This is a genomic window from Ruthenibacterium sp., from assembly GCF_017421385.1.
Taxonomy (GTDB): domain Bacteria; phylum Bacillota; class Clostridia; order Oscillospirales; family Ruminococcaceae; genus Ruthenibacterium; species Ruthenibacterium lactatiformans.
Window position 1 is genome coordinate 1 of record NZ_JAFOIN010000077.1, and the last position, 55,953, is coordinate 55,953.

At 60.6% G+C, this 55,953-nt stretch carries 57 protein-coding genes (1 of these 57 only partly in view); 41 read left to right on the top strand and 16 right to left on the bottom strand.

Going from position 1 to position 55,953, the window contains the following annotated elements; translation table 11 throughout:
* Nucleotides 1-146 precede the first annotated feature (146 nt).
* From IIY41_RS08185 to IIY41_RS08210, 6 genes are all read left to right on the top strand, one after another.
* Entirely contained in the window at nt 147-2,015 is a 1,869-nt protein-coding gene (locus IIY41_RS08185) for a glycosyltransferase family 2 protein (RefSeq protein ID WP_287400325.1), read from the top strand.
* A gap of 241 nt (nt 2,016-2,256) precedes the next feature.
* The gene (locus IIY41_RS08190; RefSeq protein ID WP_287400327.1) at nt 2,257-4,089 is read left to right on the top strand and encodes a glycosyltransferase family 2 protein; all 1,833 of its coding nucleotides are present in this window, start codon (nt 2,257-2,259) and stop codon (nt 4,087-4,089) included.
* Nucleotides 4,082-4,660, top strand: a complete 579-nt coding sequence (locus IIY41_RS08195) for a 5-formyltetrahydrofolate cyclo-ligase (RefSeq protein ID WP_117472517.1) — start codon at nt 4,082-4,084, stop codon at nt 4,658-4,660. The genes IIY41_RS08190 and IIY41_RS08195 overlap by 8 nt, the downstream gene beginning before the upstream one ends.
* Nucleotides 4,661-4,687: 27 nt before the next feature.
* Entirely contained in the window at nt 4,688-5,284 is a 597-nt protein-coding gene (locus tag IIY41_RS08200) for a DUF3267 domain-containing protein (protein WP_155200729.1), read from the top strand.
* 146 nt (nt 5,285-5,430) lie between these two features.
* Nucleotides 5,431-5,817 (top strand): BlaI/MecI/CopY family transcriptional regulator, encoded by a 387-nt coding sequence (locus IIY41_RS08205; RefSeq protein WP_009324967.1) that lies wholly within the window; start codon nt 5,431-5,433, stop codon nt 5,815-5,817.
* Entirely contained in the window at nt 5,817-8,060 is a 2,244-nt protein-coding gene (locus tag IIY41_RS08210; RefSeq protein ID WP_287400330.1) for a M56 family metallopeptidase, read from the top strand. The genes IIY41_RS08205 and IIY41_RS08210 overlap by 1 nt, the downstream gene beginning before the upstream one ends.
* Nucleotides 8,061-8,101: 41 nt before the next feature.
* Here the strand turns inward: IIY41_RS08210 and IIY41_RS08215 are convergent, their stop codons facing one another.
* Together IIY41_RS08215 and IIY41_RS08220 are read right to left on the bottom strand one after the other, a co-directional pair.
* The gene (locus tag IIY41_RS08215; protein WP_009324964.1) at nt 8,102-8,374 is read right to left on the bottom strand and encodes a metal-sensitive transcriptional regulator; all 273 of its coding nucleotides are present in this window, start codon (nt 8,372-8,374) and stop codon (nt 8,102-8,104) included.
* Nucleotides 8,364-9,089 carry a Crp/Fnr family transcriptional regulator gene (locus IIY41_RS08220; protein ID WP_287400331.1) on the bottom strand — a complete coding sequence of 242 codons (726 nt, stop codon included), beginning with the start codon at nt 9,087-9,089 and terminating at the stop codon, nt 8,364-8,366. Before IIY41_RS08220 ends, IIY41_RS08215 begins: the two co-directional genes overlap by 11 nt.
* Before the next feature lie 144 nt (nt 9,090-9,233).
* Here IIY41_RS08220 and IIY41_RS08225 point away from each other — a divergent pair, with 144 nt between their 5' ends.
* From IIY41_RS08225 to IIY41_RS08235, 3 genes are read left to right on the top strand one after another with little or no spacing between them, the layout of a single operon-like run.
* Entirely contained in the window at nt 9,234-10,304 is a 1,071-nt protein-coding gene (locus tag IIY41_RS08225) for an ABC transporter substrate-binding protein (RefSeq protein WP_009324962.1), read from the top strand.
* Nucleotides 10,294-11,067, top strand: a complete 774-nt coding sequence (locus tag IIY41_RS08230; RefSeq protein ID WP_009324961.1) for an ABC transporter permease — start codon at nt 10,294-10,296, stop codon at nt 11,065-11,067. The genes IIY41_RS08225 and IIY41_RS08230 overlap by 11 nt, the downstream gene beginning before the upstream one ends.
* Entirely contained in the window at nt 11,064-11,669 is a 606-nt protein-coding gene (locus IIY41_RS08235) for an ABC transporter ATP-binding protein (RefSeq protein ID WP_009324960.1), read from the top strand. The genes IIY41_RS08230 and IIY41_RS08235 overlap by 4 nt, the downstream gene beginning before the upstream one ends.
* 53 nt (nt 11,670-11,722) lie before the next feature.
* On the opposite strand, the gene IIY41_RS08240 is transcribed toward IIY41_RS08235, so the two are convergent.
* Nucleotides 11,723-12,058, bottom strand: coding sequence for a hypothetical protein (locus tag IIY41_RS08240; protein WP_009324959.1), 336 nt, complete (start codon nt 12,056-12,058; stop codon nt 11,723-11,725).
* A 187-nt stretch (nt 12,059-12,245) separates the two neighbouring features.
* On the opposite strand from IIY41_RS08240, the gene IIY41_RS08245 reads away from it, so the two are divergent.
* The 4 genes from IIY41_RS08245 to IIY41_RS08260 are packed head-to-tail and all read left to right on the top strand — an operon-like array spanning nt 12,246 to nt 16,748.
* Nucleotides 12,246-13,346 (top strand): ABC transporter ATP-binding protein, encoded by a 1,101-nt coding sequence (locus IIY41_RS08245; RefSeq protein ID WP_306554907.1) that lies wholly within the window; start codon nt 12,246-12,248, stop codon nt 13,344-13,346.
* Nucleotides 13,343-14,206 (top strand): ABC transporter permease, encoded by an 864-nt coding sequence (locus tag IIY41_RS08250; protein ID WP_009324957.1) that lies wholly within the window; start codon nt 13,343-13,345, stop codon nt 14,204-14,206. The genes IIY41_RS08245 and IIY41_RS08250 overlap by 4 nt, the downstream gene beginning before the upstream one ends.
* Before the next feature lie 17 nt (nt 14,207-14,223).
* Nucleotides 14,224-15,684: a DUF7088 domain-containing protein gene (locus IIY41_RS08255; protein WP_287400335.1), complete on the top strand. Its 1,461-nt coding sequence runs from the start codon at nt 14,224-14,226 to the stop codon at nt 15,682-15,684.
* The gene (locus IIY41_RS08260) at nt 15,684-16,748 is read left to right on the top strand and encodes a DUF4340 domain-containing protein (protein WP_287400337.1); all 1,065 of its coding nucleotides are present in this window, start codon (nt 15,684-15,686) and stop codon (nt 16,746-16,748) included. The genes IIY41_RS08255 and IIY41_RS08260 overlap by 1 nt, the downstream gene beginning before the upstream one ends.
* A 354-nt stretch (nt 16,749-17,102) precedes the next feature.
* On the opposite strand, the gene IIY41_RS08265 is transcribed toward IIY41_RS08260, so the two are convergent.
* The 3 genes from IIY41_RS08265 to IIY41_RS08275 form a co-directional block, all read right to left on the bottom strand.
* Nucleotides 17,103-17,759, bottom strand: a complete 657-nt coding sequence (locus tag IIY41_RS08265; protein WP_287400338.1) for a nitroreductase family protein — start codon at nt 17,757-17,759, stop codon at nt 17,103-17,105.
* Nucleotides 17,760-17,786: 27 nt separating this feature from the next.
* Entirely contained in the window at nt 17,787-18,140 is a 354-nt protein-coding gene (locus IIY41_RS08270) for an ArsR/SmtB family transcription factor (protein ID WP_287400339.1), read from the bottom strand.
* Nucleotides 18,141-18,396: 256 nt separating this feature from the next.
* Complete coding sequence (locus tag IIY41_RS08275; protein WP_287400341.1) at nt 18,397-19,566, bottom strand: trigger factor; 1,170 nt, start codon at nt 19,564-19,566, stop codon at nt 18,397-18,399.
* Nucleotides 19,567-19,798: 232 nt separating this feature from the next.
* Between IIY41_RS08275 and IIY41_RS08280 the strand changes: the two genes are divergently transcribed.
* Genes IIY41_RS08280 through IIY41_RS08290 form a run of 3 tightly spaced genes read left to right on the top strand, consistent with a single transcriptional unit; the run spans nt 19,799 to nt 22,376 of the window.
* Nucleotides 19,799-20,974 carry an NAD(P)-dependent malic enzyme gene (locus IIY41_RS08280; RefSeq protein WP_287400342.1) on the top strand — a complete coding sequence of 392 codons (1,176 nt, stop codon included), beginning with the start codon at nt 19,799-19,801 and terminating at the stop codon, nt 20,972-20,974.
* On the top strand, nt 20,971-21,813 hold the full coding sequence (locus IIY41_RS08285; protein ID WP_009324950.1) for a fumarate hydratase: 843 nt from the start codon (nt 20,971-20,973) through the stop codon (nt 21,811-21,813). The genes IIY41_RS08280 and IIY41_RS08285 overlap by 4 nt, the downstream gene beginning before the upstream one ends.
* A complete protein-coding gene (locus IIY41_RS08290) occupies nt 21,813-22,376 on the top strand; it encodes a Fe-S-containing hydro-lyase (protein ID WP_009324949.1) in 564 nt (187 codons plus the stop codon). Before IIY41_RS08285 ends, IIY41_RS08290 begins: the two co-directional genes overlap by 1 nt.
* Nucleotides 22,377-22,446: 70 nt before the next feature.
* Here the strand turns inward: IIY41_RS08290 and IIY41_RS08295 are convergent, their stop codons facing one another.
* Nucleotides 22,447-22,653: a helix-turn-helix domain-containing protein gene (locus IIY41_RS08295; RefSeq protein ID WP_050005041.1), complete on the bottom strand. Its 207-nt coding sequence runs from the start codon at nt 22,651-22,653 to the stop codon at nt 22,447-22,449.
* A 103-nt stretch (nt 22,654-22,756) separates the two neighbouring features.
* On the opposite strand from IIY41_RS08295, the gene IIY41_RS08300 reads away from it, so the two are divergent.
* From IIY41_RS08300 to IIY41_RS08320, 5 genes are all read left to right on the top strand, one after another.
* A complete protein-coding gene (locus IIY41_RS08300; protein WP_009324947.1) occupies nt 22,757-23,155 on the top strand; it encodes a TM2 domain-containing protein in 399 nt (132 codons plus the stop codon).
* A 529-nt stretch (nt 23,156-23,684) separates the two neighbouring features.
* The gene (locus IIY41_RS08305; RefSeq protein ID WP_009324946.1) at nt 23,685-24,707 is read left to right on the top strand and encodes an ABC transporter substrate-binding protein; all 1,023 of its coding nucleotides are present in this window, start codon (nt 23,685-23,687) and stop codon (nt 24,705-24,707) included.
* A gap of 25 nt (nt 24,708-24,732) precedes the next feature.
* The gene (locus IIY41_RS08310; RefSeq protein WP_287400345.1) at nt 24,733-25,749 is read left to right on the top strand and encodes an ABC transporter substrate-binding protein; all 1,017 of its coding nucleotides are present in this window, start codon (nt 24,733-24,735) and stop codon (nt 25,747-25,749) included.
* 126 nt (nt 25,750-25,875) lie between these two features.
* Complete coding sequence (locus tag IIY41_RS08315) at nt 25,876-26,778, top strand: ABC transporter permease (protein WP_050005054.1); 903 nt, start codon at nt 25,876-25,878, stop codon at nt 26,776-26,778.
* A 1-nt stretch (nt 26,779) separates the two neighbouring features.
* Entirely contained in the window at nt 26,780-27,586 is an 807-nt protein-coding gene (locus tag IIY41_RS08320) for an ABC transporter ATP-binding protein (protein ID WP_040910391.1), read from the top strand.
* Nucleotides 27,587-27,767: 181 nt separating this feature from the next.
* Here the strand turns inward: IIY41_RS08320 and mscL are convergent, their stop codons facing one another.
* Both mscL and IIY41_RS08330 read right to left on the bottom strand, forming a co-directional pair.
* Entirely contained in the window at nt 27,768-28,193 is a 426-nt protein-coding gene (gene mscL, locus IIY41_RS08325) for a large-conductance mechanosensitive channel protein MscL (protein WP_009324942.1), read from the bottom strand.
* Between the two features lie 18 nt (nt 28,194-28,211).
* Nucleotides 28,212-29,045, bottom strand: a complete 834-nt coding sequence (locus IIY41_RS08330) for an Mrp/NBP35 family ATP-binding protein (RefSeq protein ID WP_009324941.1) — start codon at nt 29,043-29,045, stop codon at nt 28,212-28,214.
* A 535-nt stretch (nt 29,046-29,580) separates the two neighbouring features.
* Between IIY41_RS08330 and IIY41_RS08335 the strand changes: the two genes are divergently transcribed.
* Both IIY41_RS08335 and IIY41_RS08340 read left to right on the top strand, forming a co-directional pair.
* Nucleotides 29,581-30,171: a putative ABC transporter permease gene (locus IIY41_RS08335; RefSeq protein WP_270749321.1), complete on the top strand. Its 591-nt coding sequence runs from the start codon at nt 29,581-29,583 to the stop codon at nt 30,169-30,171.
* A gap of 42 nt (nt 30,172-30,213) precedes the next feature.
* Nucleotides 30,214-30,759 carry an HD domain-containing protein gene (locus tag IIY41_RS08340; protein ID WP_287400350.1) on the top strand — a complete coding sequence of 182 codons (546 nt, stop codon included), beginning with the start codon at nt 30,214-30,216 and terminating at the stop codon, nt 30,757-30,759.
* 132 nt (nt 30,760-30,891) lie between these two features.
* Here IIY41_RS08340 and IIY41_RS08345 read toward each other — a convergent pair whose 3' ends face one another.
* Nucleotides 30,892-31,695, bottom strand: coding sequence for a purine-nucleoside phosphorylase (locus IIY41_RS08345; RefSeq protein WP_040910388.1), 804 nt, complete (start codon nt 31,693-31,695; stop codon nt 30,892-30,894).
* A gap of 5 nt (nt 31,696-31,700) precedes the next feature.
* On the bottom strand, nt 31,701-32,042 hold the full coding sequence (locus IIY41_RS08350; protein ID WP_009324937.1) for a DUF1622 domain-containing protein: 342 nt from the start codon (nt 32,040-32,042) through the stop codon (nt 31,701-31,703).
* A 126-nt stretch (nt 32,043-32,168) separates the two neighbouring features.
* Between IIY41_RS08350 and IIY41_RS08355 the strand changes: the two genes are divergently transcribed.
* The 14 genes from IIY41_RS08355 (at nt 32,169) to IIY41_RS08420 (ending at nt 46,594) form a co-directional block, all read left to right on the top strand.
* A complete protein-coding gene (locus IIY41_RS08355) occupies nt 32,169-33,728 on the top strand; it encodes a putative polysaccharide biosynthesis protein (RefSeq protein ID WP_009324936.1) in 1,560 nt (519 codons plus the stop codon).
* A 204-nt stretch (nt 33,729-33,932) separates the two neighbouring features.
* The gene (locus IIY41_RS08360) at nt 33,933-34,652 is read left to right on the top strand and encodes a GntR family transcriptional regulator (RefSeq protein WP_009324935.1); all 720 of its coding nucleotides are present in this window, start codon (nt 33,933-33,935) and stop codon (nt 34,650-34,652) included.
* 128 nt (nt 34,653-34,780) lie between these two features.
* The gene (locus IIY41_RS08365; RefSeq protein ID WP_009324934.1) at nt 34,781-35,704 is read left to right on the top strand and encodes a carbohydrate ABC transporter permease; all 924 of its coding nucleotides are present in this window, start codon (nt 34,781-34,783) and stop codon (nt 35,702-35,704) included.
* On the top strand, nt 35,701-36,567 hold the full coding sequence (locus tag IIY41_RS08370) for a carbohydrate ABC transporter permease (RefSeq protein WP_243134002.1): 867 nt from the start codon (nt 35,701-35,703) through the stop codon (nt 36,565-36,567). Before IIY41_RS08365 ends, IIY41_RS08370 begins: the two co-directional genes overlap by 4 nt.
* 66 nt (nt 36,568-36,633) lie before the next feature.
* Nucleotides 36,634-37,944, top strand: a complete 1,311-nt coding sequence (locus IIY41_RS08375) for an ABC transporter substrate-binding protein (RefSeq protein ID WP_205491424.1) — start codon at nt 36,634-36,636, stop codon at nt 37,942-37,944.
* Between the two features lie 58 nt (nt 37,945-38,002).
* A complete protein-coding gene (locus IIY41_RS08380) occupies nt 38,003-38,755 on the top strand; it encodes an SIS domain-containing protein (protein WP_009324931.1) in 753 nt (250 codons plus the stop codon).
* Nucleotides 38,756-38,762: 7 nt separating this feature from the next.
* Complete coding sequence (locus tag IIY41_RS08385) at nt 38,763-39,737, top strand: N-acetylglucosamine kinase (RefSeq protein WP_157257808.1); 975 nt, start codon at nt 38,763-38,765, stop codon at nt 39,735-39,737.
* The gene (locus IIY41_RS08390; protein ID WP_009324929.1) at nt 39,724-40,464 is read left to right on the top strand and encodes a sugar isomerase domain-containing protein; all 741 of its coding nucleotides are present in this window, start codon (nt 39,724-39,726) and stop codon (nt 40,462-40,464) included. Before IIY41_RS08385 ends, IIY41_RS08390 begins: the two co-directional genes overlap by 14 nt.
* 10 nt (nt 40,465-40,474) lie before the next feature.
* A complete protein-coding gene (locus IIY41_RS08395; protein WP_009324928.1) occupies nt 40,475-42,493 on the top strand; it encodes a DUF6259 domain-containing protein in 2,019 nt (672 codons plus the stop codon).
* Nucleotides 42,494-42,602: 109 nt separating this feature from the next.
* The gene (locus tag IIY41_RS08400) at nt 42,603-43,289 is read left to right on the top strand and encodes an MgtC/SapB family protein (protein WP_117472489.1); all 687 of its coding nucleotides are present in this window, start codon (nt 42,603-42,605) and stop codon (nt 43,287-43,289) included.
* Between the two features lie 15 nt (nt 43,290-43,304).
* A complete protein-coding gene (locus IIY41_RS08405) occupies nt 43,305-44,036 on the top strand; it encodes an MBL fold metallo-hydrolase (protein WP_009324923.1) in 732 nt (243 codons plus the stop codon).
* Nucleotides 44,037-44,207: 171 nt separating this feature from the next.
* Nucleotides 44,208-44,903: a DUF1361 domain-containing protein gene (locus IIY41_RS08410; RefSeq protein WP_009324921.1), complete on the top strand. Its 696-nt coding sequence runs from the start codon at nt 44,208-44,210 to the stop codon at nt 44,901-44,903.
* A gap of 82 nt (nt 44,904-44,985) precedes the next feature.
* The gene (locus tag IIY41_RS08415) at nt 44,986-45,954 is read left to right on the top strand and encodes a biotin--[acetyl-CoA-carboxylase] ligase (protein ID WP_055081262.1); all 969 of its coding nucleotides are present in this window, start codon (nt 44,986-44,988) and stop codon (nt 45,952-45,954) included.
* Between the two features lie 100 nt (nt 45,955-46,054).
* Nucleotides 46,055-46,594 (top strand): biotin transporter BioY, encoded by a 540-nt coding sequence (locus tag IIY41_RS08420; RefSeq protein WP_009324918.1) that lies wholly within the window; start codon nt 46,055-46,057, stop codon nt 46,592-46,594.
* A 108-nt stretch (nt 46,595-46,702) separates the two neighbouring features.
* Here the strand turns inward: IIY41_RS08420 and IIY41_RS08425 are convergent, their stop codons facing one another.
* The 5 genes from IIY41_RS08425 to proB all read right to left on the bottom strand — a co-directional run bounded on the left by IIY41_RS08425 (nt 46,703) and on the right by proB (nt 52,553).
* Nucleotides 46,703-48,778 carry a sensor histidine kinase gene (locus IIY41_RS08425; RefSeq protein WP_287400362.1) on the bottom strand — a complete coding sequence of 692 codons (2,076 nt, stop codon included), beginning with the start codon at nt 48,776-48,778 and terminating at the stop codon, nt 46,703-46,705.
* A complete protein-coding gene (locus IIY41_RS08430) occupies nt 48,750-49,457 on the bottom strand; it encodes a response regulator transcription factor (RefSeq protein WP_009324914.1) in 708 nt (235 codons plus the stop codon). Before IIY41_RS08430 ends, IIY41_RS08425 begins: the two co-directional genes overlap by 29 nt.
* Before the next feature lie 134 nt (nt 49,458-49,591).
* Nucleotides 49,592-50,455 carry a hypothetical protein gene (locus IIY41_RS08435; protein WP_009324912.1) on the bottom strand — a complete coding sequence of 288 codons (864 nt, stop codon included), beginning with the start codon at nt 50,453-50,455 and terminating at the stop codon, nt 49,592-49,594.
* A gap of 31 nt (nt 50,456-50,486) precedes the next feature.
* A complete protein-coding gene (locus IIY41_RS08440; RefSeq protein ID WP_050005024.1) occupies nt 50,487-51,722 on the bottom strand; it encodes a glutamate-5-semialdehyde dehydrogenase in 1,236 nt (411 codons plus the stop codon).
* Nucleotides 51,723-51,767: 45 nt separating this feature from the next.
* Entirely contained in the window at nt 51,768-52,553 is a 786-nt protein-coding gene (gene proB, locus IIY41_RS08445) for a glutamate 5-kinase (protein ID WP_055081636.1), read from the bottom strand.
* A 376-nt stretch (nt 52,554-52,929) separates the two neighbouring features.
* On the opposite strand from proB, the gene hflX reads away from it, so the two are divergent.
* The 4 genes from hflX to IIY41_RS08465 form a co-directional block, all read left to right on the top strand.
* Complete coding sequence (gene hflX / locus IIY41_RS08450; protein ID WP_058722772.1) at nt 52,930-54,171, top strand: GTPase HflX; 1,242 nt, start codon at nt 52,930-52,932, stop codon at nt 54,169-54,171.
* A gap of 339 nt (nt 54,172-54,510) precedes the next feature.
* Nucleotides 54,511-54,969 (top strand): Lrp/AsnC family transcriptional regulator, encoded by a 459-nt coding sequence (locus IIY41_RS08455; protein ID WP_009324904.1) that lies wholly within the window; start codon nt 54,511-54,513, stop codon nt 54,967-54,969.
* Complete coding sequence (locus IIY41_RS08460; RefSeq protein WP_058722771.1) at nt 54,966-55,475, top strand: zinc-ribbon domain-containing protein; 510 nt, start codon at nt 54,966-54,968, stop codon at nt 55,473-55,475. Before IIY41_RS08455 ends, IIY41_RS08460 begins: the two co-directional genes overlap by 4 nt.
* Nucleotides 55,476-55,512: 37 nt before the next feature.
* Nucleotides 55,513-55,953 carry the 5' portion of a GNAT family N-acetyltransferase gene (locus IIY41_RS08465; RefSeq protein ID WP_058722770.1) on the top strand. It continues 192 nt past the right edge of the window, so only the first 441 of its 633 coding nucleotides appear in the window; its start codon is at nt 55,513-55,515; the stop codon falls past the right edge of the window.

The window sequence follows — 55,953 nt, forward strand, 5'->3', positions numbered from 1 at the left end:
ATAAGACGGTACCGCACAATTCCGACGCCGACAGCGCAATGAGATTTTTGCGAAACATGGCGGAGAGCCATGGCGGCACAGTGCCTGAAGCTCAGGGTGTAAATTGTGCGGTCTGTCTTCGATGAAACCGGAAAGGGATAAGCCGTATGCCAGAAGAAAATACCCCCAAAAACCCGGCGGAGCACGATTCCTTTGCAAAAGCTCTGCGCCGCACGGCGCGCCCGGCTCATTTTGCAAGCCTTGCCCGCCGCGCCGCCGCCTGCCTGCGGGAGCGCGGCGCCGAGGCGCTGTGGCGCGAGGCGTCGTTCCGCATCAGCCTGATGACAAAGGGCGAGGTGTGGCGTTTCCGCGCCGACATCCCGCTGCGCCGGGAGCTTAAGGCCCAGCGCGCGGCGCGCTTTGCCCGCATGCCGCTTGTGTCGGTGGTGGTGCCGTTGTACAATACGCCGCCCAAATTTTTGCGCGAAATGATGCGGAGCGTGCTGGGCCAGACCTACGCCGGCCTGGAGCTGGTGCTGGCGGACGCATCCGACGCGGCCCACGGCGAGGTGGAAAAGGCTGTGCGTGCCGTGCGGGACGCGCGCGTGCGTTATATCCGCCTTGCCAAAAACGGCGGCATTGCCGAAAACACCAACGCGGCCCTTGCGGCGGCACAGGGAGAGTATATCGCTTTGCTGGACCACGACGACGTGCTCACCCCCAATGCGCTGTACGAGGCGGTGAAAGCCGTCAACGAGCAGGGGGCGGACTTTGTTTATTCGGATGAGATCGTGCTGGATTCCACGCTGAAAAAGCTGGGCGAATACCATTTCAAGCCGGACTTTTCCCCCGACACGCTGCGCGGCTGCAATTACATCACGCATCTGGCCGTATTCAGCCGTGCGCTGCTGGCGGCGGCGGGCGGCGGCGAACGCGCGGAATTTGACGGCGCGCAGGATTTCGACCTGATCCTGCGCTTGACGGAGCGCGCCCAAAAGGTGGCGCACGTTCCCAAAGTGCTGTATTGGTGGCGCGGGCACGGCGGCTCCACCGCCAGCGGCATGCAGGCAAAGCCTTATGCGCTGGCGGCGGGCGCGGCGGCGGTGGAGGCCCAGCTTCTGCGCCTGGGCATGCCCGGCCGAGTGGAACCCATTCCCGGCAGCCCCGGCGCATACCGCACCCAGTATGACGTCACGCGGCCCGGCCGCGTGACGGTGCTTATCCCCAACAAGGACCATTCGGAGGACCTGGCCCGCTGTCTGGAAAGCCTGTACCGGAACGCCGGCTGGGACGATCTGGAGGTGCTGGTGCTGGAAAACAATTCCACACAGGCCGAAACGTTCGCCTGTTACAGGCGGGCACAGCAGCAGTACCCGAACTGCCGCGTGCTCACCTACAAAGGCGGCTTCAATTTCAGCGCCATCAACAATTTCGGCGCGCGGCATGCCACGGGCGAACACCTGCTGCTGCTGAATAACGACATCCAGGTGGAAACGCCCGGCTTCGTGCGGGAGCTGCTGTCTTATTCCCAGCGGCCGGACGTGGGAACCGTGGGCGCGAAGCTTTTTTACCCCGACGGAACCATCCAGCACGCGGGCGTATTCATCGGTTTGGGCGGCAGCGCCGGACACAGCCATAAGGGCCACCCGCGGGACAGCGGCGGCGATATGTACCGCCTTGCGACCACGCAGAATATGTGCGCGGTGACGGGCGCGTGCCTGATGGTGAAAAAAGAGCTTTACGACCGCTTCGGCGGGCTGGACGAAGAAAATTTCGCCGTAGCGTACAATGACGTGGACTTTTGCCTGCGGCTGTGGCAGAGCGGGCTGCTGAACGTAATGACGCCCTTTGCGGCGGCGGTGCACCATGAGAGCAAGAGCCGGGGCGACGATACCCGCGCGGGCGGCGAGAAGCAGGCCCGGTACGAAAGGGAAAAAGCGCGCTTTTGTGCCAGATACGCTGGACTGATGCAGCAGGGCGACCCGTATTATAATCCGCATTTTACGCTCCTATATGAAAACTATGGGTATAAATAAAGAAAATTATACAAAATACGCGACCTGAAAGAGCCGCAGGGCCCCGCTTGCGGCATTGCCTGCGCAGCGGCGGATGCGGGAACCGGGCCGCGTGCGTCTTTGTGCCGCGCCGGTTCGGGGCGCGTTCATAGTTCATAAAGGGACGGCCTTTGACCCGCAGCGCTGTTTGAACGGCCGCGCAAAGCGCTTCACGGCGGCGCATAAAAGGCAAGGCTGGCCATTGTTAAAAAGGAGATTATCCATGAATTTGAAAATCAAGCGCATGCGGGAGCTGGCGGGCTTCTTTGCCCAGACGGTGCGCACGGATGGCTTCGGCCCCACGCTCAAGCGTTCGGCGGCATTTTTGAAGCGGCGCTTCGGCAGCAAAAAAGGGCGTTTTCTGCCCAAAAAGGAAACGCTGGCGGCCCAGCGCGCGCTGGATTACGGCGCGCTGGGCTGGCCTGCGGTGAGCATCTGCGTACCTCTGTACAATACGCCGCAGAAATACCTGCGCCAGCTGCTGGACAGCGTGTTGGGCCAGACCTGCCCGAATTGGCAGCTCTGCCTGGCCGACGCCAGCGACGCGGCCCACGGTGATGTGGCGCAAACGGTGCGCGCCTATCAGGCCCGGGACGCGCGTATCGTATATACGAAGGTGGAAAACAAAGGCATCTCGGCCAACACCAACGCCGCCGCCGCGCTGGCCGCCGGGGAGTACCTGGGCCTTGCCGACCACGACGACGTGCTGGCGCCTCATGCGGTATACGAGATGATGAAGGCCGCTCACGAGACGGGCGCGGCGTTTCTGTACAGCGACGAGGCGTTGTTCACTTCGGACGTGCGCCGGCCCACGGCAGGCCACTTCAAACCGGATTTTGCGCCGGATTACCTCAACTGCTGCAATTACATCTGCCATTTTTCCGTGTTCCAAAAGGCTCTGTTCGACGCTGTGGGAGGGCTGGACCCTGCCTGTGACGGCAGCCAGGACCACGACCTGTTCCTGAAGCTGAGCGAGCGGGCCGTGCCTGTGCATGTTCCCAAGGTGCTGTATTACTGGCGTGTGCACGAGGGCTCCACCTCCGGCGGCACAGGGGCGAAGCCCTATGTGGCTGCGGCGGCCAAACGCGCCGTTGCGGGGCATCTGGCGCGCACGGGCGCAAAGGGCGCGGTGGCGGACGGCTTGTTTCCAAGCACCTACAAGGTGGAGTATGCCGTCGAGGGAAATCCGCTTGTCTCCATCCTCATCCCGAACAAGGACCACGCGGACGATCTGCGCAAGGCGCTGACGTCCATCTTCACCAAAACGGCGTATCCCAACTATGAGGTCCTTGTCGTCGAGAACAATTCCGTGGAGCCCGCCACCTTTGACTATTATCGGGAGCTGCAAAAGCAGCATCCCAACTGCCGCGTCGTGACGTACGAGGGCGGTTTCAATTTCAGCGCCATCAACAATTTCGGCCGTAAGGCCGCCCGGGGCGAATATCTGCTGCTGCTCAACAATGACGTGGAAGTCATCAACGGCACATGGCTGGGCGAGATGCTGGCCCTGTGCGCGCAGCCGGGCGTGGGCATCGTGGGCGCGAAGCTGTATTATCCGGACGATACCATCCAGCACGCGGGCGTGATTGTGGGGCTGGGCGGCTATGCGGGCCACAGCCACAAATACGCAAAGCGCGGCGGAAGCGGCTATATGTTCCGCGCGGCTACGGTGCAGGATCTTTCCGCCGTTACGGCCGCGTGCCTGCTGGTGAAGGCCGCGGTGTACGATGAAGCGGGCGGTTTGGACGAGGGCTTTGCGGTGGCGTTTAACGACGTGGATTTCTGCCTGCGCGTGCGGGCGCTGGGCTACCGGGTGCTGTTCACGCCTTACGCCGAGCTGTACCACTATGAGAGCAAGAGCCGGGGCCTTGACACGAAAGGCCCGGCCCGGGAACGCTTTGAGGGCGAGCGCCGCCGCATGAAGCGGCGCTACGGCGAAAGCCTGCTGCGCGACCCGTTCTATAACCCCAATCTGACGCTGGACCGGGAGGATTTTTCCGAGAGCGACGCCCTGCCCAAGGACGACCCCGTGCCGGGCGTCCCGGCCCGTGGATAGCGCCAAGGCGGCGCTGCGCCGCGTGATGAAAGCGCGCATCGCCGCGCTGGACGCCGCTTATGATAAGGCGGCGGGCGAGGGCATCGTCCGGCGGCTGACGGCCCATCCCGCCTGGGCCGCGGCGGATTCCGTGTTCTGTTATGTGGGCCGCAGGGGCGAGATCGACACGCGGCCCCTTCTGCGCGCCGCGCTGGAGGAGGGCAAAACGCTGGCCGTACCGCTGTGCATGGGGCCGGGCATGATGCAGGCGCGGGCCGTGCGGAGCCTGGAGGAGCTTGCGCCGGCGGGGCCTTACGGCATTCCGGAGCCGCCTGCCGGTGCGCCGGAGGTGCCTCCGCAGCGATTGGCGCTGTGCGTGCTGCCCTGCCTTGCCGCCGCGCCGGATGGAACGCGCCTGGGTTATGGCGGCGGGTATTACGACCGCTTTCTGCCGTTGGCATGCAACGCAGTGAAGATCGCCCTGTGCCGCGCGGTGCTGCTGGAGCCTGTGCTGCCCCGGGAATGCCACGACGTGCGTGCGGATTTTGTACTGACGGAGGACGCGCTGTATGCCTGCAAGGGCGGCGGCTGAGGCGCCGCGCGGAAAGAGAGGAGCAGCATGCGAGGAACATTGACGCTGCCCGACGGCTATGCGGGGCTGTGCAGCATCGACCTGCAAAAGGACAAGCGGCTGGCGCTGCTGATCAACGGGCTGGCGCTGCTCATCGCGCTGCCGTTGGTCTTTTTGGGCAACCGGATCGTGCCGCTGCGCACGCTGTTCAGTATGGACGATGGCTTCGGCTTTTATTTTCTGCGCCTGGGTATGCTGACGGCCGGATATGCGGCATATGTTGTCCTGCACGAACTGGTGCATGGCGTCTGTATGAAATATTTCAGCGGCGCGCCCGTGCGCTACGGCTTCACCGGGCTGTACGCGTATGCGGGCAGCGAAGCTTATTTTACAAAGAAGCGCTATTTTATCATCGCGCTCGCGCCGGTGGCCGTTTGGGGCGTGGTGCTGCTGGCGCTGTGCATGCTTGTGCCCGCGCCGTGGTTTTGGACGGTCTATTTGATCCAGATCGGCAACATCGCGGGCGCGGCCGGAGACTTTTATGTGGTATGGCGCTTTGCCGCAATGCCACCGGACATTCTTGTGCGGGACGCGGGAGTGGACATGACGGTTTACAGCCGCGGGCGTAAAGTACAGGCTCAATGACATATGCGGCGGAAGCATCTGCGTGCTTCCGCCGCTTTTTTGTGGGCAGGGCTTGACTTTTATCTGCTACAAGTGTAGTATAAAATTGTCTTCTACAAATGTAGTAAAAGCGGCGTTATCTGCCGCATGCTGAAGGGGGCGAAAAAATGAAAGAAAAGCTGCGCCGTCTGCCGGATTCCGAGCTGGCGGTGATGCAGGCGCTTTGGCGCGCGGACGCGCCGCTCACGCGGCCGGAGCTGGACGCGGCGCTGACGCATAGGGAATGGGCGGCCACAACGGTAGTGGCTCTGTTGGCCCGGCTGGAGGGAAAGGGCTTCATTGCCCGCGAAAAACAGGGAAGGGGTTACCTGTACCGGGCGCTGGTAACGCAGGATGCATACCTTGCCGCCGAGAGCCGGACACTGCTGGGGACGCTGTATGGCGGCAGGCCGCGCAATTTTATCGCAGCCCTGCACGACGCAGACGCGCTGACGCCCAACGACATCGCGGAACTGGAGGATTACCTGGAAAAGGCAAAGCGGGGTGACGTGTGATGGAACGGCTTTTGTTCGCATACGCGGGCGTGGGGCTTGCCACGGGCGCAGCGGCGCTGGCACTTCTGGCTCTGGCTCCTTTTTGGGAAAAGCGGTATGCCGCGCGGTTTCGGTGCATTGTATGGCTGGCGCTGGCTGTACGCCTGCTGGTTCCGTTTGCGGCGCCGCTGCCTGCGCCCGCGCCTCAGCCGCTGCTGCTGGAGCTGCCCGCCTCGCTGCCGGATACGGCGCGGGCAGGGGAAACACAGGCAGCCGGCGCGCCCCCGGGCCAGGCTGCGGGGACGGGGGAAAGCGTAGCGTCCGTACCGCAGGCATCCGACAGAAATACGGAACCGGAAATAAAGGAAGCCTTTGGAACGGCACAGGCGGCGCCGCGGGAAGCGGATGCCGGCGTGCCGTCTGCACAGGAGGAAGGGCGGACGGAGGCTTCCGGAGCATCACGCAAAACTCCCGTTCTCCGCTCCGGAGAGATCCTTCTTCCAGCGCCGGCGCGGCTGGCCGGCTTTGTGTGGCTGGCGGGCGTGGGCGTATGTGCGCTGTGGCACCTTGCGCATTATGCGGTATGGCGCGCCCGCACGTTCCATTGGAACCGGCCGATGGAAAGCTCTGCGGCGCAAAAGGCTTACGCCGCGGCCTGCCGGGCGGTGCGTATGCGTCGCGCACCGGGGATATATGCCAATGCCGCCGTGCCGTGCCCTATGGCCGTGGGCGTGCTGCGTCCGGTGGTGCTGGTCCCGGAGGCCCTGTGTGAAAGCCCGCTTCTGGAATGGATGCTCCGCCATGAATTGACGCACATAAAGCGCGGACATATCGTCTGCAAAGCGGTGCTGCTGTCTGCGTGCGCCGTACATTGGTATAACCCGGCGGTATGGCTGCTGGCGCGCCGGTGCGAAAAGGACCTGGAATTCGCCTGTGATGAAGCCGTGCTGCACGGAACAAAGCTGGGAGCACCTGTCCGGGCGGCTTATGGTGAAGCTCTGCTGGCCGCTTTGAAGGCGGGAGCAGGCAGGCCCGCGCCGTTCACCACCTGCTTTGCGCCCGGTAAAAAAATGATGCTGCGCCGCTTTTCGGCCATTTTCAGCAAGACGGGAAAGCGCGCGGGCCGTGCGGCACTGGCCTGCATCCTCTGCCTGGCTGCGCTGGCAGGCAGCTTTGTGGCATGCAGTGCCGAACAGCCGTCGGTTTCCGTTAAATCCGCGGAAAGCGAGCCCAAGGCCGCGGCGCTGCCCGCGCAGGCCGAGTCCATGGAAAACGTGAAGGAGCACTGGCTGGTTTACGGCGCATCGGTTTATCCGGGGCGGGACGGCGAATGCGTGATGGCTTACAACAGCGCCGACGGCAGAGAGGTGTACGCGCCCGCGCCCCGGTGGGAGGGAAAACGCAATATCCTGTACGGCGGCAGTTACTGGCCCCGGGAAGATGCATGGTTTACCGCAGCGTGTGATGCGGATGAGGAGCACCCCGGCCGCGTGACGCTGTACACCTCCCGCGACGGCGGCGCACAGTGGACGGCTCAACCGCTGGACCTGGTGGGTGAAGGGCAGAACACACCGATTGAAAACATATACTGCATGGAGGTCGTTCGGGACGACCTGTTCTATCTGATCACGGGCGTATATGCCGGAACGGGTGAAAGCCAAACAGCAAAGCTCTGGCTCTGGCGCTGCGAGGGCGCGCCCGACAAGCCGTTGGAGCGGGGGGCGGTGCAGGGGTGGCCCGTTCCTCTGCCGGAGAATACCCACGTCAGGCGGGCGCGTTTTGTGAACGCTTCTGTGGGATATATCACCGCCGGGTATGAAATGGGCGAGCGGTTTACTCCGCAGCCCAACGTGCTGCGCACGGTGGACGGCGGCCAAACGTGGCAGCGGCTGGACTTTCGCGCCGCGCTGCACGATGCGCCCTATGGCGGGTATCTTGGCTGCTGCATTTTCATGCAGGGGACGACAACGGAGATTCGCTGCTTTACGCCGCTGAATGGAATCACGCTGGAGAATGTGTCGCTTGTTTCCGAAGACTTTGGCGAGACGTGGAACTGGTATCCACGAATGTATGTTCGGGATGAGGCCGGGACGATCACAGCCATCCGGTATTTCACGGATAAGGCCGACGGCCTGCGCCTGCAGCTGGAGGAATGCGAAAAGCAGTTACCCGCGCAGCCGGATGCGGCCCGCGAGGAGGAGCATGCCGCCTGGTGCGAGCGGCTGGAGAAAGCCATCGCACGCCAGGAGGCAGAGCGTACCTGACGGCGGAACACAAAAAGGGCGGGGAGTTCCCCGCCCTTTTGCTATTTCATTTTTGAAAATTGCTCCAGCGCTTTTTTCAGATTTTCCACAGTGGTTTCCCGGTCGCCCGTTTCAAAGCCCGCCAGCACACAGTGCTCCAGATGCTCCGCCATGATGAGCCGCGCCACCTGCGTCAGCGCGCTGGACGCACTGGAGAGCTGTACCAGCAGGTCGTCGCAGGGGCGGCCCTCCTCCACCATGTCGCGGATGCCGTTTACCTGCCCCGCGATACGCGCAAGACGCTGTGTCACACCGCTTGAATGTTTACATTCCATCGTTTTCCTCCCTGTCTGCCCGCACGGGCCTGCCGTTTTGACGGGGCGGAACGCCCGGCAGAAGCCGAAACACGCGCCCGTCGATTTGTAATATTCCGTCCCGCTGCATGCGCGAAAGCTCCCGGCACAGAGCGCTGCGCTCGCAGCCCAGATATGCCGCCAGCCCGGCGCGGGTGTACGGCGTGCGCACAGCGCCGCCCGGCGCGGGCAGAGCCTCGGTGCGCAGATAGTGCAGTACCTTTTCCCGCAGCGAATGCAGCATCAGAAGCTCCACCCGCCGGTCCAGCGCGAAGTATTTGTCCGCCATGGCCGCCACGAGGTTTTGCAGCACTGCCGCGTGGGCGGCGTCCAGCGGAACGCCCGGCCGCAGCAGGCTTTTGTAGGGGATGAGCAGTACCGTCACGTCCGTTGCGGCCGTCACGGTCACCGGGCTTTTTGCTCCCCGGCTGCCCGCCAGAATGTCCGCGAAGATGCCGCCCGGCCCCATGCGCGTCAGCGTAAGCGTCACGCCGTCCGCCGTCTGTTTTTCCGCCTCGATCTGCCCGCAGAGCACCACGCCCAGCTCCTGCGTCTCGTACCCGGCCAGCAGCAGCACCTCGCCCTTTGAAAAGCTGCGGCGCACCGGATGCAGGCTTTGCAGCAAAGCGGCTGTCTGCGTGTCCGAAAGGCCGGCAAACAGACTGCAGCGCCGTAAAATCGTTAAATTTTCTTCCATCTTTTTCACCTTTTGTTGCTGCTGCAACAGTATTCCTTGCTCTATTATAGTAGAATAGGGCACAGACCGCAAGCGCGCTGTATGAATTTGTGCGCGCGGGAATGGCCGGGCAGATCCGGCAAGGGAAAAGGAGTTATGAAAAACATGAAAAAAATGCTTTCTGCCGCGCTGGCGCTGGCAGTTGCGCTGGGCCTTTTGGCCGGCTGCAGCGGTGCGCCCGCTTCTTCTGCGGCGTCCGTCTCCGGTGCGCCCGCTGTTTCGTCCTCTGCCGCCGCAGGCAGCGCCGCGCCCGAGAGCACAGGCACACCTGCGGCCGAGCGCACGGCTTTCCGCATCGCCAGCCTGAAAGGGCCCACGACCATGGGCCTTGTAAAGCTGATGGACGAAGCCGACAAGGGCGAGGCCCGCCACGATTATGAAGTGACCATGTACGGCGCGGCGGATGAGATCGCCCCGCAGCTTATAAAGGGCGATATCGACGTGGCGCTGGTGCCGTGCAACCTGGCCGGCGTGCTGTACAACAAGACCGGGGGCGCCGTCGAAGTGGCCGCCGTCAACACACTGGGCGTGCTGTATGTCGTCACCACAGGCGACGACATCACCAGCGTGGCCGATTTGGCGGGCAAAACCATTTACACCACGGGCAAGGGGACCACGCCGGAGTATGTGCTCAACTATGTGCTGACGCAGAATGGCCTTACCCCGGGCGAGGACGTGACCATCGAATACATGAGCGAGGCCACCGAGGTGCTGGCGGCGATGCAGGCGTCCAGCGGCTATCCCGTTGCCATGCTGCCTCAGCCCTATGTGACCACTGCCCAGATGCAGATGGAAGGCCTGAAGGTGGCGCTGGATATGACCGAGGAATGGGACAAGGTCTCGCCGGATTCCGCGCTGGTGACAGGCGTTGTGGTAGCACGCAAAGAGTTTGTGGAGCAGAACGAGGCCGCATTTAACGAGTTTTTGGAGGATTACAAGGCCAGCACCGAGTTTGTGAACGCCAATGTGGACGAGGCTGCCGCGCTGGTGGCGGGCTATGAGATCGTGCCCAAGGAGCCCATCGCGCAAAAGGCGCTGCCGGAGTGCAATATCACTTTCATCAGCGGCGCGGATATGAAAGCGAAGGTGAGCGGTTACCTGAAGGTGCTGTACGACCAGAACCCCGAGGCCGTGGGCGGCACGCTGCCCGACGACGCATTCTATTATGGCGCGTAACAAACGGAAAAACCGAATCGCAAACACACTGGCTGTCTGCTTCTGGCTTTGTGCCTGGCAGGCGGCCAGCGTCTGCATCGGGCAAAAGCTGATTTTGGTTTCGCCGCTGGAGGTGTGCGGTGCGCTGCTGGCGCTGCTGCCCACGGCGGATTTCTGGCAGACGGCGGCGTTCAGCGCCGGGCGCATCATCGGCGGCTTCCTGCTGGCGCTGGCGCTGGGCCTTGCGCTGGCGGCGCTGGCCGCCGCGCTGCGCTGGGTGGAGGTGCTGCTGCGGCCGCTGATGCTCACCATCAAATCCATCCCCGTGGCCAGTTTTATCATTCTTGCGCTGATGTGGCTGCGCAGCGCGGGCAATCTGGCGGTGTTCATCAGCTTTTTGATGGTGCTGCCCGTGGTGTATACGAACACGCTGGCGGGCATCCGTGAAACGGACGCCCGGCTGCTGGAAATGGCGGCCGTATTCCGCGTGCCGCCGGCAAAGCGGGTGCGGTATCTTTACGTGCCCGCCGCGCTGCCGTATTTCCGCTCGGCCTGCACGGTGGGCCTTGGCCTTTGCTGGAAAAGCGGCGTGGCGGCGGAGGTCATCGGCATCACCAGCGGCAGCATCGGGGAAGCGCTGTACAATGCAAAGATATTGTTTTCCACGGCCGAGCTTTTGGCATGGACCGTGGTGATCGTGCTGCTGAGCCTTGCGTTTGAAAGGCTGTTTTTGTGGGGCCTTGCACGGGTGGAAAGCGTTTTGCTGGAAAGGAGCGGCACATGAGCATCGAACTGGTGAACGTGTCCAAGGCGTTTGGCGAAACGCAGGTGCTGCGCGGCCTTTCGGAGCGGTTTGCACAGGGAGAAGCCGTTTGTGTGATGGGGCGCTCGGGCCTCGGCAAAACAACGTTGGCGCGCATCGTTATGGGGCTGGAAAAGCCCGATGCGGGCGCGGTGCGCGGTGCAAAGGGAAAACGCTTTGCAGCCGCCTTTCAGGAGGACAGGCTGGTGGAGCGCCTTTCCGCGCAGGGGAACCTGCGGTTTGCCTGCGGTGCGGCACTGGATGAGCCGCGCATGGCGGAGGCTTTCGCGGCTGTGGGCCTGACCCCGCAGGATGTGGAGAAGCCTGTCGGCGAGCTTTCCGGCGGGCAGCGGCGGCGTGTGGCGCTGCTGCGGGCCTTGCTGGCTCCGGCGGACGTGGTGGTGCTGGACGAACCGTTCAAGGGCCTGGACGAAGCCGCGCGGCAGGCGGCCGCCGCATATGTGCGGCGTATGCAGGCCGGGCGCACGCTGCTGTGCATCACCCACGAGGAGGGCGACGCGGCGCTGCTGGGCGCGCGGGTGTTCCGCCTGCCGGAGGCGGCGGAACAGCAGGAAGGACGATAAGAAAAGGGCCGAAGCCGTTTATCACGGCTTCGGCCCTTTTAACGTATGGACAACTAAGTTTTTGAACCTTTCAGAACGGTGCGGAACGCGTCGGCAAGCGCGTAAATAAGAACAAACGCGATCAGGGCCCAGCGCAATGCGGCTGTCCAGGGCCATTGGGTGAAAATTTCCACTGTGAGCAGCAGAAAAATTGCGCTTAGACAGGAGAACACGACGGTCACTAAACGGTATTCGGCCTTTTTATTGGCGTTTTCCCGCTTTAAAACGCTGAACCAATAGGAATTGGAAAGGACAGGCCCCTTCCCGCGCGCGGTAAAGGAAGCATAAATACCCGCGGCGAGGGCGACTGCGGCGGTAAAACAGCCAGCGGCAAACAAAACAGGTTCCATAGGCGTACCCCCAAAAAACAGCTCCGGACGGCTCCAGTTTACCACTTTTTCGCCGGACTGACAACAAAACCGGCCCTGTCCGCTCCGTTTTCACAAATCTATCAAAAAAATTGCGCCGGTTTTTCATATTCCGGCGGTAAAATTATTTTTAATCTTGTGAGTAAAGGAGACGGGACGTTTGATCACAGTGAAGGAACTGACAAAGCGCTACGGCGCCCATACGGCGGTAGACGCGCTGAGCTTCACCGTGGACAAGGGCCAGATCTACGGCCTGCTTGGGCCGAACGGCGCAGGCAAATCCACGACGATGAACATCATCACAGGCTATATTTCCGCCACGGACGGCACTGCCGAGATCGACGGCTGCGATATTTTCGACAGCCCTGCAGAGGCCCGCGCCAAGATCGGTTATCTGCCCGAGCAGCCGCCGCTGTATACGGATATGACGCCGCGGGAATACCTGGCCTTTGCGGCCGAGCTGAAGGGCCTGCCGCGGGAGCAGCGCAAGGCGGCGGTGGAGCAGTGCATGGAGCGCACCAATATTGCAGACGTGGCCGACAGGCTCATCCGCAACCTTTCCAAGGGCTACCGCCAGCGCGTGGGGCTTGCCTGCGCGCTGCTGGGCGACCCGCCCGTCATCATTCTGGATGAACCCACCGTCGGCTTGGACCCAAAGCAGATCATCGAGATCCGCGAGCTCATCCGCTCCCTGGGGCAGGAACATACCGTGCTGCTGTCCAGCCACATCCTTTCCGAGGTGAACGCCGTGTGCGACAAGGTGCTCATCATGAGCCACGGAAAGCTGGTTGCCTGCGACACGCCCGAAAACCTGACAGCTCACGCGGCCGGGCACGCCGCACTGCGCATCACGGTGCTGGGAACGCAGGAGGCGGTGCAGGCCGCGCTGTCCCCGCTGTTGGAGCAGGGAGCGCAGGCTGTCGAATTTGTTCCCTGCGAAGAAGAAAACGCCGTCACGGCCCGCATCGTCTGCTCTGGCGGCGCGGATCTGCGCGCACCGGCGGGCATTGCGCTGGCGGGCGCGGGCCTGGCCGTGCTGCGCATGGACGCCGAAACAACAAGCCTGGAGGATGTGTTCCTAGAGTTGACCGGGGACGAGCCGGAGGCCGGTGAAGAAGAGACGTCGGGACGCGCGGACGAGGATGAAGACGGGACCGCCGCACAGGCAGCGCTGGAAATGGCGGGCGATGCACCGGAAGAGATTGCGTCCGAGGAGGAAAGCACAGCGCACGCACATCAGCCGGAAAATGGGGAGGAGGAGCGTAAATGAAAGCCGTGTACAAAAAAGACCTGAAGAGCGCCTTCACCGGGATGATCGGCTGGGTACTGTGCGCGTTTGTCGTTGTAGTGGTAGGCCTGTACTTTACGGCCATCTGCCTGCAGTCCGGCTACGCCGATTTCAGCCTGGTGCTTTACAACACCACATTCATCTTTCTCGTGGTGGTGCCGCTGCTTACCATGCGGAGCATCGTTGAGGAACGCCGCCAGAAAACGGACCAGCTTCTGCTTACCTCCCGCGCCTCCATCGCGGGGATCGTGTGGGGAAAATATCTGGCACTGGTGACGGTGTACGCCATCCCGCTGGCCATTGTGGGGATATGCCCGCTGGTAATGCGCGCCTACGGCTCGGTGTCGCTGGCGCGCAGCTATGCGGCGCTGCTGGCGTTTTTTCTGATGGGCGCGGCGGCCATTGCCATCGGCCTGTTCATGAGCAGCCTGACGGAAAACCAGATCATCGCCGCTGTATGCACGTTCGGCTCGCTTTTGTTTTTGTATCTGATGCCCAGCATCGCGGGGCTGGTTTCCGGCAGCGCCGCGGCTTCTCTGGCTGCATTCACGGTGCTGGCCGCTCTGCTGGCGCTGTTCCTGCACTGGATGACGAAAAGCCTTGTGCTGCCCAGCGCCGTGTTTTGTGTGCTGGAGGGTGGCCTGGCCGCCGTTTATTTCCTCAAGCCCGCGTGGCTGGAGGGTCTGTTCCCGAAGCTTCTCAACAGCCTGGCGCTGTTCGGCCGGTTCGACAATTTTGTCAACGGCCTGTTCGATATTTCTTCCCTGATGTATTTTGTTTCCGTGGCGCTGCTGTTTGTGTTCTTCACCTGCCAGGGGTTTGAAAAACGCCGCTGGTCGTGAGAAAGGAGGAGCGAACGATGCAGGACAACAAACGACCCCAGGAAAATGAACGCACGGTGCGGGACGCGCTGCACTCCCGCGCATTTAAAAACGGCGCTTATGCAAGCGTGCTGTGCGCCGTGATGCTGGCGCTGGTGGTTGCGCTGAACCTTTTTGTAGGCGCGCTGCCTGCGAAGTATCTGCGGTACGATATGACGGAGAATAAGCTGTACAGCCTTTCACAGGAGACAGAGGACCTGTGCGCGGCCTTAACGCAGGACGTAACGCTCTACTACCTGGGCCGTACCGGCCAGGAGGATGCGGCCGTTACCGAGCTGCTGGACAAGTACAAAGACGCTTCATCCCACATCCAGGTGGTGCAGAAAGACCCCGTGCTTTATCCCACCTTCGGCGCGGCGTATGATGCGGCGGACGCCGCGGTGGGCAGTATCATCGCGGTGTGCGGTGAACGCTACCGTGTGGTGGACGCAGGAGACCTGTACACCTATACGCCCAACTACCAGACTTATACCTATGATACGGAATTTGACGGGGAGGGAGCCTTGACGAGCGCGCTTTCCTATGTGGCCAGCGAGGAAGCGCCGCTGCTGTACACCTTGTCCGGTCACGGCGAAGCCGGGCTTTCCGCCACGCTCACGGACGGCGCTGAGCGCCAGAACATGAGCTTTGAAACGCTTGCGCTGCTGACGGCGGACGCAGTGCCTGAGGATGCGGCGGCTGTGGTGCTGAATGCGCCCACAAAGGATATTTCCGCCGAGGAGGCCGAGCGCCTGCGCACCTATCTGGCGGGCGGCGGCAGCCTGTTCCTGGTGACGAACTACGGTGATTACAGCACGGAAGCCATGCCCAACCTGACGGCGCTGCTGGCGGAATACGGCATGGGCGCGCGGGACGGCATCGTCATTGAAAATGACCAGAACCGCTTTTTGAGCGGCTATCCGTATTATCTGCTGCCCAATATCAAGAGCCATGACGTCACTCAGCCGCTGGTGGACAGCGGCAGCTATGTGCTCGCACCGCTGGCCCACGCCATCACGGTGCTGGACGAAATGCCGGAGAATGTCTCGGTGGACGCGCTGCTGGCCACTTCCGCCAGCGCCTATTCCAAAACAGATGCCTACAACGCCGAATCCATTGCTCAGGCGGACGGGGACCCGACGGGAACGTTCAACGTGGCGGCTGCGGCGCAGAACAGTGAGACGGGCGGCAAGGTGGTGTGGCTCTCCACCAGCGGTCTTCTGGACGAGACCATGGACCAGATGGTCTCCGGCTCCAACAGCGACCTGGTGCTGAATGCTTTCAGTTGGCTGACGGGCAGCGAGAGCGGGATCACAATCCACGCAAAATCCCTTACGACAGAAACGCTGACGGTACCCTCCGGCGCGGGCAGCCTGTGGAGCGGGCTGTTGATGTTCGCAATTCCGGGCGCGATGCTCGTCCTCGGCGTGGTGATCTGGGCCATGAGGAGGAAACGCTGATGAAAAACAGAAAAACAGCCGTACTGCTGGGCGCTGCGGCGCTCACCGCGGCGCTTGGGCTGGGCTATGGGCTGTTGACGGGGGCGGAGCAGGCGGAGGAGAGTTCCTCCGCCGCCGGTGTAGCGGCGTTTTCGCCCACGGGCGCCGTCAGCGTGATTTGTTACGAAAATGAGGGCGGCGAGATCGCGCTGGAATACCTGGATAACACCTGGACGCTCCGGCGGGACGCGGATTTCCCTGTGAACCAGACAAGCGCCGAGAGCATGGCGAATTACCTCGCCCCGCTGAATGCCACCGCCCTGGTAACACAGAGCGGGGCCGACCTGGTGGCTTACGGGCTGGACGAGCCGTCCAACCGCATTGAAGTGGCGACCGATGCGGGCGAGACCTGTACGGTGCTGGTGGGGGCGCAGAATACCCACACCGGAGAATACTATATCAAGCTGGAGGGCGAAGAACCCGTATATACGGTATCCGAGAGCTTTGCCGCAGCCTTTACGCGTACGGAGCGCGGCCTGCAGCAGACAGAGAACTGGCCCGTAGAGAGCACCGACAGCGTAACGCGCGCCACACTGGAGCAAGGCGGCAATACGCTGACGGTGGACGTATCGGAGGACGCGGACGGGAACAAAACATATACGGCATCCGACACAGCACGTACTGAAACGCCGGATACGGCCGCCGCGCAGGCATTCATCAGCAGCGCGGCCACACTGTATTTCAGCAGCAGCGCGGATTTTAAGCCAACGGACGAGGCGCTGGCGGCATATGGTCTGGCGGAGCCCTCCGCCACGCTCGCCGTGGAGTGGACGCGCACGGACGACGCCTCCGGCGCACAGGAGAGCGTCACCTCGGTGCTGTACCTGGGCGCCGTCGATGCGAACGGAGATTATTACGCCCGGCTGGCGGATTCCAACGCCGTGAGCACGCTGAACGCGACGGCGCTTTCAGGCGTGCTGGGCATGACGCTGGACGGCATGCTGCCCGCAGAGGAGGAGAGCGCTCCGGAAAGTGCGCCTGCCTCAGAGAGCGGCTCTGTTTCCGCGGCAAGCGCAGCGGATTGAGGGTGTTGCAAAAAGGGTCGTCCCATTAGGGTTGTTTGAAAATGGAGGAAATACAGCTTTTTTGATTTTCAAACAACCCCTGGACGGCCTTGAATGCCGTCGTTGACATGCTCCTGACAAGCGGACCGCTGCTTAATATATCCGGAATAATACTGCAATACCGTTTCTGCCACTTTCGGCTCTCAGGCAGCAACTTTAGCATACCTTGCATATTCTTTTTTGGAAAACAGAAACGGCGGTTTGAAATTCAATATTTCAAAACCGCCGTTAGGCTTTTCTTTTTTATTTGACTTATGAGCATACAGCCGGAAAAACAAACGTTTTTATTTCCCGTTGGGCAGCAGTTCTGTTGACTCATGATTGCAGTTTTCTGCCAGAAGCTATCTCAAAATGATATTTTACAATTCCCAAATCCAGTTTTGTGTAAAAGCCCTTACCGCAAAACGCATTGACTTTGCTGTCAGAAAACAATTCAAAGAAAAATTTCTGTTGGTTCATTGCGGTCGGCGCAAGAAGTGCGGCTTCCATACCATTCAAAAACCATTCAGGCATATTTTCCGTACGATTACAGACTGCCTGCAATGGTTTGTTTTTATGTGGCGCGCCTTGTGTTTCACCATGACCAAACGCGATCAGGCATATTTGCTTTTCTCCCTTACGAACATCCGCTTGGCTTTTGCCATGAGTCATTGCCACCCAGCAGCTGTTGAGCCCTAGTTCCTGTACGTTCAAAACAATTTTTTCTCCATAATATCCCAATGCTTCCTCAAGCTTTGGGGATTTTTTACCCACGAGAGCGATATAGTTCTTTACCCCGGAAAATTTGCCGTAATGCGCCATCATGGAGTCAAAACATTGCGGCTCGTCATAAAAAATCTGAATATGCAATCCCGCTTCGCCGTTGATTTCTTCAATCAGGTGATTGAGCGCGATTCGCTGTTCCGGGCCAATCGCAATATCTTTGTATTGACGGACGCTATGCCGCTGTTTCATAAGTTCCAATATTTCCATTGCAAATTTACCCCCAATTTTGTTTCTTTATTCACAACTTCTGTCCGGCAATTTTTTTGAAATTTTCATGGCAAGCTGTAAGGTGGAAACCAGCTGTTCAAAGGCCTCCATTTCGGGGTCAAAATAATAATAATTTTTTGTTCCCTCTTTACGTACTTTAACAATTCCGGCGTCTTTCATAATTCGCAAGTGATGGGAAACCGCCGGACGGGAAAGGTTTGTTTTCTTTGTAATATCACCGACTCGAACACCCATGCAATTCCCCATTTTCATCATTTCTAAAATGAGGTGTTGCCTTGTTTCATCACCGATGGCCGTCAATATCTTTGCCGAGGCGGAGAAGTTTTCTGCCAAAGTGAAAATTTTTTCATTTGGTTCCATGCACATCTCCCTTTCGTTCAAACGCTTAAACTGTAAACAGTATAGCATAGAATATTGGAAAACGTTCATTGGTAAAGAAAATCGAGATGAAAGAAAAGTTTTTGGAAAATTTTATTCCGAGCTTTGGGAAAGCCTGCCGCGCGGCGTTCATGCGCGGGATAAGTTCAGCAGGAGAAAAAAGCAGGACAGCATAGCAAAGGCTATGCTGTCCTGCAAGATTGGAATTTTTATGGGGCGGCTTTTTGATATGCACGCGTTACGCGTTGACAGCGTTGTCCATCAGGTAGTTGTTGGCAAGCTCGCTCAACACGACCATGGACACATACGGGCGTCCGAAATGCTCTTCATAGGTGGAATAGTCTTCGGTGCCCATGTTGTCGGAAAAATATTTGGCGAGCGCCGCGTCGTCGGCTTTTAGCTTTGCGTCCTCGGCAATGGCCTGGATGATGAGAAGCTGAGTGGCGGAAGACTTGATATCTTCCGCGTATTGCTCCAGAAACGCTTCCTCGCTGGCTACACCCATCGCCTGCAGGAACGTGGCGGAATCGATCCCGTACATGGAAGCCTGACTTTTCAACTGGTTCAGCATGGCGCCGCTCTGGAAATCCAGCACAGCCTGCGGCACTTCGCTTACGGTGGAGTTCTCTATCATATAGTTCCAGATAAATTGAAAGATCTGGCTGTGGCGCAGATCCTCGCGGATGGAATCACGCACGTCATCGGCGCTTTCCCAGCCATAGCTGGCTGTCAGGTTCTCTTTTACGAAATCGTCGCTGAACTCCGGCGTAACGTCCTCGCCCTCGATGTAATTGATGGTCACTTCAAACACCGCGTCCTTGCCGGCAAGATCCGGGTTGTTTTCATACGGGTCGGGGAAGGTGACCTCCACGTCGAAGGTCTCGCCGGGCGTATGGCCGATGATCTGCGTGAGAAAATCGTCGATGAACTGCGCGCTGCCGGCCTGTACGCTCTGGCTGCTGGCTGTGCCGCCGTCAAATTTCTCGCCGTCAATGCTGCCGGAATAGTCGATGTTCACCTGGTCTCCGTCCTCGATGGCGCGGTCGGTGATCTGCTCGGGCTTGGCGTACTGGGCCATGATGCTGTCGATCTGCGCCTGCACGTCCTCATCGCTCACGTCGGCGGTGCCGGCGGCCAGGGGAATGGCGGCGTAATCGGCGGGCAGCGTTACGTAATCCAGCGCGGTGACGCCGTCAATGTGGCCGTTTTCAGCCAGGCCCTTGCTGTAATCGATGCTCTCCGCGCTGGCGGATGTGCTGGAAGACGCGCTGGCGGAAGCAGACGCGCTGGCGGAACCGGATGCGCTTGTGCTGCCGGAAGAGCTGGATGCGGAATTGCAGCCGGCAAGCAAACCGGCGCAGAGCGCGGCAGCCAGGGCGGCGCTGATAAATTTCGTTGTCTTTTTCATGGGGGCCTCCTAAATCATTCTAAAACGCGGCAATGCCGCAATGTCCTTATTATACACGAATTCTGTGTACAAGGTATGGATTTTTCAAAAAAATTTGCGGATTTGCGGCTTTTCCGCATGGGGAGCGCGATTTTTACGGCATGAAACGGCCCGGCCCGTAGCCAAGACGGCGGAAAACCTGTATAATATAAATCAAACCTGCATGGAGCAATACCGAAAGGGCGGCGAAAATATGGATTATTACAAAGCGGCGCTGGAGCTGCACGAACAGCACAAGGGCAAGATCGAGGTGACGGCCAAGGTGCCCGTAAAGACCCGGGACGACCTGTCCGCGGCATATACCCCGGGCGTGGCCGAGCCCTGCCGGGAGATCGCCAAAGACCCGGCGGCGGCCTATACCTATACAGCCAAGGGAAACCTGGTGGCTGTTGTGACCAACGGCACGGCGGTGCTGGGGCTGGGCGATATCGGCGCGGCGGCGGCCATGCCCGTCATGGAGGGCAAAGCCATCCTGTTTAAGGAGTTCGGCGGTGTGGATGCGTTCCCCATCTGCCTGGATACAAAAGACCCGGAGCAGGTCATCGAGGCCGTGCGCCTGCTGGCTCCCACCTTCGGCGGCGTGAATCTGGAGGATATCTCCTCGCCCAATTGCTTCTACATTGAGGAAACGTTGGAAAAGGAGCTGGACATTCCCGTGTTCCACGACGACCAGCACGGCACGGCCATCGTGGTGACGGCGGCGCTGCTGGGCGCGCTGCGTGTGGTGAAAAAGGAGATCGGCGCCATCCGCGTGGTGGTGAACGGCCCGGGCGCGGCGGGCACGGCCATCATCAAAATGCTGCTGGCGGCGGGCGTGCGGGACGTGATCGCCTGCGACGAAAACGGCATTTTGTACAAAGAGCGGGGCGTGGGCATCGTGGACCACAAAGAGATGCTGTGCGGCATCACGAACAAAAGCGGCATGCGCGGCACGCTGGCCGACGCGGTAAAGGGCGCGGATGTATTCATCGGCGTTTCCGTGGGCGGCGCGCTGAAGCCGAAGATGGCCCGCACCATGGCGCGGGATGCCATTGTATTCGCCATGGCCAACCCCGTGCCGGAGATCACACCCGAGGAGGCCAGGGCGGCGGGCGTGCGCGTGATGGGCACGGGCCGCAGCGATTATCCCAACCAGATCAACAACGTGCTGGCGTTTCCCGGTGTGTTCAAGGGCGCGCTTTCGGTGCGCGCGCGGGACATCAACAGCGCCATGAAGGTGGCTGCAGCCCACGCCATCGCGGATCTTGTCAGCGACGAAGAACGCAATGAGGATTACATCATCCCGGGCGCGTTCGACGCGCGTGTAGCGCAGGCGGTAGCTGACGCCGTCGCGCGGGCCGCGCGGGAATCGGGGGTGGCGCGGCTGTGAGGGACATCCCTGCGAGCGCTGTCACCGCCGCCGTAAAGGCGCTGTGCGTGCCGGCCAACAACCAGCTCCCGCCCGATGTGGAAGCCGCCGTGCGCGGCGCGTATGAAAGCGAGCCGTGGCCCATTGCAAAGCAGACGCTGGGCACGCTGTGCCAAAACCTGGACGCGGCCCGGGCCACGGGCCTGCCCATCTGCCAGGATACGGGAATGGCCTGTGTATTTGCCGAAATCGGCCAGGATGTGCATATCACCGGCGGTTCCTTTGAAGAAGCGGTGGACGAAGGTGTGCGCCAGGGCTATACCGAGGGATATCTGCGCAAATCCGTGGTGGCGGACCCCATCCGCCGGGGCAACACGGGGGACAACACGCCCGCTGTACTCACGGTGCGTCTTGTGCCCGGGGACAAGCTGCGGCTGACGCTGGCACCCAAGGGGTTCGGCAGCGAAAACATGAGCCGTCTTGCCATGCTGCGTCCCAGCGATGGCGAGCAGGGCGTGAAAGATTTTGTTCTGGACGCTGTGCGCCGGGCCGGGCCGAACCCCTGTCCGCCCGTTGTAGTGGGCGTGGGCATCGGCGGCACGTTCGACCGTGTGGCCCTTCTTGCAAAGCGGGCTCTGCTGCGCCCGCTGGGCAGCCGCCATCCGGACCCGTACTATGCGGCCATGGAACAGGAGCTTTTGGAAAAGATCAACGAACTGGGCACGGGGCCGCAGGGCTTCGGCGGGCGGACCACGGCGCTTGGGCTGCAGATCGAAACATTCCCCACGCACATCGCGGGCCTGCCTGTGGCGGTGAACATCAACTGCCACGTAACCCGTCACGCGGAGGTGGTGCTGTAATGGAATATAAGCTGACGGCCCCGCTTTCCAAAGCGGATGCGGCAAAGCTGCGCGCGGGGGACACGGTGCTGCTTTCGGGAACCATTTACACGGCCCGGGACGCTGCTCACAAGCGCCTGTGCGCGCTGGCGGCAGAGGGCAAGCCTCTGCCCTTTGCCATTGAGGACGCGGTCGTTTATTACGCCGGCCCCACGCCCGCCCGCCCGGGCGGGGTGATCGGTTCCGTGGGCCCCACCACCAGCTACCGTATGGACGCCTACGCGCCCACGCTGCTGGACATGGGCCAGACGGGCATGATCGGCAAAGGCGCGCGGGGGCCGGAGGTCGTGGCGGCCATGCGCCGGACGGGCGCCGTATACTTTGCGGCTATCGGCGGCGCGGGTGCGGCCATTGCCGCCTGTGTGCAGAGCGCGGAGCTTGTTTGCTGGGAGGACCTGGGCAGCGAGGCGGTGCGCCGCCTGTGCGTGCGGGATATGCCGCTGACGGTCGTCATCGACAGCCGGGGCGAAAACCTGTACGAGAGCGGCCCGGCGGCTTACCGGGAAAGCCTGCGTGTACGCTGAATTCAAATAGAAGCGGGCCGCGCCGCATTCTGAAAAAGAATGCGGCGCGGCCCGCTTGCACAGCGCACGCTCAGAACGGCTCCAGCCCGAGAAGATAGTCGGCGCTGACATGATAATAGCGGCACAGGGCAATCAGGTGACGGACGGGCAACTCGTTTTCCCCGTTTTCATAACGGGAATATACCTGTTGCGTTGTGCCGAGGTATTGGGCTACCTCTTTTTGGGTCAAATCCCGGTCTTCCCGAAGCTCGCGTATGATGTCTACATAAGTTTTCACGCAAACACCTCCGCGCCCATTTTAGGATACACCTGATTAAGTGTATTGACTGTACACTATATGTGGTGTAAAACAAGGGCAAACACTGGAGGAGGCATTGAAAATGGAAGTAGAAGCAAATGCGTCTGGGCAGACGCAGGCCAAAACAAAGTTTTGCAAGCACTGCGGCGGTACGATCCCTCAGGATGCGGTAATGTGTACGCATTGCGGCAGGCAGGTGGAGGAGCTGGCCGGCGCGGCACAGCCGCAGGTCGTTATTCAGAATACCAATATGAACACCAATACAGCGGCGGCAGTGGTTGCCGGTGTAGGGGCAAGGGCAAAAAACAAATGGACGGCGTTTGTTCTGTGTCTGCTTTTGGGTTACTTTGGCGCGCACAAATTTTACGAGGGAAAGGTCGGGATGGGCGTACTTTATCTGTTTACGTTGGGCCTTTTTGGGATCGGATGGTTTGTCGACCTTATCGTTCTGCTCACAAAAACCAACCCGTATTATGTTTAGAGCGGCGCCGCTTTATCGCGTTAAAATGTTTTGAAAAAATTTTGCGGAAACCGCTTGACATTTTTGCCGGTTTGGTGTTTAATACTACCAAACCGATGAAGCGGAGATAAAGCCGTAAGCGCACGCAAAGAGAGCCCCCGTTGCTGGAAGTGGGGCCGGAAGCGGAACGGCAAATGGACCGCCGAGGGCAGGGTGAAAGGCGCAAAGCCCAGTAGCTTCTGACGCGTGCTCGCGTTACAGGGCAGAGGATGTGTTGGCATCTTCGCAGAGGCGGCCGCTGTTTGAGCGGCAATCAAGGTGGTACCGCAGGTGCAGTTTCAGCGCCTGTCCTTGTGAACAGCAAGGGCAGGCGCTTTTTTATTTGCGCCGGCCCGGCGCAGGAGGGGTTCCCAATGAAGAAAAAACCGAATCTGCTTTCAAAACACACCCAGCGGCTGCGATGGCGATGGTGAAACGAAGCCTTGTCCGCCCGTATGCCCGGCGACGCGTCCGCGCCGCTCAAACTGAATTTTGAAAGAGGTTTTTGACCATGAAAATGAAGAAGCTTGCAGCACTTGCCCTGTCCGCCGTTTTCGCGCTTGGCGCGCTCACCGCCTGCGGCGGTTCGTCCTCCTCCGGTTCTGTCCCGGCTGCGGCGTCCGCGTCTGGTTCCGGTTCCGTTTCCGGGGCTTCGCTGAAAGAAGTCAACATCGGGCTGATCCAGCTGATGGAGCACGCTTCTCTGGACGAGATCCGCACGGCCATCGAAGCCGGGCTGGAGGCCAAAGGGGCGGAATACGGCGTAAAAGTGAATGTCGATTACCAGAACGCCCAGGGCGACACCAGCACCATCAACACCATCTGCCAGCAGTTTGTGGGCAACAAGGTGGATGCCATTGTGGCTATCGCAACTCCGGCCGCGCAGGGCGCGGCCACCGCGGTGGCCGGCACCGATATTCCCGTGATCTTCAGCGCCGTGACGGACCCTGCCGCCGCAGGCCTTGTGGAAAACCTGGAGGCGCCCGAGGGAAACATCACGGGTACCTCCGACGCGATCCCCGTTGAAAAAATCTTCGAGCTTGCCGCCGAGCTTACGCCCGACGCCGAGAGCTTCGGCCTCATCTACAACACCGGCGAGGTGAACAGCGTTTCCGTAATCGACGAGACAAAGGCCTATCTGGATGCCCAGGGCATCAGCTACACCGAGGCCAGCGTTGCCAGCACCGGAGACGTGCAGACGGCGGCACAGACGCTGCTTTCCAAATGCGACGCAATCTTTGCGCCCATCGACAACACGGTGGCCAGCGCCATGGGTGTGCTGGCGGACGAGGCCATCAAGGCCGGAAAGCCCGTGTATGTGGCGGCCGACAGCATGGTGAACGACGGCGGCCTTGCCACCGTGGGCGTCAACTACACCAACCTGGGCACCCAGACGGCCGACATGCTGCTGAAGGTCCTGACGGGCACGCCCGTCTGCGAAGTGCCTGTGGAGGTCTTAAAGGAGAACGCCGTTGTGGTGAATGAAGAGACCGCCGCCGCCATCGGCGTGGACGTCAGCAAGTACGCCCGATAAGCTGCACGCGGAAAGGGACACTGCAATGAAAAACAGAATATGCGCCGCACTGCTCACCCTTGTGCTGTGCCTGCCTCTGGCAGGCTGCGCGGGCGGGGCTTCCTCCGGTATATCCGCTTCCTACCCGGCGGAGCCCTCTTCTGGTGCGGATTCCGGTATGCAGGCCGGAAAGGCCTATACCGTGGGCATCCTCCAGCAGATGGAACACACCTCTCTGGACGAGATCCGGGAGGCCGTTGAGGCGGGCCTTGCCCGGGGCGCGGCTGCGGGCGGCTATACGGTGGAGGTCGTTTATAAAAACGCACAGGGAGATCCCACAGCCATCCGCACCATCGCGGAGCAGTTCGCCGCACAGGGCGTTGATGTGATCGTGCCCATTGCTACGGGTGCGGCCCAGGGCGCGGCTGCGGCAGCGCAGAATGTGCCCATTGTGTTCAGCGCGGTGGCTGACCCTGTCGCGGCCGGACTGGTGGATGCTTTTGACCGGACGACGGGCAATATCACGGGTGTTTCCAACGGCATTGATGTCGCAAAAATATTCGCTTTGGCGGACGAGCTGACGCCCGGCATCGGGACCTACGGCTTTATATACAATGAAGGCGAGGTCAACAGCCAGTCCATCATTGAAAAAGCAAAGGCCTTTCTGGCTGCGCGGGGCCTCGCCTATGAGGAAGTGACGGTCGCGTCCTCGGGCGAGGTGCAGCAGGCCGCGCGGGGCGTCATTGCAAAGGGCGTGGACGCGCTGTTCATCCCCAACGACAACACGGTGGCCAGCGCGCTGCCCGTGCTGGCGCAGGAGGCTATTGCGGCAGGGCTTCCGGTGTATCCCACTGCGGACAGCATGGTGCGGGACGGCGGCCTTGCCACTGTGGGCATCAATTATACCGTGCTGGGCGGCCAGACGGCAGACATGGTGTGCAGAGTGCTGGAGGGCACGCCCATCGCGGATATCCCGGTGGAGCTGGTGAATGAGTCCTCCGTCGTGGTCAACGGGGATACCGCGGCTGCGCTGGGTGTGGATGTGAGCCGGTACGTGCAGTGACACTCGCTGAATATGCTGCAATTGAAAAAACGGGCCGCGCTGCGGCCCGCGGCGGAACGGAGCGGCCTTGAAATGCCGCTCCGCGCCGCCTTGTTCCGGAAAATACATACAAAAGGGGAAACGACCATGAGCTTGCTTGTTTTGCAGGGCGCCGTGGAGCAGGGCTTTATTTATGCCCTTGTCGCGCTGGGCCTGTATATCTCGTTCCGTACGCTGGACATCGCGGACCTCACCACTGACGGCACCTTCACGCTGGGCGCGGCTGTATCGGCTGTGTTTACTGTGCAGGGCCAGCCGCTGCTGGGCGTGGTGCTGGCATTTTTCTGCGGCGCACTGGCGGGGTTTGTCACCGCGCTTTTGCAGACGAAGCTGGGCGTGCAGCCTATTCTGGCGGGTATCATCACCATGACGGCGCTGTATTCCGTCAACCTGATGGTGATGGGAAAGCCGAATATCAATTTCTTTAAGGAAAAGACTATCTTTACGGCCGCCGAGGCCATGCCGGGCGGCTTCGGAAGCCTGCTGCAGGCCGCGGCCATCACCGCCGTGCTGTGCGTGCTGCTGGTGCTGTTTCTGCGCACGCAGCTGGGCCTGTCTCTGCGGGCCACGGGCGACAACCGGGACATGGTGTCCGCATCGTCCATCAACCCGGCGTTCACCACCACCGTGGGCCTGTGCCTTTCCAACGCCGTGGTGGCGCTTTCAGGTGCGCTCATCGCCCAGTATCAGAAATTTGCTGACAATACGCTGGGTACGGGCATGGTAGTCATCGGGCTGGCCAGCCTGATCATCGGCGAGGTGCTGTTCGGCCGCGGCGGGCCCCACGCGCTGGCAAAAGGCGTGCTGGCGGCAACTGTGGGCGCTGTGGTATACCGCATCATCGTGGCGGCGGCCATCGCGGTGAACATCGACGCAAAAAACATGAAGCTGGTTTCGGCGCTCATCGTGGCGGCGGCTATTTCGTACCCGGCCATCCGGGACAAGGTGCTCTTTTACAGAAAACGCAGGGAGGCGAACCGCAATGTCTGAAATGCTGGAACTGCGTCATATCTCCAAGACCTTCGGCGCGGGCACGATCAATGAAAAAAAGGCTGTGGAGGATCTTTCCCTCACACTGGCCTCCGGAGATTTCGTCACCATCATCGGCGGAAACGGCGCGGGCAAATCCACGCTGTTCAACGCTGTTGCGGGCGTGTTCTATGTAGACGAGGGCCGCGTTATCCTGGACGGAGAGGATATGACGTTCCTGCCGGAATATAAGCGCTCCAACCACCTGGGCCGTCTGTTTCAGGACCCGCTCAAGGGGACCGCGCCCCACATGACCATCGAGGAAAACCTGGCGCTGGCGTATCTGCGCTCTGTGCGCACGCGTTCGCCTTTCGGCACGGTGTCGAAAAAGGACAGGGAGTATTTCCGCGAGCGGCTGGCCGCTCTGGGCCTGGGCCTGGAGGACCGGCTGAAAAGCCCGGTGGGCTTGCTTTCCGGCGGACAGCGCCAGGCGCTGACGCTGCTGATGGCAACCCTTGTTACGCCCAAGCTGCTTTTGCTGGACGAGCACACCGCCGCGCTGGACCCCTCCACCGCAGAAAAGGTGCTGGAGCTGACCAGGAGCATCGTGGCGGAAAACAACATTACATGCATGATGATCACCCACAACATCCGCTCCGCGCTGGAGCTTGGCAACCGCACCATTATGATGGATGCGGGCCGCATCGTGCTGGACCTTGCGGGGGAGGAGCGCGCGGGCATGACGGTGGACGCGCTGCTGGAAAAATTCCGTACGAGCGCGGGCAAAGAGCTGGACAACGACCGCATCCTGCTCAGCGACAGGGAGTAAAGTCTGCGGCCGGTATTTGTGAAAAAATTAAATCGTATAAAAATAGCCGCAGACTGTTTTTTAGACCATGCGGGCCGTCCCCGGCCCGCGGCCGCTAAGGTGTTTTTTGTTACAAAGCAATAAAAAGGCGTCCGAAGATGAAGTCTTCGGACGCTTTTTCTCGTATTATAAACAGAAAGGCTCATTTGCCGGTTTCGGTCTGCGCTTTCAGCAGGTCGCGGATCTCAGCCAGGAGCGTTTCTTCTTTGGAGGGCTCCGCCGCTGCGGCAGCCTCCACGACCTCTTCCGCTTTCTTGCGCTTGAAGCGGTTGATGACCTTCAGCGCGCAGAACACGCACAGCGCCAGAATGATGAATTCCAGCACGCTCTGCAGAAAAGCGCCGTAGGGCAGGGAAAAGTAAGGCGCTTCTTCGCCGGCCCGCTGCAGCGTAACGGCGAGCTCGCTCAGGTTCACCGCGCTGGTGAACAGGCCCACAACGGACATCACCATATTGACGAGCGCGGTCACGATCTTGCTGAACGCGCCGCCGATGACGATGCCGACAGCCATGTCGATGACGTTGCCGCGCACCGCAAACTCCTTGAACTCGGTGAGAAATTTTTTCATGCTTGCCTCCTTTGCCTGTTACAGCAGCTTTTCGATGGCGTCGGCCGCGCCGTCCAGCATGTCGCCCTCAAAGGATTCGATCACACCGAGGTCGGCCTGCCTGGCAAGCTGCGGGTCGATGGGGATGCGGGCCAGCACCGGAACGCCGAACTCGGCGGCTGTCTCGGCAACGTGGCTCTCGCCGAACACGTCGATTTTTTTGCCGCAGTCCGGGCACAGGACATAGCTCATGTTTTCCACAAGGCCCAGCACGGGAATGTTCATCATATTGGCCATGTTCACGGCCTTGGCGACGATCAGGCTCACCAGCTCCTGCGGGCTGGCCACTACGACGATGCCGTCCACCGGCAGCGTCTGGAACACCGTCAGCGGTACGTCGCCCGTGCCCGGGGGCATGTCCACAAACAGGAAATCCACATCCTTCCAGATGACCTCCTGCCAGAACTGCTTGACGGTGCCCGCAATGATGGGCCCGCGCCACACGACAGGGTCGCTTTCGTGCTCCAGCAGCAGGTTCACGCTCATCACGTCGATGCCTGTGCGGCTCTGTACGGGATAGCAGCCCACTTCGTCCGCATGGGCGCGGCCGTGGATACCGAACAGCTTAGGGATGCTGGGGCCGGTGATGTCGGCGTCCAGCACGCCGGTCTTATAGCCGCGGCGGTTCAGCAGCACGGCCAGCATGGCGGATGTCATGCTCTTGCCGACGCCGCCCTTGCCGCTGACGACGCCGATCACTTTTTTAATACTGCTCAGCGCGTGGGGCGGTTCGCGGAAATCCGCGGGGTTTGTTTTGCGCGAGGCGCAGTTTTCGCCGCAGGTCTCGCAATTGTGCGTACAATTTTCGCTCATTGTCATTCTCCTTCCGGGTGGTACCTTCATTATAGGTTCGCGCAAAGAGGGTGTCAAGCCGTGGCTTTGGTTGCGGGACAGGTAAATATACGGTATAATAACCTCAGGCCCACCGCTTGCGCGGCTGCGCGCACTTCGTGCGCTGTTGCGCTTTCGCGCACGGGCTTGAGAGCATTGAACCATGCAAAACCGCAGTGAATGCGGTTTTGTTGAGGCCGCTGCGCGGCATCATGGTATAATATGTCCGGTTAGCGAATGCGAGCCGCAGGCGAAGCATGAGCTTAGCGGCATAGATACCATGTTTCTTAATGAGTACGAGCGGTACGCGAAGTGCGAGCTTAGAAATATGGTATAATAACCTCAGGCCCGCCGCTTGCGCGGCCACGCGCACTTCGTGCGCGGCTGCGCTTTTGCGCATGGGCTTTGAGAACATTGAACCATGCAAAACCGCAGCAGGCACGGTTTTGTTGAAGCCGTTTTGCGGCGTCCTGCTGTAATATTAGCGATCGCGGCTACATGCCGCAAAACAGAAAGGATGGACAACGTGGGTACGATTTTTTATACCGCACCTGTGGCGCCCCATGTGCTGATCAACGCATTCTTCCTTTACAGCTTTTTGGGCTGGGTGATGGAGTGCATCGTCATACGCCGGGAGAAGGGCAGGTGGGAGAACCGCGGCTTTGCGCATCTGCCGTTCTGTATCATCTACGGCTTCGGCGCAATGCTCGGCTTTGCGCTGCTGCGTCCGTTTTCCAGCAATTATGTGCTGCTCTATCTTGTGGGAGCCGTTTTGGCAACGCTGTTCGAATACCTCACCGCGCGGCTGATGCTGCGCCTGTTCGGCACCTTCTGGTGGGATTACACCAATAAGCCGTTCAATTATAAGGGGATTCTGTGCCTGGAAAGCACGCTGGGCTGGGGGCTCATCGCTCTTCTGCTGTTTGCGTTTCTGCACCGGCTGGTGTTCCGCGCTGTCCTGCTCATTCCGGACCGTGTCGGTTTGGCGGCCGCATTTCTGCTGGTGTGTGCCTATGCGGTGGATTTTGCCGTCAGCGCGTATCAGGCGTATCAGAATGCGCATACTTCCACAGAGGCCGAGCCCGTGCCCGGCCGCGCCGCCCGCTGAAAAGCGCGGCGCCGACCTTCACACAAAGGGGATTTTTTAGAAATGATTTACCGCAGCAAGGAAACCGTGTGCTCCATCACGGTACCCAGAGATCCGGAATACCTGGCTCTGGTACAGGATATTCTGGAACATCCGCTGGTGCGTTCCATGGAGGCGTACACCCAGCACGGTGAGACCTCGTGCCTGCGCCACAGCATCAATGTTTCGTATTTCAGCTACCTGTATTGCAGGGACCATGGATGGCAGGCCCGCGCCGCCGCCCGCGCCGGGCTGCTGCACGACCTTTTTCTGTACGACTGGCACTTCCACGCAAAGGAAACGGGCAATTATTTTCACGGGCTGACGCATCCGCGGCGCGCGCTGGAGAACGCCCAGCGCCTGTTCAGCCTTACGGACAGGGAAAAGAATATCATCCTGCGGCATATGTGGCCGCTGACGGTCACACCGCCCAAATACCGCGAGGCGTATGTGATTGTGATGTTCGACAAATACTGCAGCCTGATGGAGACGTTCCACAAGCCCGTGATGGAGCTGATGGAATACCAGGAGCTGACGGCTGATTTGAAAAAAGGCTTTGCCGCGCAGTGAGCGGCAAAGCCTTTTTATGTGCGCCCGGGCCATATTGCGCCCGGGCCGTTTTGCGGTTTGGATTAACGGCTTTGAGGGAGCGGACCGCGAGGCGTCGGGAGCAGCTCCGCATGCCGTTTTGCTCCGGGCGGCTCACAGGCGCTCCACGATTCCCGTGACCAGGCGCTCCAGCACCTTTGCGCGGGCTGCGGCCGTCTCGATGACCTCGTTTTCGTCCAGCTTCTTTTCCAGCACGCCCGCGGCCATATTGGTGACGAGGCTGATGGCCAGCACAGGCAGCCCGCAGTGGCTGGCGGCGATGACCTCCGGCACCGTGGACATTCCCACGGCGTCCGCGCCCAGCACGCGGAACGCACGGATCTCCGCCGGAGTTTCGTAGCTGGGGCCCATATAGCCCAGATATACTCCGTGGCGCAGTGCAACGCCCTGCGCGGCGGCCACTTCGTCTGCCAGACGGCGCAGAGCGGGCGTATAGGCGTAGGTCATATCACAGAAGCGCGGGCCGAAGCCCGCATCGTTGGGGCCGGTGAGCGGGTTGGCGCCCATAAAATTGATGTGGTCGTCAATGACCATCAGGTCGCCCACCTGGAAATCGAGGTTCACGCCGCCGCAGGCATTTGTCACCAGCAGCGTTTCCACACCCAGCGCTTTCATCACACGGACGGGCGCGGCGATGTGGGACATGGGATGTCCCTCATAAAAATGAAAACGCCCCTGCATGCACACGACGCCGTGCCCGGCCAGACGGCCCAGCACAAAACGTCCCGCGTGCCCCGGCGCGGTGGAAACGGGAAAGCCGGGAATGGAGGCGTATTCCACAAAAGACGCATCCTCCAGCACATCGGCCAGACCGCCCAGCCCGCTGCCCAGGATCAGGCCCACCGACGGGTGCGCGCCGGCCACGGCGCGGATGGCATCTACCGCGTTTTGGATCATTTCCTTCAAGGCTTTTCCTCCGTTCGCGTCTGGCTGCTTTTCAGCTCGAAGTGAATCAGCAGGCTGAGCAGCGCGCGCAGGATGATGACCGCGCCCAGAATGAGCAGCTCGCTCATCTCCCGTACCAGAACGGTCTTTAAGATCTCGGCGGCCATTTTAAATTCCAGCCCGGTGGCAAGGCCGTCGGCAAGCTCGAACTGCAGCGCGTAATGCCGGTGCAGAAAGGTATTGCCCAGATATTCCGCAAAGGCCCGCACTGCCGACACTGCCACCACAAAAATGCCCATCATCTCCAGTACGCCGATGATGGGCGGCAGGATGAGCTCGATCAAATGTTCCAAGTCCATGTTGCGTCTCCTTTCCAAATTCCTGTCTACCAGTATACAGGATGTCCCGGCAAAAAGGCAATACGCGCCGCACATACTTTCCCGTCCGGGTCCGTATACATAAAAAAGGGAAAGGGGCGTGGACGCATGGCGCGCCAAAGCTATTTGAAAAACGCGGCCATTCTGACGGGAACAGGCCTGCTGCTGCGTGCCGCAGGCATGTTCTTCCGCATTTATATCGCGGCGCGTATCGGCGCCGAGGGCATGGGCCTGTACCAGTTGATCTACACGGTCTACACAATGGCCGTCACCCTGGCTACGGCGGGGCTTTCGGTGGCGGCCACGCGTCTTTCGGCGGAACTGCTGGCCACCGACGACCCCGCCAATGTGCGCGCAGCCATGCGCCGCACACTGGCGCTGGGGCTTGGGCTTGGCGCGGCTGCGGCCGCGCTGCTGTTCACTGGAGCGGGGCTTGCAGCGGACTGGTGGCTGGAGGATGCGCGGGCCGCGCTCTCGCTGCGCATTTTGGCGCCCAGTTTGCCGTTTATGGCGGTTTCGGCATGTCTGCGGGGGTTTTTCATGGCGCGGCGCAAGGTGGGGCCGAATTCCCGCGCGCAGATCTTCGAGCAGGTCGTGCGCATCGGCGTGGTGGCGCTGCTCATTGATTCTGCCGTACCGCAGGGCATCGGAACGGCCTGCGCGGCCGTGGTCGTGGGCAATACGGTCAGCGAGGCTGCGAGCTGGGTATATATGGAATGGTGCTACCGGCGTGAGCTGAGGGACGTGCCCCGTAACGCAAAGCGTCCGGTGCAGGGGCTGGGACGGCAGCTGTGGGATATCATAGCGCCCATTGCTGCGAACCAGTATATGACGAGCGTGCTGCGCACCGTTGAAAATGTAATGGTGCCCGGCTGCCTTGCGCTGTATACACTCAGCCGCGAAACAGCGCTCAGCCAGTACGGCGCGCTGAAAGGCATGGCCATGCCGGTGATTTTTTTTCCGTTTTCATTTCTGGCCACGCTTTCTACGCTGCTGCTGCCGGAGATCACCGAGGCGCATGTGCAGAACAGGCGCGCGGCGCTGGAACATCTGGTCAACCGTGTCATGCTCATCACGCTGGTGCTTTCGTTTCTGGCCGGCGGCCTGTTCACCCAGTTTGCAAAGGAGATCGGCCTGGTGCTGTACCAGAGCGAGGAGATCGGTTTTTATCTGTCGATACTGGGGCCGCTGATGCCCTTTATGTATATGGAGAGCATGGTGGACGGCATCCTGAAAGGGCTGGGGGAGCAGCTTTCCTCCTTTCGTTATACGGCGCTGGATTCGGTTGTGCGCATCGCGCTGATCTACCTGCTGCTGCCGCGCTTCGGCATGCAGGGCTTTTTGTTCGTGATGCTGGTGAGCAATCTGCTGACGAGCCTGCTGAACCTGCACCGCCTGCTGCATGTTACAGGGCTGCGTGTGCAATGGCTGCGTTGGGTGATAAAACCGGTGTTCTCGTTTTTGTGCGCGGGCGCGGCGTGCCGGTTCGTGCTGCAGCCGCTGACGCAGCGGCTGGGCCTGCCGCTTCTGGCCTGGGCTGTTTTGGGAGCGGTATTCACCAGCGTTATTTACGCGCTGTTCATCTGGCTTACAGGCTGCGCCGGGCCGGGAGACTTTATCGTCAGGCGCACCCGGAAGAAGGCGGGGGAGAGGGATTCGTCCGTGTGATGCGGATGCAGGAAAGGACGCCGCGGCTGTGTAAAATGCCGATTCTTGCGCGCAAAGTTTGGATAAGATGGAGAAAGCTGAAAAAATGGTTGACGGAAGACTGGAAAAGGATTATTATGTTGTCATAACAACAAGGCGGCCAACAACATCCTACAGGCGGCCTTGCAGCGCCCGGCGGCGGAATGCCTGCCGGGAGGGAAAGAGGTGCCTTTGGTGAAAGCGGTACCCAGGTACTTGCAGATTATCAATTATTATCAGGGAATGATCGACGCGGGCAAGCTGTCGGAGGGGCAGCAGATGCCCACGGAAGAGGCCATCGGCGCGCTGTTCAGCGTGAGCCGCATCACGGTGCGCCAGGCTTTGGACGGCCTGGCACAGGCGGGATATATTTACAAAGTGCAGGGAAAGGGCAGCTTTGTCGCATCCAAGAAGGCGGGAATGCAGCTCAATCATCTGATCGGCTTCAGCGACGAGATGCGCAGTCTGGGGCTGGAGCCGTCCACCATCCTTGTGGAACAGAGCCTGATGCTGCCCACGGAGGCAGTGGCAAAGGCGCTGAACATCGACGTCACCCAGAAGATCTATTTCCTAACGCGCATCCGCTGCGCGGACGGCGTCCCCATGGCTGTGGAGAAGGTCCATATGCCCTTTTACCGTTTCGCGGGCATTGAAACGCAGGATCTGAGCAAATCTTTGTACGCGCTGCTCAAGGAGCAATACGGCTGCGAATGCAGCAAGGCGGTGCAGAGCATCCAGGCCGGAGCGGCCAGCTCCCATGATGCGAAGCTGCTGAAAATCAAAACAGGAATGCCGGTGCTGTGCATCTCCCGCACTACGTACGGTATGGATGGCGCGCCCTTTGAGTATGTGGATTCTATTTACCGCGGGGATAAATATATCTTTAACGTCACTCTGGAAAAGTAAACTTTCGCTGGGCCTGCCCCGCCTGCGGCTGGGCTGTGCCCGCGAAAAATTTTTTGAACGGTATTGTTATAACAACATGACAACTTGTCTTGTTGCAGCTTAAATCAAATGAGGAAGGGCAGAGGTTCATGACGGAAAAAAGTAGATCAGAGCGCGGCGGACGGCGCAGGTTCAACCTGAAACGGCGCGAGGCCTGCACGGGCTGGCTGTTTGTCTCACCGGCGCTCATCGGGTTCAGCATTTTCACCTTCGGTTCTATCCTGTATTCGCTGTACTTATCCTTCACCGATTACAACCTGCTCAGCAAGCCGAACTGGCTGGGCCTGCAGAACTACGTCAAGGCGTTCACGGACGACCAGTACTTTTACCCGTATTTCGGCAATACGTTCTATTTTGTCGTTGCGCTGGTGCCCATCGTGCTGGTGGTGTCGCTGCTGCTGGCCATCCTCATCAACAAAAAGGCGGGCAGGCTGACAAAGGGCTACCGTGTAGCGCTGTTCCTGCCCAGCATCACGTCCACCGTCGCGGTGAGCATGGTGTGGCTGTGGATCTTCAACCCGGACATGGGCATCCTGAACAACATTCTCACTGCCATCGGCCTGAATGATGTGCCGCTGTGGCTGGGCGACCCGGCCTGGAGCAAGCCCGCGCTCGTTATCATGCGCGTGTGGCAGATGAGCGGTTATTATATGCTGATGTTCCTTGCCGGGCTGCAGACCATCCCGGAGACATTGTACGAAGCCGCGGATGTGGACGGCGCCACAGGATGGCAGAAATTTATCCGCATTACGGTGCCGATGCTCTCCAATACAACGTTTGTGGTAGCCATCCTGCTGGTGATCGAGGCGTTCAACATGTTTGAATCCATTTTCGTAATGACGCAGGGCGGGCCGCTCGGCTCCACCAGCACCATCATGTACTATATCTATGAGCAGGGCTTTACCAACTACAACATGGGCTATGCATCGGCGCTGGCGTGGATATTCTTTGCCATTATCATGGTGGTGACGCTGATCCAATACCGCTTCCGCCATGAACAGGGGGGTGAATGAGCATGAAAAAACCGCAGCTTGGCATGTCCGCGCGCAAGACCGTGGGCAACACCGTATACCACATCTTCATGGTCACCCTCAGCGTCATCATGATCTATCCTTTCGTCTGGTCGCTGCTCTCCTCTTTCAAATCCTCGGAGCAGCTTTACGGCGGTAATCCGCTGGACCTGTGGCCCAGGCCGTTTACGATGGAGAACTACGAGCGCCTGTTCCAGGTGCTGCCCTTTGATAAGTTTACGGTCAATTCGGTGTTTTTGTCCGTCGCGATGCCTCTTTGTATGATCGCGGTCGCCTCTCTCACGGCATATGCGCTCACGCGGCTGGAGTTCCGCGGCAGGAACATTTTGTTTCTTGCGTTCATCGCCACGATGATGATCCCCAGCCACGTCACCCTCATCCCCAACTATAAGATCGTTGTGGATATGAAGCTCATCAATACATATGCGGCGCTGTTCCTGACGAATATGTTCACGGGCGCCAATGCGTTCAACATTTTTTTCTTCCGCCAGTTTTTCCTCAGTATTCCCAAGGACTTGGAAAACGCCGCCATCATCGACGGCTGTACGCGGCTGGGCGTGTTTTTCCGCATCGTGCTGCCAAATGCGAAGCCGGCCATTGCCACGACGGCCATCCTGTCGTTCCGCAGTGTGTGGAACGCGTTCCTGTGGCCGATGCTGGTGATCAACGACTACGACAAGCTGACGCTGACCGTGGGCCTGAAATACCTGAAGGAGTGGGAACCCAACTGGGCCGTGCTTCTGGCGGGCGCGTCCCTCAGCATCGTGCCCATCGTCATTGTGTTCCTCATCTTCCAAAAGCAGTTCATGGCCTCTACCATGAATTCGGGCTTTGGCGGTAAATGATGTCTCTTTTCGGAATGAACGGCGCGCCGCGCCGTGACATATCAAATCATACAATGGAGGATCAACATGAAAAAGTTAATTAGCAAAGTTCTGTCACTTGTTCTTGCACTGGCGTTTGTGTTTTCGCTGGCCGCCTGCGGCGGTGCGCCGTCCTCGGCGCCCGCTGCGTCCGGCAGCGCTCCGGCTTCCGGCTCCGAGCCCGCGGCCCCGGCCGACCCCACCACACTGAAGGTCTATACCTGGTGGGACGTGACGAAGTTTGAACATTTGCAGAAGATGCAGCAGGATTTTGAAGCGGCGAATCCGGATATCAAGCTGGAATTCGTTACCATTCCCAGCAAATACGCCGATACAATGGTCACAAAGCTGGCCGGCGGCGAGATCCCCGACGTGATGATGCTGGCCATGGACCAGGTGCCCCGCTATGCGCTGAACGGTATGCTGCTTCCGCTGGACGATTTGGCCAGCCAGGAGTATAAGGACGCTCTGTACCCCGTGGTGAAGGACGCCCTGACCGTGAACGGCACCATGTATGCCGCGGCCCGCGACGTTACCCCGAAGGTCATGTATCTCAATACCAAGATGTTTGAAGACGCCGGCATCGAGATCCCGGCCGATACCTGGACGATGGACGAGTTCGTCGAGATCGCCAAGCAGCTCACCAAGGGCAGCGGCGCGGACGCCCAGTGGGGTTATTACTGGAAAAATTATACCGACCAGACCTTCGCCATGATCGCGGCGTTCGGCGGTGAGCTGTACAGTGAGGACGGCAAGGCGAGCGTGCTTTCCACCGACGAAAACACCCAGAAGGCCGTTCAGTTCATGTATGACCTGTACAATACCTACAAGGTGTGTCCGTCGGCCACGCAGGCCGCGCAGTTCGGCGACAGCGAGTTCGCCCCCTTTATGGCCAATAAGGTGGCCATGCAGATCGGCGCGCTTTCCACCGCCTCTACGTTTGACGCAAACGGCACTGAGTATACCGTGCTGCCCATGCCCTATGTGGACGGCGTCAGCAAAACGTCCTCGTTTGTGAACACCTGGGTCATTCCCAAGACCGCCAGAAATCCCGAGCTTTCCTGGCGCGTGGTGGAGTTCCTCTCCGGCAAGGAGGGCCAGCAGATCGCTTTGGATATGAACTACGGCCTGCCTGCCTCCACGATGGTGGATACCACGGAATTCGAGGCGAAAACGCCGTACAACAAGTATTTCGTACAGGCCCTGGAGACGGCCGTGCCGTATCCCACGAACCTGAACGGCTCGGAGTTCCAGAATATGTTCCAGAAGGAATGCGAGTCCCTGTGGGCCGGCGCCGTCTCGCCGGAGGAGTTTGCACAGCGCGTGGATGAACAGGCGGCTCCGATTTTGAGCAAATAAAGCAATGGGGGAAAGGGCGGCGGTTTCCGCCGCCCTTTTTCAGGAAGGAAGGTCAAGGATGACCGCAAAACAATTGCCGGACGATACATATTTGGATAAAATATATACGATGCTGGCACAGATCGAGCAGGAGGAAGGCGCGGCCATGGACGCAGCCGCCCGCGCGGCGTATGCGTCCATAGACGGCGGCGGCCTGCTGCACGTGTTTTCCACGGGCCATTCCCACATGATCGTGGAGGAGATGTTCTACCGCAGCGGAGGGCTCGTACCGGTGAATCCCATCCTCTCGGACGAGCTGATGCTTCATACCGGTGCGATCACCAGCACACATATGGAGCGCATGCCCGGCAAAGCGGCCGAGGTGCTGGGCAAGGCGGGGCTGCGCGCGGGCGACACGATCCTCATTTCCTCCAATACGGGCATCAACACGGTGCCGGTGGAAGCGGCTTTGTACGCAAAGGAACGGGGGCTGACGGTGGTGTGCGTTACCTCGAAGAAAATATCCCGCACGCTTGCCTCCCGCGCGCCGGAGGGAAAGCGCCTGTATGAAGTGAGCGATATCGTCATTGACAACCATGCGCCCAGAGGCGACGGTTTGCTCACGATCCCCGGCACCCAGCAGATCACAGGCGGCGCGTCCACCTTCGGAAGCCTGTTCATCGCGCAGCGCATCGTACTGAAGATCGAAAACCTGTATCTTGCGCAGGGGCGGATGCCGCCGGTCCTGTGCAGCGCCAATCTGCCCGGCGGCGACGAATACAATACCAGCGCGGTGGCGGCGTATCAGGGCCGTATCAAAGCGCTGTGCTGAGGATGAGGTGAACGGTTTGTATCTGGTGTGCGACGGCGGGGGAACAAAGACGGATTTCCTGCTGTTTGAAAAAACAGGACGTGTGCGGGGCCGCGCGCAGGGCGCAGGCGCGAACGCAAATTTTGTGCCTCCGGCCGAAGCGGCGCATACCGTCTATGCGGGCGTTATGGAATGTCTGGCGCAGGCGGGGGCCGCGCCCGCGCAGGTGCGGGAATTCGTGTTGTTCATCCCCGGCTTCCGGCCCGCGCTGCCGGAACTGGAGACTCTTTTGGGGAGCGGGAACGTCCGGCAGCTGGGCGATGAAAAGAACGCTTTTTATGCGGCGCTGGGCGCGCCCTGCGGCATCGCCGTGCTCAGCGGTACAGGCTCTTTTGCCACTGGGCGGGACAAAGCGGGACGCACGGCCACAGCGGGCGGCTGGGGCCCGCTGTTCAGCGACGAAGGCAGCGGATATCATATAGGCGTTTTGTGCCTGTCGCGTCTGGCGCTGCTGCACGACACGCATGTGACCGGCACGCTTCTGGAAAAAAACGTGCTGGAAATGCTGGGCCTGCCGGATGTTCTGTCCATTCGCGACGCGGCATACCGGCCCGATTTTACGCGCAGGCATGTGGCGCGGCTGAGCTATGCTGTGGAACGGTCGGCCCGGGAGGGGGATGCAAATGCATGCGCGGTGCTGGATGAAGCGGCCTGTGCGCTGGCGCGCCTGGCTGCGACGGTGGCCGGGCAGCTGGACGCGGACGGCCTGCCTGTGGCGCTCACGGGCGGCGTGGCGCGCATGGGAGAGCTGTTCACCGGACGCTTCCGCCGGGCGCTGGAACATCTGGTGCCCCAGTGCGTATACCAGCCGGCAAAGTACAGCCCGGTGGTGGGCGCGGCGCTTTGTGTGTTGAGCGAGAGCGCGGGCGTGGATATCACGGCACCCGGCGTCGCGGAAAATCTGATGAAAGAAAAGATGGGTGAAGCACATGTTGATGGATGAATATTTCGGTGCAATGAAGGGCGTTCTGGAAAAGGTGGAGCAGACCCAGCGGGAGGCCGTGCTGGAGGCTTCGGCAGAGATCGCGGAGCGCCTTGCCCGCGGCGGCGCGTGGCATATTATGGACACCGGCCATATGCTGATGTTTGAGGGCGTGGGCCGAACAGGCGGCATGATGGCGGTAAAGCCCATCCGCATCACCTGCGAGATACAGAACCCGGTGCGGCACCGGCCCGCGCCTGCGCGGGGCATCGTGGGCTACGACACCATTCCCGGCTTTGCCGATTACGTGCTGGGCCGTGCTAACGTGCTGCCGGACGACGTTATTATGATCGGCTCCGTTTCCGGTTACCAGTATTTTCCCGTGGATCTGGCGCTGAAGGCGAATGAAATGGGCTGCGCGACCGTGGCTGTCACATCGGTGGAATATTCGGGGCATCTTACCAGCAAGCACCCCAGCGGCAAGCGCCTGTTTGAGGCATGCACCTACTGTCTGGACAACTGCACCAATTACGGCGACACGCTGGTGGATGTGCCGGCGCTGGGCCAGCGCATCTGCCCGGCCAGCGGCATCAGCGCCAGCTACCTGATGTGGGCGGTGCAGAGCACGGTGGTGGAGAAACTGCTGGAAAAGGGCCTTAAGCCCAGTGTGTATATCTCGAACCATATGCCGGACGCGGCGCGCATCAACGGCGAGGCATTGGAAAATTATGAAAAATACGGTTTTTGAGGGGCCTGTCATGGAACTGAAAACAAACGCTTTCCGCGCCCGGTTTGCGCCGGAGGCAAACAATTTCGTCAGCCTTGTAAACCTTGCGACAGGGGACGATTATATCAAAGCCGCGCCCCGCGGCCCTCTGGTGGAGCTGTACGCGCTGGCGGACGGAGAAAAGAAAAAGCTGCTGCCCGGCGTACCGGGGATGAGTGCAGGAGCAGGCTTTCTGGAGATATCCTATACGGAGTTCGGCGGTCTGCCCATTGGTATGACTGTGCGCTGTACGGCGGAAAACGACCGTCTGTGCATCCGTGCCCGGATGGAGAACCACAGTGCGGCGGATGTTGTGGAGGTACTGATGCCGCACATCGGCGGCGTCTATCTGGGCGAGGACTACGCCGATGACGCCATCATCTACCCGCATCACGCGGGCGAGCGCACGCGCAACCCGGTAATGGGCTACGGTGTGAATAAAAAAGATTTCTGGCGCGCCAGCAGCGTTGCGTTCGGGGACATCTACCGCCGCGAGATCAACTACTGCGGCCTTGCGTCCATGAGCTGGATGTACTATTACGACGCCGAAAACGGCCTGTACATCGGCAGCCATGACGCGCGCTTCCCCGTGACGGGCGTCATAGCCGAAACAAGCGGAAGCGCCGAAGATCCGTGGATGGCCTTTGGCTTTCGCAAGCATTACCGCGTCCGTCCCGGGGAAAGCTATGAAACAGGGGAATATATTCTGGCCGTCACCACGAAGGACTGGCATTACGGCGCGCAGCTTTACCGCGCGTATATCGCGCCCTATTTGGATTTCGACCACAATCCGGCGTTTTTGGCGGACGAATGCGCGCTCAACCAATGCTACAATTTCAAGCGCACAGGCAATATCGAGCATACGTTCCGTGATATCCCGCAGATGTACGAAGAGGGCGCGGCCTGGGGCGTGCGCCACATGTTTCTGGCAAGCTGGAACCGTACGGGCTTCGACTCGTTCTACCCGGAATATTATCCGGACATGGAGCTGGGAAGCGCGATGGAATTCCGGCGCGGGCTGGAATACGTGCGGGAGCACGGCGGGTTTTCCACGCTGTACATCAACGCACGGATTTTTGACGTGAAGTCGGATTTCCACAAGACCGTGGGCGAAAAAATGGCCGTCCGCAACGAAAAGGGCGAGCCGTACCGCGAGACCTACGGGCCGGAGCATTTCACGGTGAACTGCCCGTCCGACACACTCTGGCGGGATTACCTGCTGGACACTGCGGAATTCTGCGTCAAAGCCTACGGCTGTGACGGCATTTACCTGGACCAGCTGGCTTCTGCAGAGCCTTTCGCATGCTACTGTGCGGAACACAGCCACGAAAATATCGGTGAATTCAACAACGGCTATGTGTATGTGCTGCGCGAGCTGCTGCGCCGTCTGCGAAAGCACAACCCCAATGCGTATATCATGACAGAGAACTGCGGCGATATCTATGGCAGCTATACCTGGGGCAACCTGACCTGGAACGGCGCGGAATATGATGAATATTACAATGTGTTCAAATATACGTTCCCGGAATTCGTGCAGGTGAATATGGTGAACCCCCGCGGCTGGGAGACGGAAGATCGCGACCAGCGCCTGTGGTTCTACCGCGATATGCACCGTGCCGTTACATTGGGCAGCGTGCTGTGGATGGGCATTACCACCCGCATGCGTCCGCAGGACGGCGAATATCATATCTATGGCAGGAAGATGGCGCGGTTCCGCAGGGAACTGCAGCCGCTGCTCAAGGAAGCGCGCTTTTTGGACGACGCCTGGCTGGCGCCTGTGCCGGACTTCTGCTATGCGGCCTGCTGGCAGCTTGCGGACGGGCGCGGAATGGTGCTGGCGGCCAATGACACCGGCGCGCCCTGCATGCTGACGGTGCACGGCACGGCTGCGGACGGAGCCTGTACAGTGAAAGCCCCGGACGGGGATGCGCCCGGTGTACGGCGGGACGGGGATGCTCTGCTGCTGGCTTTGCAGCCGGGACAGATATGCGGCGTCCTGTTCGACCGGTGAGAATGTTTCATCTGTACTCGTTCCGGCGGCGGGAAGATATACAAGGCTCCCATTTCCGGCATGTGCCGGGCAACGGGAGCCTTTTCGTCTGTGAGAGGAGCTGAATGGATTGTCTTTTACCGGAAATATGCCTGCGACACTTTTTTGGGAATGCCTGCTGCGTATTTTTCTGGCCGCGCTGTGCGGGCTTGTGATCGGCTTTGAGCGCAAAGCCCGCCTGAAGGAAGCGGGCGTACGCACGCATCTGATCGTAGCGTTGGGCGCGGCGCTTATCACCATCGTTTCCAAATACGGTTTTTTTGACCTTGCACTGTTTGCCGAGGGCATCAAGGCAGATCCCACGCGTATTGCGGCCCAGATCGTGAGCGGGGTCGGCTTTCTGGGCGCGGGAATGATATTCATGCGGCACAGGACGCTTACCGGCCTTACAACGGCTGCGGGCATCTGGACGACGGCAGGCATCGGGATGGCGGTGGGCTGCGGGCTTTACGCGGTGTCTCTTTTTTCCACGGCGCTCGTCGTTCTTACGCAGCTGATGCTGCACCGGGATTACCGCTGGACGCGCGCGCCCGGATGTACGGCTGTGTGCCTGCGCACGCAGCCGGGCCCGTCCGGTCTGCGGCAGGCGCTGGCGGCCCTGGATGAGATGCAGGTGCAGGTGATAAACCTGGAGGCGAGCCACAAGCGCAGCGGCGTGCATTACGAGCTTTTTGTGCGGCTGCCGCCCGGCCTTGTGCAGGAGCGCCTGGGCGCGCAATTGGCGGCACTGGAAGAAGTTACCTACGTGGATATATGAAAGGAGAGGCTGCGCATGCGTATGACCGTATATGGAAATAACGCCACCTGCCCGGAGGCGGACGGCGCTTGCTCCTGTTTTTTGATCGAGGCGGACGGCGGAAGGATATTGCTCGATATGGGGAACGGGAGCCTTGCCAAGCTGCAGAAAGACGTCGATCTCGCCGCGCTTGACCTGATCGCCATCAGCCATCTGCATTTTGATCATTTCGGAGACCTGTTCTGCGCGAAATATCAGCTCGAGTCCCGGCGGGCCTGCGGCGAGGCCATCCCCAGGATACCTCTGCTCACGCCGCGCCTTCCGGCGTGGGCACGGGCCGAGCTGTGCACCAACGATGTGTTTGAGCCGCATGTTATTGAGGACGGGCTGCAGTTCCGGATGGGAGACGCGGCGCTGGAGTTTATCGGCACGGTGCATCTGGTCGAATCCTATGGCGTTCGGTTGAAGGCGGAGGGAAGGACGCTGGCCTATTCGGGCGACGCGGGCGTGTGTCCGCAGCTTGCGCGCGTCGCCGCAGGCGCGGACCTGTTTTTGTGCGAGGCGACGCTGACGCAAGGGCCGTGTGCGGAAGAGGGACATCATCTGCGCGCCGCCACGGCGGGACGTCTGGCTGCGGAAAACGGAGCAAAGCGCCTGCTGTTGACGCACTACCATACACCGCAGGCGCAGACTGTCCTGCGGGAGGCCCGCGCATGCTTTGAACGCACAGAACTGACAGCCATAGGCAAAACCTGGGAGGTGGATTAAAGGGGACGGCCGCGTGTACGGCCTCGAATTGAAAAACGTTCTGCTTGTCCGGTGCACAGGCGTATGATAAAATAGAAACAGCCTTTGGGTTGTGTGGACCGGGCGGTCCGCGTAGACGTTTTATGGCTTTGCGGTACAAAGCTGCAAGAGCAGGAACGGGGAGGGACACGCATGGCGCGGAAAAGATGCGTACTTCGATGGGGCGCCGCCGTGGGACTGTACTGGGCCGCCTGTGCGGCCCACGTTTGGCGAACAGGCGGTCTTTTGGCACTGGGGCTGGCGTGGAATATGCTGTTGGCGCTGCTGCCGCTGTGTTTTGCCTGCGCTGCCGGGCGCTGCCGCCTTTGGGCGGGACGTGCGGCGCTCGCTGTGCTGTGGCTGCTGTTTTTACCCAACACATTTTACATGCTCACGGATCTGATCCATACACCGCAAAAGATGGAATGGGTAAACGCGGCGGATTGGACGGTGCGCCACAGCGAAAACGTGTCCGACTGGCTGCTGACGCTTCTGCTGGGCACGGGCGCCGTGCTGGCGGTGCTGCTGGGCCTGGAGGCCATGCGCGTATTCCGTGTATGTTGCTGCGTCCATTGGCCGCGGCCCGCGGTATGGGCCTGTGGCGGGACGGTGCTGTTGCTGTGCGGCTTCGGAATGTACATCGGGCGTTTTTTGCGGCTGAACAGCTGGGATATATTGCATCCGCTGGCGCTGCTGCGGCGCGTTTGGGCTTCAATGGACACGTTTCAGCTGCAAGTTACCCTGCTGTCTGCAGGAGCGGTTTTTTTGCTGTGGCTTGCATACGGTGCGCTGCGGCCTGTGGACGGGGAGAAGCAGGAGAATAAGGAATCAGATGCATTGTCAACTTAGAATTAAAAATGAGTTGACAATGCGTTTTTTTCGTTTATAATAAATCCAGACACCTTTTCTGCAGAAAGAAGTGTACCGGACAATGACAACCAAAGAACGAATTTTGGCGCTGCTGGAGGAGAACCGCGGCACGCCGCTCTCCGGCGAGGTGCTGGCGGAAGAGCTGGGCGTTTCCCGTACGGCGGTATGGAAGGCCATCAAGGATCTGCAAAAGGCCGGGCATGCCATCGCCGCCGCGCAGAACAGAGGCTATACGCTGGATACGGACAGCGAGGTGCTGTCCGAGCAGGGCGTGCGGCTGTTTTTGCGGAACAAATCGCTCAACCTTGTGGTGGCACAGGAGCTGGAATCCACCAATCTCACGGCAAAGCAGATGGCTGCCGCGGGCGCGCCGCACGGCACGCTGGTGGTGGCGGATTCCCAGACCGCGGGCCGCGGGCGGAGGGGGCGCAGCTTTGCGTCGCCGCCGGGCACGGGGCTCTACCTCTCAATGGTGCTGCGCAGTGCGCTGCCCATGCAGAGCGCGGTGCTTGTCACCAGCGCCGCAGCGGTGGCGGTGTGCCGTGCCGTGGAGCGCGCGGCGGGCAAGCGGCTGGACATCAAGTGGGTGAACGACCTGTTTTACCGGGGCAAAAAGTGCTGCGGCATCCTGACGGAGGCGGCGGCGGACGTGGAAACCGGCGGCGTAGACTATCTGGTGGTGGGCATCGGGCTGAATCTGCTTCCGCCGGAGGGCGGCTGGCCGGAGGAACTGGCAGAGATCGCTGCGTCCATTTTCACCCCCGGTGAGCACGTGGGGCGCTGCCGCATTGCTGCGGCCATTGCGGATGAGCTTCTGGCCCTTTGCACCGCGCTGCCGGATACGTCTTTCATGGCGGAATACCGCGCGCGCAACCTGGTGCCCGGCCGGGACGTGGACGTCATTCAAAACGGCGAACGCCGGCCGGCCCATGCCCTTGCCATCACCGACGACGGGCATCTGCTGGTGCGTCTGCCCGGCGGCGGGCAGGAGGAGCTTTCGTTCGGGGAAGTCAGCATCCGGTTTCAATAAAGCCGGGCCGCAGCGGCACGGTGAAAAATGAAACTGCCGTTCCGCGGCCGGCACATGCCTTGTGCCCGCCGCGCGGTATTGCGGAAAAAGAGGGAATGACATGAAACGGAAAATTGCGACAAAGGACCTTGTTTTGACCGCGCTGTTTGCGGCGCTTACCGCTGTGCTGGCGCAGATCCAGCTTCCCATCGGCCCGGTGCCGTTCAACCTTGCGGTGTTCGGCGCGTTTTTGGCGGGCATGCTGCTTGAGCCTGCATGGGCCGCGGCCTCCATGGGGGTATACATGCTTCTGGGCGCGGTGGGAATCCCCGTGTTCGCGGGTTTTATGGGCGGCCCTGCGGTGCTTTTGGGCAAGACGGGCGGTTATGTGATCGGATACATTTTCATTGCTCTGGCCACAGCGCTGGCCGTCAAACGTTCGGGCAAGCTGCCTGTGATCGGGGCCGCAATGCTGGCGGGGCTGCTCGTCTGTTACGGGTTCGGCACTGCGTGGTTCATGGCCGTCACCGGGGCGGATCTTGTTTCGGCGCTGGGCTGGTGCGTGCTGCCGTTCATTGTGCCGGACGTGTGCAAGGGCGTGCTTGCGTGTGTTCTGGGCCGCCTGCTGGCGGGCCGTCTGGCAAAAGCGGGCGTAGCGTAAGGGCCCTGCGGGAAGCAAAATTCCGAAACCGGATAGACCAAGCGGAGCCGCATATCCTGTCAGGATATGCGGCTCCGCTTTTGCGTCTTGTGCTTCGTATTCGGCGGCTCAATGCTTTTTGCGCCGCCCGGCAGGGGAAACGGAGGAGGGGGCGCCGCTGTTTTCCTCTGTTTTAGAAGGCGGCACGCTTTGCGCAGGCGCCGGCTCTTTTGGTTCCGCCTGCGCGGCTGTTTCAGACGGAGAAGCGGCGGCTGCGGCCGCTTTATCGGAAAAGGCCGCAGCTTCGCCGTACGGGGAACAGCCGTCCGTACCGTCCGGCCTGCCGGAGGCGTGTGCGTTTTCCACTGCGCCGGACGTGCCTGCGGGTGCTTTTGGCACAGGCGCGGTGTCCGGGATGCCGGTGGAGACGCCGCACGGTTCCGGTGTTTCCGGCGCTGCGGCGCACGCCCCGCAGGCCTTGTTCGCATCCGCACCGGATACGTCTGCGGGCGTACAGGGCAGTGCATCCGGCTCCGCCGCATGCTCCGTATCTCCGCCGTCGTTTTCGCCGCAGGTCTCCGCTGTTCCGAACACCTCCATCCTGGCGGCAGGCGCGGCGCCATTTCCCGCGGCCGCGCTGCCCGGAAAGGTGAGCGTCACGGTGAACGTGTCGCCCTGTACGCCGACCTCCAGCCCGCCGCCGAAATTCTGCATGAAAGACTGCGCGATGGAAAGCCCCAGGCCGCTGCCTTCGGTGGTGCGGCTGGCGTCTCCCCGCACAAAGCGCTGGAGCACGTCGTTCGGGGCGAAGTTCATTTCGTAGGACGCGGTGTTCGTCAGCGTCAGGCGGGTGGCGATGTCGCCCCGGGAGACCTCCAGATAAATGCGCGTGCCCACCAGCGAATAGCGCAGCGCATTGTCCAGGATGTTTTGCAGCACGCGGTACAGCTTGCCGCTGTCCGCCCGCACGATGGCGCTCTCCGGCATTGTCGCCTTTACCGGAACGCCTGTATGCCGGATGGAGTCGTTCATATCACCCAATGTCTGGCGCACGGCCATTACAAGGTCCAGCGGTTCGATGGCCAGCGCTTCGCTGCCGCTGGTGGCCTTGGCCAGCGTGAACAGGTCCGCCACAGTGGTGGCCAGCCGTTCGGACTTCTGCCGCAGGATGAGCACATAGTCCCGTGTCCCGGCGGGCAGGTCGTCCTGCTTTTCCAGAAGGTCCAGATAGCCGATGATGCTTGTGAGGGGCGTTTTCAGGTCGTGGGAGACATTTGTGATGAGGTCCAGCTTCATGCGTTCGCTTTTCATCTGGGCAGCCACGCTTTCCTGCAGATGGGCGCCGATGTCCGATACGGCCTTGGAAGCAGCGTACAGGCTGCTGTCCTCGGGAACGCAGACAGGCGCGGGGTCGCCCTTTGCGGCAATATCAAGCTGGCGCAGAAGTGCGTCGAAGCTCTGTGCGTCCCGATAAGAGCGCCATACAAGATATCCGGCGCCTGTCGTCACCACAAAAATGGCGAACATGGCGAAGGCGGTATAGCGCCCTGAGCCGAACCAACGCGCATTGCCTACGCCCAGAAGCTGATTGCTGAGAATGAGATAGGAAAGCACCACAAGCCCGGCCATGACTCCGCACACCCACAAAATACGATAGACCCACGCACGCCCGGCGGGATAATGGACGTTGAGATGGTTCTCGCCCGTGAGGATGCTCCGCAGCGCGCGCCCGGCAAAGCGCGCCGCCCGGCAAAGCGTTGGCCAGACGCGGGCCAGCAGGCTGTCGGCGATGAGACGCCCGGCCTTCCATTTGCGCGCCAGCGCCAAAAGGCACAGCAGCATCACGCCGCCGCCCGCGGTGCCGATGCCCGCGATGACCACATCCACAGCGCCCAGAGACAGCCCGAGCGCCATTCCCAGCAGAGGCGTGAACAGGATCACCGCAGCCAGCACCTCGGTGGGCAGCGCGCCGGATTCTCCTAAAAAAATGTCATCCGAGCCCTGTACGCGCCCGGTGCGCACGAACAGGAACACCGTGCAGCCAATGCACACCGCACAGCTCAGCAGCAAAAGCAGTATCCCCATTGCGCCGGAAAAATTCGGGCATATCACAAATGCCAGCACAGGGTTCGTCGCCAATACCAGCGCAAACGCCGCCATCTGCCCAAACGACGCTTTATTGCGCCTTTTCCATCTTGTATCCAAGTCCCCACACCACCTTCAGATATTTGGGATTTTTCGGGTTGATCTCGATTTTTTCGCGGATGCGGCGAATGTGTACCATCACGGTGTTTTCCACGCTGAAGCCAGGCTCGTTCCACACCCGTTCGTAGATCTCCTCCGCGTTGTAAACGCGGCCGGGGTTCTGCATCAGCAGCGCTACGATGCGGTATTCCGTGGCCGTCAGACGCACGGGCGCGCCGTCCACGGTCAGCTGCTTTTCGTCCAGGTCCAGCGAAAGGCCGCCCAGCGTCACCACATTTTCCCGGGCGGGCGCGCCCGCCAGCGTGCCCAGCGCCAGATAGCGGCGCAGCATTGCTTTCACGCGGGCCACCAGCTCCATGGGATTGTAGGGCTTGGTGATGTAATCGTCCGCGCCGATGGCCAGCCCCGCGATCTTATCGGCGTCCTCGGTCTTGGCGCTCAGCAGCAGGATGGGCACGTTCTTTTCCTTGCGGATCTGCATGGTGGCGGAAAGGCCGTCCATGCGCGGCATCATCACGTCCAAAATCATCAGCTGCACATCGTGGGTGTGCAGCGCGTCCAATGCCTCCAGTCCGTCGTAGGCGCGCAGCACGGTGTAGCCCTCCAGCTCCAGCAGCGCCGCAATGGCTCCTACGATCTCACGGTCGTCGTCCACGACAAGAATTTTTGTCTGTTCCATATCCGCATCCTCCCGTTGCTTGTATGATACCGCCCGATTATAAATTCCGGCAGGGGAAAACCCTTACGATTTCCTTAAAAATACGCCTTGTCACAAAAACACCGCCCATCGCAGGATAGGCGGTGTTTTCGCAGTTATTCTGCCGGCGCGGAAGCCGGGTCCGTGGTTGCGCTTTCCGAGGCGGAACCGCTCTGTGCGGGTGCCACGCTCTCGGGCAGAGCCGAGGCCACATTGTCCATCACCTGGTCCTGCGGGGCAACAGGCGCCTGCGCTCCACCGGAAGAGACGGAACCCGTCTGGCTCTCTGCTTTCATCTCGCTTTCGGTAATGGCTGTCAGGTAATACGCGTCGCCGCTTCTCGTAAAGATATAATCCATATATTTCGCCGGTTCCAGCTTGGTGGGGTCGAACACGATCTCGCCGCTGCCGTACAGGTCCAGATAGCCGACGGTCACGCGCTTGGTGCTGCCTTCGCGCCGGATCTGCATCACGCGCGGCGAATAGTTGCCGTTCACGCTGGTGATGGGCAGCAGGTAGGCGTTCTTTTCCGGCACATACTGGAACGTCAGCCCGTTGTCGGTGAAGGTCTCGTAATTGAAATGAAAATCCGGCCCGTACAGCGAGGCCACGGCGCGGTCGATATCCAGTGTGGGCAGGTACATCGCGCCCACCTCGTCGCGCTCGTAGGTGTCCAGACTGTCGCTGTTTTGCTGGATAACGGACCAGATGGCCGCGTCCAGCAGGCGCGCGCGGTTTGCGCTTTCCAGTGAATCAAAAGGCTCCGGGTCCAGCGAGACAAGCGTTTGCAGCCGCAGCTCGAATTCCTCTTTTTCCTCGGTGTCGTCGAACAGGCTGGCTGTCAGGCGCACGCCGCCGGAAATGACGCTTGCCAGCCCAATGACGACCAGGACACACACCACCGCGCCCAGCACCTGCCGCAGCCTGCGGCGGCGGCGCAGCGCGTGGCGCGCCTTTTCGGCTTCGTTTGAAGTTGCCATATCGGTACTCTCCTTGTTGAAAGCGGGGCGTTCAGCGCACTTGTCCGTTGCCCCGGATGATATATTTGTAGCTGGTCAGCTCGGCCAGGCCCATCGGCCCGCGCGCGCCCAGCTTCTGCGTGGAAATGCCCATTTCACAGCCCAGCCCAAATTCGCCGCCGTCCGTAAAGCGCGTGGAGGCGTTCACATATACGGCGGCCGAATCCACGGCTGCGCAGAATGCGTCCGCCGCGGCGGCGTCTTCGGTGACGATGGCCTCGCTGTGGCCCGTGGAGTGGGCCGCGATGTGCGCCGCCGCGTCCTGCACGCTGTCCACGACCTTTACGGCCAGAATGTAATCCAGAAATTCGGTGTCGAAATCCTCCGGCCCGGCGGGCGTGCCGGGAATGACGGCCGCGGCGCGGGGGCAGAGCCGAAGCTCCACCTGTTTACCGGCCAGACGCGCGGCCAACGCGGGCAGGAACGCTTCTGCAACGTCCCGGTGAACCAGGCAAACCTCGGCGGCGTTGCACACGGACGGACGGCTCGTTTTCGCGTTGTATACGATGTCCAGGGCTTTTTGCAGGTCGGCCGCGGCATCCACATAAATATGGCAGATACCCGTGCCTGTTTCGATGCAGGGCACCTTGGCGCTGTCCACGCAGGCGCGGATGAGGCCCTTGCCGCCCCGGGGGATCAGCAGGTCCACAAAGCCGCGGGCCTCCATCAGGTGGGCGGCACTGGCGCGGGAGGTATCCTCCACCAGATTCACCAGCGTGCCGGGCGCTCCGCAGTGCTCCAGCCCCGCGCGCAGCGCGGCGACAACGGCTGTATTGGAGCGGATGGACTCCTTGCCGCCGCGCAGGACGCATACGTTGCCGCTCTTCAGGCAGAGCGCGGCGGCGTCCGCCGTCACATTGGGGCGGCTCTCGTAGATAATGGCAATCACGCCCATGGGCACGCGAACCTTGCGGATGACGAGCCCGTTGGACCGGGCTGTCTCGCTGAGGAGCTCGCCCACCGGGTCCGGCAGTGCGGCGACGGCGCGCATGCCCTCGGCCATGCTTTCCACGCGCGCGGGCGAGAGAGAGAGACGGTCGATCATGACAGGGGCGATCACGCCGCGCGCGGCCTCCACATCCGCGGCGTTGGCCGCGAGGATATTATCGGCGTGGTCCAGCAAAGCCTGGGCCATGGCCTCCAGCAGACGGTTTTTCTCAGCGGTGGAAAGTGCGGCCGCGGCCGGTTTTACGGCGCGGGCGGCGCAAAGCAGATCGGCGGTGGTCATGTCGGTTTCCTCCTTTAAAACGGGACGTTCAATGGGCGCGGCGCGTCAGGCCTGGGCATTCCCCAGAAAGCGTGTGCCCACCGGCTTTCCCTCAACGATGTCGTACAGGCAAAGCGGGTCCGCGCCGTTGGCAATGACCATGGGGATGCCCTGCTGTGTCACACGGCGCGCGGCGCGCAGCTTCGTCACCATGCCGCCCGTGCCCTGGCCGGAGCCCGCGCCCCCCGCCAGCGCCTCAATGTCCGGCGTGATGGCGGCGACCTCACGGATGAGCACCGCGTTCGGGTCTTTGTGCGGGTCGGCGGTGTACAGGCCCTCGATGTCGCTGAGCAGCACCAACAGGTCCGCTTCAACGCTGACGGCCACAATGGAGGCCAGCGTATCGTTGTCGCCCAGGGTGGAGACCTCTGCAATCTCAGCTGTGGAAACCGTGTCGTTTTCGTTGATGACAGGAATGGCGCCCAGCTGCAGCAGGCGCTGGAGCGTCGTTTCCACGTTGTGGCGGCGCATTTTGTCCTCGATGTCCGCCGCCGTGAGCAGCACCTGCGCCACGGTGTGGTTGTATTCGGTAAACAGCTTGTCGTAGGTGTACATCAGCTCGCATTGGCCCACGGCCGCGGCGGCCTGCTTGGTGGCCATGTCCGAGGGGCGCGCCCCGAGCTGCAGCTTGCCCACGCCCATGCCGATGGCGCCCGAGGAAACCAGCACGATCTGGTGCCCGGCATTCTGCAGGTCCGCCAATGTTTTGCACAGTGTTTCCACCAGGCGGATGTTCAGACATCCGGTTTTGTGGGCAAGCGTGGAAGTGCCCACCTTTACGACAACTCGCATCAAAAAAAGCCCCCAACCCATTCATACTTTCCCCAGCACGGGCCGAATCTACCCGCGCGCACAGCCGTGCTGCCGCGTAAGCGCACAGGGTGTGCCCAGCCGCGGCAGCGGCGGTTTTGGGGTTATTATAGCATAAAAAAAACCGGAAAGCAAAAAATCCTTTGACGGAGGGCGGAATACTTATTATAATGAGCTGTAAGCGGCAGCAAGGCAGCTTATGCATTATAAAAGTAATGTAGAAAGAAGTGTCCGCCATGCGTCGGATGAACATGAACACGGCAGGAGCGGCGCGCATTGGCGCCGCCGGTTTTATGAACGGACAAAGAGCGGGACGGGATGCGCCGCTGTACGGCGGCCCGCCCCATGAAGGAGAATTATGACGGAAGAACCAATCAAAGTAGTATTGTTTGCCGCGGACTGCGGCGGATATGACATTGAGCGCAGCATGGAAGAGCTGGCCGCCCTGGCACAGGCAAACGGCATGGAAGCCGTGGCGGAGGTGGTGCAGAAGCGTGAAACGCCGGAGGCGGCCACATTTTTGGGCGAAGGCCGCCTGGCCGAGGGCCGTATGCTGTGCATCAACCTGGGCGCGGAGTGCGCCGTGTTCGACGCCGAGCTGTCCGGCAGCCAGATCCGAAATCTGGAGGAGCTGCTGGAGGTGCAGGTCATAGACCGCACCATGCTGATTTTGGAGATATTCGCAAGCCGGGCCGTGACGAATGAAGGCAAACTGCAAACGGAGCTTGCCACGCTGCAGTACCGTCTGCCCCGTCTGGCGGGCCTTGGCGCCAGCCTGTCCCGTCAGGGCGGCGGCGGGGGCGGCGGCGCAGGCGCCCGCCGCGGCGCGGGCGAAAGCAAGCTGGAATACGACCGCCGCCATGTGCGCCGCCGCATCGACGCGCTGCGCGAACGCCTGGAAGAGCTGGAGCGCCGCCGTGCCGAAACGCGCAAGAGCCGCGAAAAGAGCGGTGTGCCCGTGGTGGCGCTGGTAGGGTATACCAATGTGGGGAAATCCAGCCTGCTGAACCGCCTTTGCGGCGCGCAGGTGCTGGAGGCTGACATGCTGTTTGCCACGCTGGACCCGACAGCCCGCCGTCTGTCGCTGCCCTCGGGGCTGGCCTGTGTGGCTGTAGACACCGTGGGCTTTGTAAGCCGGCTGCCGCACAATCTGGTGCAGGCGTTCAAAAGCACGCTGGAGGAGGCCGCCTTTGCGGACGTGATTCTGAAAGTATGCGACGCTTCGGACCCGGAGGCTGCCGCGCAGCTAGCCGTGACGGACGACGTGCTGGGCGAGCTGGGCTGTGGAGATATCCCGCAGATCGTTGTGTACAATAAATGTGACCGTGTGGAGAACGCGGCGCTGTTCGATACTTCGGCCGTGCGCACCAGCGCGGTGACGGGCGAGGGGCTGGACGCGCTGCTGGCACGCCTGGACGCCGCGTTGGCGGGCCGCGTGCGGCGCATCGCGGTGCTGCTGCCCTATGATAAACTGGGAGAGGCTACGCCCATGCGGGAGAATGGCACTGTCCTGACAGAGGAGTACCGTCCCGAAGGCGTGTATCTGGAAGGCATTGTCAAAACGATGGATCTGCACCGTTTTACACCGTATCTGGTCTGAGGCGGATAAAACGGCCCGCGCCGCCGGAAAGGGGCGCGGGCCGCAATTTTTATATACAAAGCAAAAAGCGCTGCTTGGCGGCAGCGCTTTTTGCATAGAGGGGTGGGAAAGTATAAATAAGTTTGGTGTAATCAAATTCAGTAGCTTTAGTATACTCCTTTTGCTTTATTTGTCAAAAGAAGAAAGCGGAAAAATGCTTAATAAAAACATTTACAAACGAAAAAATTCATTATATAATTAAGAAAACTGCGAAAGTGGATTCAAAATATTTATTTTGTAACTTTTCTTTGAAAAACAGCTTTAAAACATTAAGATTTTACCATTGGAGGCTTGTCCCGCATGGATGAACTGGACCGCAAAATACTGCGCCTGCTGTCGGCCGATGGCCGCATGACGGTAAAGGATATCGCCCGCCAGGTATCGCTGACAAGCCCGGCTGTGAGCGAGCGCATCCGCCGTATGGAAAAGACGGGCGTGATCGCAGGCTACACCGTAGTGCTGGGCGACGCCGAGCCGAAAAGCCATATCGACGCGCTGATCAGTATTTCCGTCGCTCCGGCCGACAGGCAGTATTTCATCACGATGGTGGAAAATCAGCCCGGCGTGGCGCAATGCTTTCATGTTACGGGCAGCCACAGCTTTATTGTGAAGGTGAGCTGCGCGGGCATCCATGAGCTGGAGCATCTTATCAACCGTTTTCAGAAGCTGGGGCAGACGAGCACCCAGATCATTTTATCCGCGCCGGTGGACCGGCGCTTTACTTTGGATGTGCATGAGCACGGAAAGGACCCGGTATGATCTGCGAGAAATGCGGCGAACCCATTGCGCAGGACGCGCTGTATTGTGAAAATTGCGGGGCGCGCGCGGCGCTGCAGGCGGACGCGGCGCAGAACGCGGCGCAGGCGCGTTCCGCGTCTGCGCGGAAAAGCATGCCTTTGGACGAAGGCGGAAGCCCGGAACAGGAAAATCCGGCGTCGGAGGATGCTGCCCGGCCCGGGCGGAAGCGCCGCCGCGCAAAGCGTGAAAAAATGCCGCCTGCCGACCCTCCCATCCCGCCGGAAGATATGATTCCCCTGACAACAGGGCAATGTGTGGGTATCCTGCTGGCCCTCTGCGTGCCGGTGCTCAACCTTGTTCTGATGCTGAAATGGGCTTATGCGGCCCAGGGCAACGAGAGCCGACGGAGCCTGGCGCGTGCGGGACTGATCCTCACGGGCGTGTGTATCGGGGCATCCATCGTGGTGCTGGCGGCCGTTACCTTTGCGGTGTCCATGGGGCTGGTATCTGTGGGCGGTGTGGTTTGAGCATGCTGCGCGCGGGAGAAAAGGAGCATTCTGAAGAATGATTGTACGAAATGAAAAAGAAACCGACCACAGGCATGTGGAAGAGCTCATAAGAAAAGCGTTTTACAACCTTTATGTGCCTGGCTGCACCGAGCATTATCTGGCGCGGGTCATGCGCGGCCACGAGGACTTTATTCCGGAGCTGGACCTGGTGCTGGAACTGGACGGCCGGGTGATCGGCAGCATTCTGTACACAAAGGCGAAGCTTTCCGACGCGGCGGGGAAGGAAAAAGAAATCCTCACGTTCGGCCCTGTCTGCATCGCGCCGGAATATCAGCGGATGGGCTATGGCAGGCAGCTTATGGAAACGTCTTTTGAAAAAGCGGCCGCGCTGGGCTATGACGTTATTGTTATTTTCGGCAGCCCGGCGAACTATGTGGCCCGAGGCTTTAAAAGCTGCAAAAAGTTCAACGTCTGCGCGGATAACGGACGTTACCCC

Bases quoted from the DNA above. Each gene is read 5' to 3' on its own strand.
- IIY41_RS08185 (WP_287400325.1), top strand. From the start codon at position 147: ATGCCAGAAGAAAATACCCCCAAAAACCCGGCGGAGCACGATTCCTTT.
- IIY41_RS08190 (WP_287400327.1), top strand. From the start codon at position 2,257: ATGAATTTGAAAATCAAGCGCATGCGGGAGCTGGCGGGCTTCTTTGCC.
- IIY41_RS08200 (WP_155200729.1), top strand. From the start codon at position 4,688: ATGCGAGGAACATTGACGCTGCCCGACGGCTATGCGGGGCTGTGCAGC.
- IIY41_RS08205 (WP_009324967.1), top strand. From the start codon at position 5,431: ATGAAAGAAAAGCTGCGCCGTCTGCCGGATTCCGAGCTGGCGGTGATG.
- IIY41_RS08210 (WP_287400330.1), top strand. From the start codon at position 5,817: ATGGAACGGCTTTTGTTCGCATACGCGGGCGTGGGGCTTGCCACGGGC.
- IIY41_RS08215 (WP_009324964.1), bottom strand. From the start codon at position 8,374: ATGGAATGTAAACATTCAAGCGGTGTGACACAGCGTCTTGCGCGTATC.
- IIY41_RS08220 (WP_287400331.1), bottom strand. From the start codon at position 9,089: ATGGAAGAAAATTTAACGATTTTACGGCGCTGCAGTCTGTTTGCCGGC.
- IIY41_RS08225 (WP_009324962.1), top strand. From the start codon at position 9,234: ATGAAAAAAATGCTTTCTGCCGCGCTGGCGCTGGCAGTTGCGCTGGGC.
- IIY41_RS08230 (WP_009324961.1), top strand. From the start codon at position 10,294: ATGGCGCGTAACAAACGGAAAAACCGAATCGCAAACACACTGGCTGTC.
- IIY41_RS08235 (WP_009324960.1), top strand. From the start codon at position 11,064: ATGAGCATCGAACTGGTGAACGTGTCCAAGGCGTTTGGCGAAACGCAG.
- IIY41_RS08240 (WP_009324959.1), bottom strand. From the start codon at position 12,058: ATGGAACCTGTTTTGTTTGCCGCTGGCTGTTTTACCGCCGCAGTCGCC.
- IIY41_RS08250 (WP_009324957.1), top strand. From the start codon at position 13,343: ATGAAAGCCGTGTACAAAAAAGACCTGAAGAGCGCCTTCACCGGGATG.
- IIY41_RS08255 (WP_287400335.1), top strand. From the start codon at position 14,224: ATGCAGGACAACAAACGACCCCAGGAAAATGAACGCACGGTGCGGGAC.
- IIY41_RS08260 (WP_287400337.1), top strand. From the start codon at position 15,684: ATGAAAAACAGAAAAACAGCCGTACTGCTGGGCGCTGCGGCGCTCACC.
- IIY41_RS08265 (WP_287400338.1), bottom strand. From the start codon at position 17,759: ATGGAAATATTGGAACTTATGAAACAGCGGCATAGCGTCCGTCAATAC.
- IIY41_RS08270 (WP_287400339.1), bottom strand. From the start codon at position 18,140: ATGGAACCAAATGAAAAAATTTTCACTTTGGCAGAAAACTTCTCCGCC.
- IIY41_RS08275 (WP_287400341.1), bottom strand. From the start codon at position 19,566: ATGAAAAAGACAACGAAATTTATCAGCGCCGCCCTGGCTGCCGCGCTC.
- IIY41_RS08280 (WP_287400342.1), top strand. From the start codon at position 19,799: ATGGATTATTACAAAGCGGCGCTGGAGCTGCACGAACAGCACAAGGGC.
- IIY41_RS08290 (WP_009324949.1), top strand. From the start codon at position 21,813: ATGGAATATAAGCTGACGGCCCCGCTTTCCAAAGCGGATGCGGCAAAG.
- IIY41_RS08300 (WP_009324947.1), top strand. From the start codon at position 22,757: ATGGAAGTAGAAGCAAATGCGTCTGGGCAGACGCAGGCCAAAACAAAG.
- IIY41_RS08305 (WP_009324946.1), top strand. From the start codon at position 23,685: ATGAAAATGAAGAAGCTTGCAGCACTTGCCCTGTCCGCCGTTTTCGCG.
- IIY41_RS08310 (WP_287400345.1), top strand. From the start codon at position 24,733: ATGAAAAACAGAATATGCGCCGCACTGCTCACCCTTGTGCTGTGCCTG.
- IIY41_RS08315 (WP_050005054.1), top strand. From the start codon at position 25,876: ATGAGCTTGCTTGTTTTGCAGGGCGCCGTGGAGCAGGGCTTTATTTAT.
- IIY41_RS08320 (WP_040910391.1), top strand. From the start codon at position 26,780: ATGCTGGAACTGCGTCATATCTCCAAGACCTTCGGCGCGGGCACGATC.
- mscL (WP_009324942.1), bottom strand. From the start codon at position 28,193: ATGAAAAAATTTCTCACCGAGTTCAAGGAGTTTGCGGTGCGCGGCAAC.
- IIY41_RS08330 (WP_009324941.1), bottom strand. From the start codon at position 29,045: ATGAGCGAAAATTGTACGCACAATTGCGAGACCTGCGGCGAAAACTGC.
- IIY41_RS08335 (WP_270749321.1), top strand. From the start codon at position 29,581: ATGGACAACGTGGGTACGATTTTTTATACCGCACCTGTGGCGCCCCAT.
- IIY41_RS08340 (WP_287400350.1), top strand. From the start codon at position 30,214: ATGATTTACCGCAGCAAGGAAACCGTGTGCTCCATCACGGTACCCAGA.
- IIY41_RS08345 (WP_040910388.1), bottom strand. From the start codon at position 31,695: ATGATCCAAAACGCGGTAGATGCCATCCGCGCCGTGGCCGGCGCGCAC.
- IIY41_RS08350 (WP_009324937.1), bottom strand. From the start codon at position 32,042: ATGGACTTGGAACATTTGATCGAGCTCATCCTGCCGCCCATCATCGGC.
- IIY41_RS08355 (WP_009324936.1), top strand. From the start codon at position 32,169: ATGGCGCGCCAAAGCTATTTGAAAAACGCGGCCATTCTGACGGGAACA.
- IIY41_RS08365 (WP_009324934.1), top strand. From the start codon at position 34,781: ATGACGGAAAAAAGTAGATCAGAGCGCGGCGGACGGCGCAGGTTCAAC.
- IIY41_RS08370 (WP_243134002.1), top strand. From the start codon at position 35,701: ATGAGCATGAAAAAACCGCAGCTTGGCATGTCCGCGCGCAAGACCGTG.
- IIY41_RS08375 (WP_205491424.1), top strand. From the start codon at position 36,634: ATGAAAAAGTTAATTAGCAAAGTTCTGTCACTTGTTCTTGCACTGGCG.
- IIY41_RS08380 (WP_009324931.1), top strand. From the start codon at position 38,003: ATGACCGCAAAACAATTGCCGGACGATACATATTTGGATAAAATATAT.
- IIY41_RS08390 (WP_009324929.1), top strand. From the start codon at position 39,724: ATGTTGATGGATGAATATTTCGGTGCAATGAAGGGCGTTCTGGAAAAG.
- IIY41_RS08395 (WP_009324928.1), top strand. From the start codon at position 40,475: ATGGAACTGAAAACAAACGCTTTCCGCGCCCGGTTTGCGCCGGAGGCA.
- IIY41_RS08405 (WP_009324923.1), top strand. From the start codon at position 43,305: ATGCGTATGACCGTATATGGAAATAACGCCACCTGCCCGGAGGCGGAC.
- IIY41_RS08410 (WP_009324921.1), top strand. From the start codon at position 44,208: ATGGCGCGGAAAAGATGCGTACTTCGATGGGGCGCCGCCGTGGGACTG.
- IIY41_RS08415 (WP_055081262.1), top strand. From the start codon at position 44,986: ATGACAACCAAAGAACGAATTTTGGCGCTGCTGGAGGAGAACCGCGGC.
- IIY41_RS08420 (WP_009324918.1), top strand. From the start codon at position 46,055: ATGAAACGGAAAATTGCGACAAAGGACCTTGTTTTGACCGCGCTGTTT.
- IIY41_RS08430 (WP_009324914.1), bottom strand. From the start codon at position 49,457: ATGGAACAGACAAAAATTCTTGTCGTGGACGACGACCGTGAGATCGTA.
- IIY41_RS08435 (WP_009324912.1), bottom strand. From the start codon at position 50,455: ATGGCAACTTCAAACGAAGCCGAAAAGGCGCGCCACGCGCTGCGCCGC.
- IIY41_RS08440 (WP_050005024.1), bottom strand. From the start codon at position 51,722: ATGACCACCGCCGATCTGCTTTGCGCCGCCCGCGCCGTAAAACCGGCC.
- proB (WP_055081636.1), bottom strand. From the start codon at position 52,553: ATGCGAGTTGTCGTAAAGGTGGGCACTTCCACGCTTGCCCACAAAACC.
- hflX (WP_058722772.1), top strand. From the start codon at position 52,930: ATGACGGAAGAACCAATCAAAGTAGTATTGTTTGCCGCGGACTGCGGC.
- IIY41_RS08455 (WP_009324904.1), top strand. From the start codon at position 54,511: ATGGATGAACTGGACCGCAAAATACTGCGCCTGCTGTCGGCCGATGGC.
- IIY41_RS08460 (WP_058722771.1), top strand. From the start codon at position 54,966: ATGATCTGCGAGAAATGCGGCGAACCCATTGCGCAGGACGCGCTGTAT.